At 66.9% G+C, this 56,267-nt stretch carries 58 protein-coding genes (1 of these 58 running past the window's edge); 15 read left to right on the top strand and 43 right to left on the bottom strand.

Annotation, left to right across the window (positions count from 1 at the left end; all coding sequences use genetic code 11):
* The 3 genes in view from mftC to mftA are tightly spaced (each overlapping or abutting the next) and all read right to left on the bottom strand, a layout consistent with a single transcriptional unit that may run on beyond the window.
* Positions 1-656, bottom strand: the 5' portion of a protein-coding gene (gene mftC / locus QSJ18_RS14175; RefSeq protein ID WP_286327177.1) for a mycofactocin radical SAM maturase. The gene continues 625 nt to the left of window position 1, outside the view; 656 of the gene's 1,281 nt are visible here — the first part of the coding sequence; it begins with the start codon at positions 654-656; the stop codon falls past the left edge of the window.
* Positions 653-1,021, bottom strand: a complete 369-nt coding sequence (gene mftB, locus QSJ18_RS14170) for a mycofactocin biosynthesis chaperone MftB (RefSeq protein ID WP_286327176.1) — start codon at positions 1,019-1,021, stop codon at positions 653-655. The genes mftC and mftB overlap by 4 nt, the downstream gene beginning before the upstream one ends.
* A complete protein-coding gene (mftA, locus tag QSJ18_RS20250) occupies positions 1,021-1,155 on the bottom strand; it encodes a mycofactocin precursor MftA (protein ID WP_462476082.1) in 135 nt (44 codons plus the stop codon). Before mftA ends, mftB begins: the two co-directional genes overlap by 1 nt.
* A gap of 111 nt (positions 1,156-1,266) precedes the next feature.
* Here mftA and mftR point away from each other — a divergent pair, with 111 nt between their 5' ends.
* From mftR to QSJ18_RS14150, 3 genes are all read left to right on the top strand, one after another.
* Positions 1,267-1,884: a mycofactocin system transcriptional regulator gene (gene mftR / locus QSJ18_RS14160; RefSeq protein WP_286327175.1), complete on the top strand. Its 618-nt coding sequence runs from the start codon at positions 1,267-1,269 to the stop codon at positions 1,882-1,884.
* A 79-nt stretch (positions 1,885-1,963) separates the two neighbouring features.
* Complete coding sequence (locus QSJ18_RS14155) at positions 1,964-3,022, top strand: ferredoxin--NADP reductase (RefSeq protein WP_286327174.1); 1,059 nt, start codon at positions 1,964-1,966, stop codon at positions 3,020-3,022.
* 20 nt (positions 3,023-3,042) lie between these two features.
* A complete protein-coding gene (locus tag QSJ18_RS14150) occupies positions 3,043-3,480 on the top strand; it encodes a DoxX family protein (RefSeq protein ID WP_286327173.1) in 438 nt (145 codons plus the stop codon).
* Here QSJ18_RS14150 and QSJ18_RS14145 read toward each other — a convergent pair.
* From QSJ18_RS14145 to QSJ18_RS14100, 10 genes are all read right to left on the bottom strand, one after another.
* Positions 3,462-4,199: a DNA alkylation repair protein gene (locus QSJ18_RS14145; protein ID WP_286327172.1), complete on the bottom strand. Its 738-nt coding sequence runs from the start codon at positions 4,197-4,199 to the stop codon at positions 3,462-3,464. The two genes, QSJ18_RS14150 and QSJ18_RS14145, sit on opposite strands and share 19 nt — an antisense overlap.
* A 25-nt stretch (positions 4,200-4,224) precedes the next feature.
* Positions 4,225-5,436, bottom strand: coding sequence for an NAD(P)/FAD-dependent oxidoreductase (locus tag QSJ18_RS14140; RefSeq protein ID WP_286327171.1), 1,212 nt, complete (start codon positions 5,434-5,436; stop codon positions 4,225-4,227).
* A gap of 68 nt (positions 5,437-5,504) precedes the next feature.
* Complete coding sequence (locus QSJ18_RS14135; RefSeq protein WP_286327170.1) at positions 5,505-6,077, bottom strand: hypothetical protein; 573 nt, start codon at positions 6,075-6,077, stop codon at positions 5,505-5,507.
* The gene (locus QSJ18_RS14130) at positions 6,074-6,772 is read right to left on the bottom strand and encodes a carbohydrate kinase family protein (RefSeq protein ID WP_286327169.1); all 699 of its coding nucleotides are present in this window, start codon (positions 6,770-6,772) and stop codon (positions 6,074-6,076) included. The genes QSJ18_RS14135 and QSJ18_RS14130 overlap by 4 nt, the downstream gene beginning before the upstream one ends.
* Positions 6,769-7,272: a hypothetical protein gene (locus tag QSJ18_RS14125; RefSeq protein WP_286327168.1), complete on the bottom strand. Its 504-nt coding sequence runs from the start codon at positions 7,270-7,272 to the stop codon at positions 6,769-6,771. The genes QSJ18_RS14130 and QSJ18_RS14125 overlap by 4 nt, the downstream gene beginning before the upstream one ends.
* Positions 7,269-7,880, bottom strand: a complete 612-nt coding sequence (locus QSJ18_RS14120; protein ID WP_286327167.1) for a hypothetical protein — start codon at positions 7,878-7,880, stop codon at positions 7,269-7,271. Before QSJ18_RS14120 ends, QSJ18_RS14125 begins: the two co-directional genes overlap by 4 nt.
* A 12-nt stretch (positions 7,881-7,892) precedes the next feature.
* The gene (locus QSJ18_RS14115; RefSeq protein WP_286327166.1) at positions 7,893-8,765 is read right to left on the bottom strand and encodes an SDR family oxidoreductase; all 873 of its coding nucleotides are present in this window, start codon (positions 8,763-8,765) and stop codon (positions 7,893-7,895) included.
* 63 nt (positions 8,766-8,828) lie between these two features.
* Entirely contained in the window at positions 8,829-9,452 is a 624-nt protein-coding gene (locus tag QSJ18_RS14110; RefSeq protein WP_286327164.1) for a TetR/AcrR family transcriptional regulator, read from the bottom strand.
* A 3-nt stretch (positions 9,453-9,455) separates the two neighbouring features.
* Positions 9,456-10,826 carry a cytochrome P450 gene (locus tag QSJ18_RS14105; protein WP_286327163.1) on the bottom strand — a complete coding sequence of 457 codons (1,371 nt, stop codon included), beginning with the start codon at positions 10,824-10,826 and terminating at the stop codon, positions 9,456-9,458.
* Between the two features lie 150 nt (positions 10,827-10,976).
* The gene (locus tag QSJ18_RS14100) at positions 10,977-11,900 is read right to left on the bottom strand and encodes an o-succinylbenzoate synthase (RefSeq protein ID WP_462476085.1); all 924 of its coding nucleotides are present in this window, start codon (positions 11,898-11,900) and stop codon (positions 10,977-10,979) included.
* A 196-nt stretch (positions 11,901-12,096) separates the two neighbouring features.
* Between QSJ18_RS14100 and QSJ18_RS14095 the strand changes: the two genes are divergently transcribed.
* Complete coding sequence (locus tag QSJ18_RS14095) at positions 12,097-13,032, top strand: oxygenase MpaB family protein (RefSeq protein WP_286327160.1); 936 nt, start codon at positions 12,097-12,099, stop codon at positions 13,030-13,032.
* A gap of 8 nt (positions 13,033-13,040) precedes the next feature.
* Here QSJ18_RS14095 and QSJ18_RS14090 read toward each other — a convergent pair whose 3' ends face one another.
* The 16 genes from QSJ18_RS14090 to QSJ18_RS14015 all read right to left on the bottom strand — a co-directional run bounded on the left by QSJ18_RS14090 (position 13,041) and on the right by QSJ18_RS14015 (position 28,787).
* Positions 13,041-13,790 (bottom strand): alpha/beta fold hydrolase, encoded by a 750-nt coding sequence (locus QSJ18_RS14090; protein WP_286327159.1) that lies wholly within the window; start codon positions 13,788-13,790, stop codon positions 13,041-13,043.
* A gap of 79 nt (positions 13,791-13,869) precedes the next feature.
* Positions 13,870-14,790: an alpha/beta hydrolase gene (locus QSJ18_RS14085; protein WP_462476084.1), complete on the bottom strand. Its 921-nt coding sequence runs from the start codon at positions 14,788-14,790 to the stop codon at positions 13,870-13,872.
* 174 nt (positions 14,791-14,964) lie between these two features.
* The gene (locus tag QSJ18_RS14080) at positions 14,965-15,864 is read right to left on the bottom strand and encodes an SHOCT domain-containing protein (RefSeq protein ID WP_286327157.1); all 900 of its coding nucleotides are present in this window, start codon (positions 15,862-15,864) and stop codon (positions 14,965-14,967) included.
* 162 nt (positions 15,865-16,026) lie between these two features.
* A complete protein-coding gene (tuf, locus tag QSJ18_RS14075) occupies positions 16,027-17,217 on the bottom strand; it encodes an elongation factor Tu (RefSeq protein WP_286327156.1) in 1,191 nt (396 codons plus the stop codon).
* Between the two features lie 113 nt (positions 17,218-17,330).
* On the bottom strand, positions 17,331-19,436 hold the full coding sequence (fusA, locus tag QSJ18_RS14070) for an elongation factor G (protein ID WP_286327154.1): 2,106 nt from the start codon (positions 19,434-19,436) through the stop codon (positions 17,331-17,333).
* 90 nt (positions 19,437-19,526) lie between these two features.
* Complete coding sequence (gene rpsG, locus QSJ18_RS14065) at positions 19,527-19,997, bottom strand: 30S ribosomal protein S7 (protein ID WP_006434721.1); 471 nt, start codon at positions 19,995-19,997, stop codon at positions 19,527-19,529.
* Positions 19,998-20,003: 6 nt separating this feature from the next.
* The gene (gene rpsL, locus QSJ18_RS14060) at positions 20,004-20,375 is read right to left on the bottom strand and encodes a 30S ribosomal protein S12 (RefSeq protein ID WP_286327153.1); all 372 of its coding nucleotides are present in this window, start codon (positions 20,373-20,375) and stop codon (positions 20,004-20,006) included.
* A 295-nt stretch (positions 20,376-20,670) separates the two neighbouring features.
* A complete protein-coding gene (locus tag QSJ18_RS14055; RefSeq protein WP_286327152.1) occupies positions 20,671-21,453 on the bottom strand; it encodes a hypothetical protein in 783 nt (260 codons plus the stop codon).
* Between the two features lie 86 nt (positions 21,454-21,539).
* On the bottom strand, positions 21,540-22,121 hold the full coding sequence (locus QSJ18_RS14050; protein ID WP_286327151.1) for a DUF456 domain-containing protein: 582 nt from the start codon (positions 22,119-22,121) through the stop codon (positions 21,540-21,542).
* Positions 22,122-22,304: 183 nt separating this feature from the next.
* A complete protein-coding gene (locus QSJ18_RS14045; protein ID WP_286327150.1) occupies positions 22,305-22,901 on the bottom strand; it encodes a hypothetical protein in 597 nt (198 codons plus the stop codon).
* 38 nt (positions 22,902-22,939) lie between these two features.
* Complete coding sequence (locus QSJ18_RS14040) at positions 22,940-23,815, bottom strand: exodeoxyribonuclease III (RefSeq protein ID WP_286327149.1); 876 nt, start codon at positions 23,813-23,815, stop codon at positions 22,940-22,942.
* A gap of 30 nt (positions 23,816-23,845) precedes the next feature.
* Positions 23,846-24,454, bottom strand: a complete 609-nt coding sequence (locus QSJ18_RS14035) for a TetR/AcrR family transcriptional regulator (protein WP_286327148.1) — start codon at positions 24,452-24,454, stop codon at positions 23,846-23,848.
* Between the two features lie 55 nt (positions 24,455-24,509).
* Positions 24,510-25,682 carry an acyl-CoA dehydrogenase family protein gene (locus QSJ18_RS14030; RefSeq protein ID WP_286327147.1) on the bottom strand — a complete coding sequence of 391 codons (1,173 nt, stop codon included), beginning with the start codon at positions 25,680-25,682 and terminating at the stop codon, positions 24,510-24,512.
* 56 nt (positions 25,683-25,738) lie between these two features.
* Positions 25,739-26,899, bottom strand: coding sequence for an acyl-CoA dehydrogenase family protein (locus QSJ18_RS14025; RefSeq protein ID WP_286327146.1), 1,161 nt, complete (start codon positions 26,897-26,899; stop codon positions 25,739-25,741).
* A 79-nt stretch (positions 26,900-26,978) separates the two neighbouring features.
* Positions 26,979-27,761: a TIGR03084 family metal-binding protein gene (locus QSJ18_RS14020; protein WP_286327145.1), complete on the bottom strand. Its 783-nt coding sequence runs from the start codon at positions 27,759-27,761 to the stop codon at positions 26,979-26,981.
* A gap of 117 nt (positions 27,762-27,878) precedes the next feature.
* Complete coding sequence (locus QSJ18_RS14015) at positions 27,879-28,787, bottom strand: PaaI family thioesterase (RefSeq protein ID WP_286327144.1); 909 nt, start codon at positions 28,785-28,787, stop codon at positions 27,879-27,881.
* 207 nt (positions 28,788-28,994) lie between these two features.
* On the opposite strand from QSJ18_RS14015, the gene QSJ18_RS14010 reads away from it, so the two are divergent.
* From QSJ18_RS14010 to QSJ18_RS13990, 5 genes are all read left to right on the top strand, one after another.
* Complete coding sequence (locus QSJ18_RS14010) at positions 28,995-29,420, top strand: hypothetical protein (RefSeq protein ID WP_286327143.1); 426 nt, start codon at positions 28,995-28,997, stop codon at positions 29,418-29,420.
* Between the two features lie 114 nt (positions 29,421-29,534).
* Entirely contained in the window at positions 29,535-31,130 is a 1,596-nt protein-coding gene (gene fadD1, locus QSJ18_RS14005) for a fatty-acid--CoA ligase FadD1 (protein ID WP_286327142.1), read from the top strand.
* Between the two features lie 18 nt (positions 31,131-31,148).
* Complete coding sequence (locus QSJ18_RS14000; protein WP_286327141.1) at positions 31,149-32,237, top strand: TIGR03857 family LLM class F420-dependent oxidoreductase; 1,089 nt, start codon at positions 31,149-31,151, stop codon at positions 32,235-32,237.
* Positions 32,234-33,292: a phosphotransferase family protein gene (locus tag QSJ18_RS13995; protein WP_286327140.1), complete on the top strand. Its 1,059-nt coding sequence runs from the start codon at positions 32,234-32,236 to the stop codon at positions 33,290-33,292. Before QSJ18_RS14000 ends, QSJ18_RS13995 begins: the two co-directional genes overlap by 4 nt.
* Positions 33,289-34,320, top strand: a complete 1,032-nt coding sequence (locus QSJ18_RS13990; RefSeq protein ID WP_286327137.1) for an NAD-dependent epimerase/dehydratase family protein — start codon at positions 33,289-33,291, stop codon at positions 34,318-34,320. The genes QSJ18_RS13995 and QSJ18_RS13990 overlap by 4 nt, the downstream gene beginning before the upstream one ends.
* Here QSJ18_RS13990 and QSJ18_RS13985 read toward each other — a convergent pair.
* The 8 genes from QSJ18_RS13985 to QSJ18_RS13950 are packed head-to-tail and all read right to left on the bottom strand — an operon-like array spanning position 34,284 to position 41,229.
* Positions 34,284-35,177, bottom strand: a complete 894-nt coding sequence (locus QSJ18_RS13985) for an SDR family NAD(P)-dependent oxidoreductase (RefSeq protein WP_286327134.1) — start codon at positions 35,175-35,177, stop codon at positions 34,284-34,286. The genes QSJ18_RS13990 and QSJ18_RS13985 overlap by 37 nt on opposite strands.
* Complete coding sequence (locus QSJ18_RS13980) at positions 35,177-36,442, bottom strand: hypothetical protein (protein ID WP_286327132.1); 1,266 nt, start codon at positions 36,440-36,442, stop codon at positions 35,177-35,179. The genes QSJ18_RS13985 and QSJ18_RS13980 overlap by 1 nt, the downstream gene beginning before the upstream one ends.
* A gap of 9 nt (positions 36,443-36,451) precedes the next feature.
* On the bottom strand, positions 36,452-36,997 hold the full coding sequence (locus QSJ18_RS13975; protein WP_286327131.1) for a nuclear transport factor 2 family protein: 546 nt from the start codon (positions 36,995-36,997) through the stop codon (positions 36,452-36,454).
* An 11-nt stretch (positions 36,998-37,008) separates the two neighbouring features.
* Entirely contained in the window at positions 37,009-37,206 is a 198-nt protein-coding gene (locus tag QSJ18_RS13970) for a ferredoxin (RefSeq protein ID WP_286327130.1), read from the bottom strand.
* Positions 37,207-37,211: 5 nt separating this feature from the next.
* Positions 37,212-38,576, bottom strand: a complete 1,365-nt coding sequence (locus QSJ18_RS13965) for a cytochrome P450 (RefSeq protein ID WP_286327129.1) — start codon at positions 38,574-38,576, stop codon at positions 37,212-37,214.
* A gap of 15 nt (positions 38,577-38,591) precedes the next feature.
* Positions 38,592-39,389: an SDR family oxidoreductase gene (locus QSJ18_RS13960; RefSeq protein WP_286327128.1), complete on the bottom strand. Its 798-nt coding sequence runs from the start codon at positions 39,387-39,389 to the stop codon at positions 38,592-38,594.
* Positions 39,389-40,648: a cytochrome P450 gene (locus QSJ18_RS13955; protein ID WP_286327127.1), complete on the bottom strand. Its 1,260-nt coding sequence runs from the start codon at positions 40,646-40,648 to the stop codon at positions 39,389-39,391. The genes QSJ18_RS13960 and QSJ18_RS13955 overlap by 1 nt, the downstream gene beginning before the upstream one ends.
* Entirely contained in the window at positions 40,648-41,229 is a 582-nt protein-coding gene (locus QSJ18_RS13950) for a TetR/AcrR family transcriptional regulator (RefSeq protein WP_286327125.1), read from the bottom strand. The genes QSJ18_RS13955 and QSJ18_RS13950 overlap by 1 nt, the downstream gene beginning before the upstream one ends.
* Before the next feature lie 65 nt (positions 41,230-41,294).
* On the opposite strand from QSJ18_RS13950, the gene QSJ18_RS13945 reads away from it, so the two are divergent.
* The 5 genes from QSJ18_RS13945 to QSJ18_RS13925 are packed head-to-tail and all read left to right on the top strand — an operon-like array spanning position 41,295 to position 46,198.
* Positions 41,295-42,761: an aldehyde dehydrogenase gene (locus tag QSJ18_RS13945; protein WP_286327124.1), complete on the top strand. Its 1,467-nt coding sequence runs from the start codon at positions 41,295-41,297 to the stop codon at positions 42,759-42,761.
* Positions 42,762-42,810: 49 nt separating this feature from the next.
* Positions 42,811-43,548, top strand: a complete 738-nt coding sequence (locus QSJ18_RS13940) for an SDR family oxidoreductase (RefSeq protein ID WP_286327123.1) — start codon at positions 42,811-42,813, stop codon at positions 43,546-43,548.
* Entirely contained in the window at positions 43,545-44,420 is an 876-nt protein-coding gene (locus QSJ18_RS13935) for an NAD(P)-dependent oxidoreductase (RefSeq protein ID WP_286327122.1), read from the top strand. The genes QSJ18_RS13940 and QSJ18_RS13935 overlap by 4 nt, the downstream gene beginning before the upstream one ends.
* A 6-nt stretch (positions 44,421-44,426) precedes the next feature.
* Entirely contained in the window at positions 44,427-44,831 is a 405-nt protein-coding gene (locus QSJ18_RS13930; RefSeq protein WP_286327121.1) for a carboxymuconolactone decarboxylase family protein, read from the top strand.
* Positions 44,832-44,866: 35 nt separating this feature from the next.
* On the top strand, positions 44,867-46,198 hold the full coding sequence (locus tag QSJ18_RS13925) for an alpha/beta hydrolase domain-containing protein (protein WP_286327120.1): 1,332 nt from the start codon (positions 44,867-44,869) through the stop codon (positions 46,196-46,198).
* 457 nt (positions 46,199-46,655) lie between these two features.
* Here QSJ18_RS13925 and QSJ18_RS13920 read toward each other — a convergent pair whose 3' ends face one another.
* Genes QSJ18_RS13920 through QSJ18_RS13905 form a run of 4 tightly spaced genes read right to left on the bottom strand, consistent with a single transcriptional unit; the run spans position 46,656 to position 51,812 of the window.
* A complete protein-coding gene (locus tag QSJ18_RS13920) occupies positions 46,656-47,825 on the bottom strand; it encodes an alpha/beta hydrolase (RefSeq protein ID WP_462476081.1) in 1,170 nt (389 codons plus the stop codon).
* Positions 47,825-49,219: a wax ester/triacylglycerol synthase domain-containing protein gene (locus tag QSJ18_RS13915; RefSeq protein ID WP_286327220.1), complete on the bottom strand. Its 1,395-nt coding sequence runs from the start codon at positions 49,217-49,219 to the stop codon at positions 47,825-47,827. Before QSJ18_RS13915 ends, QSJ18_RS13920 begins: the two co-directional genes overlap by 1 nt.
* A gap of 10 nt (positions 49,220-49,229) precedes the next feature.
* Entirely contained in the window at positions 49,230-50,957 is a 1,728-nt protein-coding gene (locus tag QSJ18_RS13910) for an AMP-binding protein (RefSeq protein ID WP_286327218.1), read from the bottom strand.
* A gap of 57 nt (positions 50,958-51,014) precedes the next feature.
* The gene (locus QSJ18_RS13905; protein WP_286327119.1) at positions 51,015-51,812 is read right to left on the bottom strand and encodes a lysophospholipid acyltransferase family protein; all 798 of its coding nucleotides are present in this window, start codon (positions 51,810-51,812) and stop codon (positions 51,015-51,017) included.
* Between the two features lie 179 nt (positions 51,813-51,991).
* On the opposite strand from QSJ18_RS13905, the gene QSJ18_RS13900 reads away from it, so the two are divergent.
* Positions 51,992-52,633 (top strand): PaaI family thioesterase, encoded by a 642-nt coding sequence (locus QSJ18_RS13900; RefSeq protein WP_286327118.1) that lies wholly within the window; start codon positions 51,992-51,994, stop codon positions 52,631-52,633.
* Between the two features lie 3 nt (positions 52,634-52,636).
* On the opposite strand, the gene QSJ18_RS13895 is transcribed toward QSJ18_RS13900, so the two are convergent.
* On the bottom strand, positions 52,637-53,365 hold the full coding sequence (locus QSJ18_RS13895) for an ABC transporter ATP-binding protein (RefSeq protein ID WP_286327117.1): 729 nt from the start codon (positions 53,363-53,365) through the stop codon (positions 52,637-52,639).
* Positions 53,362-56,163: a branched-chain amino acid ABC transporter permease/ATP-binding protein gene (locus tag QSJ18_RS13890; RefSeq protein ID WP_286327116.1), complete on the bottom strand. Its 2,802-nt coding sequence runs from the start codon at positions 56,161-56,163 to the stop codon at positions 53,362-53,364. The genes QSJ18_RS13895 and QSJ18_RS13890 overlap by 4 nt, the downstream gene beginning before the upstream one ends.
* Positions 56,164-56,267: the final 104 nt, after the last annotated feature.

The following is a 56,267-nucleotide window of genomic DNA, read 5'->3' as shown; positions in this document are numbered from 1 at the left end:
CGACCGGAGGGACGCAGTCGGGTGATCCGCAACGTCGCGTTGTAGCGGTCGGCGAGCGCCTTGAACTCGTCGAGCTGCTCGATGTTCTGACGCGTCATGACGACACTGATCTTGGCGTCGGCGAATCCCGCCTCGTGCAGGTTCTCCAGCGCGCGCACCGCCATGTCGAAGGATCCCGGGCCACGGACCGCGTCGTTGACCTCAGCGGTGGCACCGTCGAGTGAGATCTGCACATCGACGTAGTCCGAGGCGGCCAGCCGGGCCGCGACGGCCTTGTCGATCCGAAGTCCGTTGGTGGAGAACTTCACCCCGACCTGATGGCTGGTCGCATAGTCGACCAGTTCCCAGAAGTCCGGGCGCACCGTCGGTTCGCCGCCACCGATGTTGACGTAGAAGACCTGCATACGCTGCAGTTCGTCGATGATCGCCTTGCACTGTTCGGTCGAGAGTTCGCGCGGGTCACGCTTACCCGACGACGACAGACAGTGCACACACGCCAGGTTGCACGCGTAGGTGAGCTCCCAGGTGAGGCAGATCGGCGCGTCGAGCCCCTTCTCGAACTGGTCCACCAGACGCCCGACCTTCGGCGGTGCCGAGGGGTCGGCGTCGGCGACGGGCAACGCGGTTGCGACGGGCGGTCGTTCGAGTGTGGTCATCGTGACACTCCTTGGGGCTGTGGTTGTTCCGATGCGGCTACCCGGCGGACGATCATCCCGGACGCGGCCAGTGCTTCCAGCGCCTGCAGGTAGAGCGGCCGTTGCGCAGCGGTGATCCCGGCCGCGGAGAGGGCTGCCTCCGCGCTCGCATGATCGCGCAGGGACTGCACGATGCCGACGACGGTCAGGTTCTTGAGGAAGGAGAGTTTGCGGGTACCGAAGTGGTAGAGCAGCGCGCCGAACGGCTCAGGTCGTAGCGCCACTTTGGGATTGAGTTCCCACGGCTGGGTCAGGTCGAGCGCCCCGGCATCGGCGACCACCTCTCGATGGTCGCCGATGGCGGGTGCGGATGCCGGGGAGGACATCAGTAGACCCCGCACATCCCGTCGATCGACACCTCTTCGACGAGCGATTCGGTCACCAGCTCCGCCTCGACATCGGCCGGGGTACCGCTCGCGACGGCCGCGTCCTGCGCGGACTTGATTGACTGATCAGCCATGATCCAGACCTCCTGGGTAATCGATAGTGATGCGGATCACGAGTCACTATAATTGCACTCGGTGCAACAATCCAGAGATATCTCAAAACCAGCCAACTGGACAGGTACGTGATGACCCGATCGGACCCCATGGCCACCCCGGCGAGAGCAGCATCGGGCAGGCGCCCGGCGACGTCTCGCGCCCAGCTCAGCGCGATTGCGATCGACCTGTTCACCGTGCGCGGATTCGACGAGACCAGCGTCGACGACATCGCCGACGCTGCCGGGATCGCCCGCCGTACCCTGTTTCGCTACTACCCGTCGAAGAACGCGGTGCCGTGGGGCGACTTCGACGCCCACCTGGTCGAACTGCGCGACCTGCTCGCCGAGATTTCCGCCGACCTGCCCATCGCCGACGCCCTGCAGCAGGCGCTCGTCGTGTTCAACCGGGTGCCACCCGAACAACAGGACAGCCACCGCCGCCGAATGTCGCTACTACTCGGGGTACCCGCGCTCCAGGCACATTCCATGCTGATGTACGCCGACTGGCGGCACGTCATCGCGCAGTTCTGCGCCGAACGCCTGCACCTCGACGAACACGATCACCTCCCCCAGACGATCGGCTGGATGTGCCTGGGCACCGCCCTGGCGGCCTATGAGCAGTGGCTCGCCGACCCAGCCTCCGACCTGGAGGAATTGATCACCATCGGCGCCCGTACGCTGGCGCTCGGGGTCGGGGCACTGTCCTGACCGGCCGGTGTACGTTAGACTGAATTAGAACGTGTTCTAGTTTCACGTTCCGTTTCCTCCGAGTGCCGAAAGCGGTGAGATGTCCGACCTGACACCACACGGTTCCCGCAGCGTGATCCTGACCGTCGCCGAGGTGATCGACGAGACCGCCGACGCCAAGTCCATCGTGTTCGACGTGCCGGGCACCAACGCCGAGGCCTTCACCTCCTATCGCCCCGGACAGTTCCTCACCCTGCGCATCCCCAGTGAGCAAACCGGTTCGGTCGCACGCTGCTATTCGCTGGCATCCGCACCGTCCACCGACGACCGGCCAAAGGTCACGGTCAAGCGCACCGCAGCGGGCTACGGCTCCAACTGGGTGTGCGACAACCTGGTCGGCGGCACCCAGGTCGAGGTGCTTCCACCATCAGGGGTGTTCACCCCGAAGTCGCTCGATGTGCCGCTCCTCCTGATCGCCGCGGGCAGTGGTGTGACGCCGGTGATGTCAATCCTCAAGGCCACACTGGCGCAAAGCGATTCCCCCGTCGTCTTCTTCTATGCCAACCGGCGCGCCGACGATGTCATCTTCGCGGCCGAACTCCGCGATCTACAACAGGCGCATGCCGACCGGCTGACCCTCATCCACTGGCTGGAGAACCTGCAGGGGCTGCCGTCGGCGCCCACGCTGGCGACCTTGTTCGCCCCGTTCGCGGCCACCCACACCGCATACATGTGCGGCCCCGGACCGTTCATGGACGCCGTCCACAAGGGTCTGACCGACGCCGATTTCCCGCACCAGAATGTGCACACCGAGGTCTACAACTCACTGTCGGGCGATCCGTTCGTCGACGTCGTCCACGAGGAGGTCAGCGAGGCCGAGGCCGCCGACGCGGCCACCGTCGAAGTCGAACTCGACGGGGAGACACACACTCTCAGCTGGCCCCGCAAGCGCACCCTGGTCGACATCATGCTTGCCGCCGGCCTCGACGCGCCCTACTCCTGCCAGGAGGGCGAATGCGGGTCGTGCGCGTGCACCCTGACCGAGGGTACGGTCGAGATGGAGAACGACGGCGCGCTCGATCCCGAGGACATCGCCGATGGCTACATCCTCGGCTGTCAGGCCCGCCCGACGTCGGATGCCCTGAAAATCGAGTTCTGACCCACCGGAAGGTCGCAGACATGGCCAGCCCGTTCGCCCGGCCGAGCAGATCGAACCCCTCCCGACTCGCCCGCGGACTGGCCGGCTTGCTGCTGGGGTCGGGCACGATGCATTTCCTGGTGCCCAAACCTTTTGACGACATCATCCCAGCGGAGATACCCGCCGACCCGCGTCTGCTGACCCAGGTATCGGGAGCAGCCGAACTCGCGCTCGGCGCCGGGCTACTCCTCCCCCGCACCCGACGCATCTCCGCAGTCGGCGCGGCGGCACTCTTCGTCGCCGTGTTCCCCGCGAATGTGAACATGGTCCGGCTGTGGCGGGACCGGCCATGGCCATACCGGGTGATCGCCATCGCCCGTCTGCCCCTGCAATTTCCGCTGATCTCGGCCGCCATCTCCATCGCGCGTACGCCGGCGGTCACGGCTGATGAGCCCGAGAGTCAACGCAGCGAACGGTAATGCGCGCGCTGATCGGGATCGAGATGCTCGATCGCGTAACGCAGCGCCGTGCGGCCCATCTGCGCGGCGTGTTGATCGAGATAGTCGGTCAGCACCGCGCGGTCGACCCGCTTTCCCGCCTCCCGCAGCATCCAGCCGAACGCCTTCTGGATGAGGTCACGCCGGTCGGTGACGACGATGTCGGCGATCTCCAGCAGCGGGGTCGGGTCGCCGTGTCGGATGAATGGGAAGGTCCCGATGATCCCGACCCGGCGCAGCCACAGGTCCTCAGCCGTCGCGAAGTCCAGCAGCGGCGTGTGATCGCCACGGCCGTAGAGGAATACGCCGAATATGGGATCGGCCGAGGAATCGACCAGATCCCAGTTGTCGATTCGGCCGGAGCGCAGCGCCGTCAGGTAGAGATCAATCCACTCGGCCCGCTCCGCGTCGGTGCCCGCATGGTCGAACTCGTAGCGCAACAGGAAGATGGCGATCAGCCGATGCTCGTGCACAGACGAGGTGAACAAGTCGGCGACCGCCTCCGGCCCGATACCCCGAAACCGTTTGGCGATCGTACGTTGGACCGGAACGGTGAGCCCGATGAACTCTTCACCCTCGCCGTATCCACCGGGGTGGGCCTGAAAGAACCTCGCCGCGTTGGCCGCCCGCTGGGAATCGGCCTCCGCGTCCGCGGCGGCACGGACCGCCGCCGCGGTGAACTCGTCGTCCCGAAACCTCACCGGTGCCACGGCGTCGGCGGCGAAGTCAGAGCACCTCGTCGATCGGGGTGGGAGTCACCAGCTTGGCCCGCGTCTTCATCACCGCGCCGACCTTGCCTGCCCCGGCCACCGCGGTGAGGATGCCGTCCCGGCTGTAGTAGGCCAAGAACTTCTTCCCGTCGTCGGCCGCGATGTGCACGTCGTCGGTGGGCCGCGGGCTGCCGAGCACCTGGATCTTCAGATCGAACTGATCGCTCCAGAAATAGGGCACCGCCGGGGTCACCGCGTCGCCGCCGACGATCTGATGGGCGACGATCGCCGCCTGTTCGACGGTGTGGTTCCAGTGCTCGGCACGATGCCCGACACCGTCGGCGTCCCGCCAGTTGGCCACGTCGCCGAGTGCGTAGACGCTTTCCGCGCTGGTACGGCCGTAGGCGTCACAGGCGATTCCGCCGCCCTCCGCACGTGCCGCGCAGTCGATTCCGGATCCGTCGAGATAGTCGGTCACCGGAATCGAACCGATGCCGACCACGACGATATCGGCGGGCAACCGCGAATCGTCGTCGAGCCGAACCCCGGTGACCCGGCCATCGGTACCGATGATCTCGCTGACCCCGGTCGCGGCGCGGACGTCGATACCGTTGTCGATGTGCAGGCGGGTGACCAACTTGCCGATCTCGGTGCCCAGAGCGGCCGCCAACGGGGTCGGAGCCGGCTCGACCAGACTGACCTTCACCCCGCGCGCCAGCAGGCTGGCCGCCACTTCACAGCCGATGAAGCCGGCACCGATGACGACCGCGTCGGTGGCCGCGTCGATCTCCGAACGCAGTGCGACAGCGTCGTCATAGGTGCGCAGGGTGTGCAGGCCGACGAGCGCATCGTCGGCACCCGGGAACGGCCGCGGACTCAGGCCGGTGGCCAGGACCAGCGTGTCGTACGCGACAGTCTCGGTCTGTGCCGGATCGCCGGCATCGGCGACGGTGACCGTGCGCTCGCCCGGAGCGATGGCCACCACACGGCGACCCAACTGAAGGTCGATATTCGAATCCGCGTAGAACTCGGCAGGTTTGAGCTCCACCCGGTCGTCCTTGCCGAGCAGCACCGACTTCGACAGCGGCGGACGGTCATAGGGCGCGTACGGCTCGGCACCGATCAACGTGATCGGGTCGGTATACCCGTTGGTGCGCAGGGTCTCGGCCAAACGGATCGCACCAAGTCCGGCGCCCACCACGACCACACCCGCAGATGTATCGGTCACAACCATTCCCTCCTCGCAGTTACACCCGGCGTCCTCGGCGGCATGGTGTCCACACATGCCCGACGACCTCAGCGGGTGATGTCGCCGACCGGTTGGAGGTCGGCGAGCAGCCATTTGCCGTCGACATTACGCATAACCGCCCACCGAGCGATAGAGGTGGGACGGCTTTCCCCGGCTCCTGATCCGGATCCGTCCGCTCCCGGACTTTCCGGTACCGACACCTGCTGATCGATGAAGGCCAGCACCTTCGCGGTGCCGTCGGCCTGACCGTGTAGCGCCACGCCGACCACCCGGGCGGTCACCGTCGCGCCCGAGGCGATCGCGCCGGGCAGCACGACGTCGGCGCCCCGCGACCGGTAGTCGAGCGCCAGCGGATCGGTCAGCGCGGCCAGTGTCGCGCGGGTGTCTCGGCCTGCGGTCCGCGGGGAGAAGTTCATCAGCCGGGTGAGCGCGGCCGCACTCGCCGACAGGACCGACTGCCGGACCGATGCGTCGGTCGTCGACGCCGGACGGTGAGTGGCATATCCGGCCGTGGCGGCGACCACGAGCGCGGCCACCACGACGATGGCTGCCGCGACGAATCGGCGCCTTTCGAACGACAACAGCTTGTGTGAGCCCGCCAGGCTGCCGGCCCCTTTCACAGGGACCTCGCCTGCGCGACCAGCCATTCGGAGCCGACGAGCTGCATGGTGACGGCGACCGTCAGCCTGGAGCCGGTCAGATCGCCGGTCTGAGTGCTTCCCACCTGATCCCGATCGGTCGGGGCCTGCCCCCCGAGCAGCGCCGGGTTGGTGGCGTCGGCGACGACGAGTACGCCCACCCGCGTCCCCGACTCGGCGTCGGCGGGCGGGTCATCGACAAGTCCACTCGAGACCGTCTGTCCCACACTCGGTCCCGACTGCGCGGCAACCTCCGCAATCAACGCGTCTCGGACCCCGGTAATGCGCGCTTTAGCAGCACCGGTGGTCACGGCCAACACCCGATCGACATAGCCACTCGCGTCGGCTGGGTCGGCGGTGAGCATCGTGGCCACCGCGGCTCCCGCCGCTTCGAGCACCGCCCGCCGGTCGGCCCGCTCCTGCCCGCTGGATCGATTGCCCAGCGCGAGAATCAGACTGGCGACCGCGAGTACGAGCACCACGGCTATCGCCGCGACCAGCGCCCCCCACATCAGCCGACTGCGGTGTGCCACCCGCACCCGGAGCGCGGGTGCGGCCGCGATCCGCGCCAGCCGCGCACGTCGCGTCGCAGCCACCACATCCGCCTCTGCGGCAACCAGTCTGGTCCTCGCCAGGTCGTCGCGTCCACTCTGCCCCGACCCCTCGGTGCGGCTCATCCGATCACCTCGGCGCGGTCGAGCAGCCAGGTGTCGTCGGCCCGCACGAAGTGGGTGCGCACCGATCGACGGATCGTGGTCGGGTCGGATGATCGGTCGGTTCGCGTGGTCACCGCCACACGCATCAGCACATCCCCATCGTCGGTGCCCACCGCAATCAGGCCGACCGATTCGGGCCGCCACTCGACGGCGACAGTGCCGTCGGCCGGCGGCCGATCCAACTGTGCGCCATAGTTGTCCAGGAAGGCGGGGGCCACCAGGGACCGCGCGTGGGCACGGTCGGCCTGCCACCGATCGCGATGTACCGAGAACACCTCACTGACAATGCGTCCGGCATGTTGCCGGAGTTCGGCGCGGTTATCCGCCGCGGCGTCGTCGTCCCGGGCGGTGTGAGCAGCGGAGATCGTCACCGCGACAACACCGGCGAGCACGGCGATCGCGAGCAATCCGAGCAGCACGGCACCGCGGCGCGTCAGCAGGCGGCTGGGCAATAGCGTCATGGGAGGTATTGCACCGCCCCGAGTTTCAGTTCACCGGCATCTGGTGTCAACAACACCCGCAACCGGAACCGGCGCAACACCTCGCTGCTCTCCGCCGACTGCGGCCGACCGTCGAAGACGACACTTGCGGCCACCAGCACGGTCGCGGTGTCGCCGACGCGGCCCGACACCCCGGTGCCGTCCACCCAGGATCGGGCGACCGTCCCGTTGGACCGCACGAATTGTGTGTAGGCGTCGGCGGATTGCGCGAACTCATCCCGGAACGCCCCCGTCGCCCCGGAGAGGATCCGGCGGGTCTGCTGGGGGTCGCGGAAGTCGGGGGCGAGAAGCAGACTCACCCGCTCCGCGGCCACCCGCTCGTAGTCGGCATCGTCGAAGTCGTCGTCGCGCCACCACGACACCACCGCCCAGACCGCCAACACCAGGGCCGCGACCACGATGATCGTGGTCAGCGCCCACCAGCGGCGCGCAAGCGGCCGCCGGGTACCTGCCGCCAGCTGTGCGGAGTGCAGCTCATCGACGGCCGCGGCCAGATCTGCCCGCGCGGCCCGGTCGGCGGCCAGCAGCTGCGCGTCGCCCGCGCGCCGCGCTCGCGTACCCGGCCCCATTCCTGCCCCCGCTCAGACGGTGTCTTCGCCGCGGATACGGGAGGTGTATGCCGCCCGGCCCTGCGAATCCGGTTCCAGGAACACGCGATCGAGCTTGGAGATCCTGCGGCTCGCACGCTTGAGGAACTGCGGCATGATCGGGCTGGCGTCGGCCCAGGACAGCGACGCCGGTGCGTAGGCCCGCACCCGCCGCCGGGCCACTGTCGACACCACGATCGCGGCCACCTCGTCGGGACCACAGGTCGGGATCAGCTTTCCGGTGTTGAGACCCGAGATCAGCCCGGTCCGCGTGAATCCGGGGAGCACCGCACTGACGCTGACTCCACTGGGCCCGAGTTCGGCGTTCAACGCCTCGGAGAATTCGATGACCGCGGCCTTGGCACCGTTGTAGATGGTCAGCCCGGGTGCCGGGATGCGCCCCGCGGTCGACGCGATGTTGACGATCTGGCCGCGTCCGCGCGCCACCATTCGCTGCGCGGCAAGCTGGCTGCCGACGATGACACCGATCACGTCGATCTCGTAGGTACGCCGGATGATGGTGTCGTCGTAGGACAGAAACGGACCGACCGGCATGATGCCGGCGTTGTTGACCAGCACATCGATCGGACCCAACCGCGCCTCGACCTCGGTCAGGAAGGCGTCGAACGAGGCCCGGTCGGTCACGTCACAGGTGAGGCCCTCGATGCCGAGGTCGGCGGCAGCCTTCTCGACGGCCTCCCCGTCGACGTCCCCGATGGCCACCTTCGCGCCGGCCTGGAACAATTGTGTCGCGGTCTCGAAACCGATCCCCCGAGCACCTCCGGTCACCACGACGACCTTGTCGCGCAACGCGGTACGAATCTCGTCATGCGAGGGTTTACGGGACAGCTTGGTGCGCAAGCTCATGGGCACAGCCTTTCTCAAGAAGACATCGTCACGTGGTCACGGTCGAGCAGCGCCGCCGTCGGCTTACCAGATCATCGGGGCGAGGAATTTGGTGGCGAACTCACGCACCGCCTCCGGCTCACTTCTCGTCTCGTCGGACATCGGTGTCTCGAGAAATGAGATCACCAGTCGGACATGGATCTCCACCGCCTGCAGAAGGTCGTCGACCGGCATCTGGGCGCCCTCCTCACGGAGGGTCGCGGCCACCCGTGAGGTGACGATGTCGACGAACAGCGACGTCATCGACGCGGTGATGCCCTTCATCTCCGGGTCGGTCAGCACGATCCGGCGAAGCAGTGGGTCCTCGGTGATCATCGAGGCGCCGATCGCGAAGGCCTCCACCAGCGCTTGTTTCGCCCCGAGTCCGCGGACTGCCCCCTCCAGCCTGCGCATCCCCTTCTCGTACACGTCATTGGCGACGGCGAGGAGAAGCGCGTCCTTGTTGGGGAAACGCCGATAGAGCGTGCTGCGACTGACACCGGCGCGCGCGGCTACCTCGTCCACATTCGCGCGCCGGACACCGACCGCGGTGAACTCCTCGGCCGCCGCGGCCAGGATCGCGGCCTCCTGCGCGGCCGGGCTCTCGGTGTTTCTGACCTTACGGGCCGGCGCATCCTTCGACTTCGACCTCGTCGCGTTGTCGGCCACCGATCACCGCCGACGCAGCTGAACCGGCAGCTTGTCCTTCGGCACCGGCAACGAGCTGTAATCCATCGGGATCTGGTAATCGGCAGGCACCGACCATTCGTAGCCCCGCAGCAGCTGGTGCAGGATCGTCTTGATCTCCATCTGGCCAAAGTACAGCCCGATGCATTTGTGCACGCCGCCACCGAAGGGCATCCACGCCATCCGGTGTCCCTTGTCCTCGGCCCGGTCCGGACCGAACCGCTCGGGATCGAAGATGTCGGGATTCGTGTAGAACTCCGGGTCGCGATGGTTGGTCATCTGCGAGACCGAGACGATCGTGCCCTTCGGGATGAAGAACCCCTGCACCGAAGTGTCCTTGATCGCCATCCGCGGCTGGGCCGGAACCGGCGGACACAGACGCAGCGATTCCTTCATGATCAGGTCGAGCGCGTCGAGTTTTCCGAGGTCGTCGTAGGTCAGTTCGGAATCGAGAGCCAGCGACTGCGCCCGCGCCCGGTCCTGCCATGATGGATGCTTGGCCATCCAGTAGGCCATCTGCGTCATCGTGATGGTGGACGTGTCGTGCGCGGCCATCAGCACGAAGATCATGTGGTTGACGACGTCCTCGTCGGTGAACCGGTCACCCTCGTCGCTCTCGGCATGACACAGCACCGAGAACAGGTCGGGCGTCTGGGTGGCACGTTTGGCGGCGATGTTGGCGTAGAAGAACTCTTCCAGGACCTTGCGTCCGCGCAGCCCCTTCCACCAGCGCCCGCCGGGCATCGGCTTACGAACGTAGGCGACACCCGCGCGCACGGTGTCGATGAATGCCTGATTGAGTTTGTCCGCTTCATGTTTCGGCAGTTCCATGCCGAGGAAGACCTCGAGCGCGACGTCGAGGGTCAGCTCTTTGAACTCGGAGAAGAGCTTGACCTTGCCCGTCGGGAAGGCGGCCACCCGCTCGGCGATGATCGGCTGCATCTCGGCCATGTAGCCCTTGAGGACCTTCGGGGTGAAGGCCTGCTGCAGGATGTGGCGGTGATGGCGATGCTCGTCGAAGTCGAGCAGCATGATGCCGCGGTTGAAGAAGGGGCCGATGAAATAACTCCACGCGGGCCCATTGGCGAAGGCCCGATCCTTGTTCATCAGGATCTCGCTCGCGGCGCGCGGACCGCCGGTCACCACCAGCTTCAGTCCCAGCGCATTAAGGCCGGAGATGTTGCCGTACTGGGCCATCCGCCGGTCGGCGTAGGCAAACGGATCCCGGCGCATGGCCATCATCTCCAGGACACCGTTACGGTTGGAAGACGGCACCGGACGCAGATTCGCGGTGCTGTGCTCGTTTCCGCGCTCGTCACCACCGTGTTCGGTGTCCACGATTCCGACCGACGTCATGACCGACTCCCTCCATACGGCAGGCCGGGCACCATTCGCGTCGACGTGGTCGACGCGTACCAACCCGGGCACCGACTGTGACCCATGTCGCAATCATACCGCATCTTGGAACAAAATCGCCAAATCGTCTCTAACTGACCTGGGCCGGTCTCACGCGCCCTCACGTACGAGAACCGCGTGCGCGCGGCGCAGGCGCGCACGCCACCAGCGATCCCGCTCGACCGGCGCGAGCAAACGATCAGCGGGCCGAATGAGAGTCGAGTCCGCGTCGAACCAGCGCGGCGTCAGCCTGCCGTGCACCGGCGTGAATCCGGGGCCGACGTCGTCGGCGAACAACGACCCCGTACCAAGACCACAGGCGCGCTCGAGTCCTCCGACCGCGGCCGCCGCGGCCACCCCGGCCGCGATGCCGACCACACTGTCGAGAGCACTCGAGACCACCACCGGCAGGCCGACCGCATCGGCCAGCGCGACGGTCGAGCGCATCCCGCCCATCGGCGCCACCTTCACCACGGCGATGTCGGCGGCCTCGGCCGCAACGACCCGAAGCGGATCACTCGCCTTGCGGATCGACTCGTCGGCCGCGATCGGAACGTCGACCTCACGACGCACCTCGGCGAGCTCTTCGACCGTCGCGCAAGGCTGTTCGGCATACTCCAGGTCGCCGATCGCGGCGATCGCGGCGATCGCCTCGGCGACCGTCCACTTGCCGTTCGCATCCACCCGGACCCGGTCGACGACCTCGCGTGCCGCGGCGACCCGTTCGACGTCGTCGGCCAGCGTCTGCCCTGGTTCGGCAACCTTGACCTTGGCGGTCCGCGCTCCCGGGTACCGTGCCAGCACCGCAGCAACCTCGTCGGCGGGTACCGCGGGGACGGTGGCGTTGATCTCCACCTCGGCCCGCACCGGGGGCGGCGGTCCCAGGTAGGCGGCCTCGATCCCCGCGCGTAGCCAGGCCGCCGCCTCCTCATCGCCGTATTCGACGAAGGGACCGAACTCACCCCAGCCCGCCGGACCGGCGAAGATCATCGTCTCGCGCTCACGCAGGCCGCGGAACCGGGTATGCATCGGCAGCCGGACGACATATGCCGTGGCGAGTAGACCTTCGACGTCGGGTAGTCCCCCGCGCGTGAAGAGTTCCCCGCCAAACCAATCACCCCGGCCCCAATCACCCCGGCCCCAACCGCCCCGGTCACCGTCGTGCACTGCTACCTCCGGTCTCGATGAGACAAATATTCACATACGTTCCAATATGCTCTATTCTCGCCTCATGTCAGTGAACCAAGAATTCGAACTCGGCATCCGTGAGGCCGAACCGAAGATCGTCGACGACACCCCGGAGACGGCCGGCGATCTGCCCTCACCCAGGCTCGGAGCCGACTCCCTGATCTGGAAGTTCTACGGCGACAACCGCGGACTGCTTGGTTTCCAGCGCCTGGCGGGCACGGAGAACTGCATCGAACAGCTCGGTCAGGCCGTCCTCGACCATTCGGTCATCTTCAGCGACTTCCTCGGCCGCGCCAAGCGCACCGGCCCGCCGGTGATGCGGACGGTGTACAGCACCGAGCCACAGAAGTGGGGCCGTACCGTCCGCGACTTCCACAAGGACATCAAGGGCACCATCAGCGACGGTTCGCGGTATCACGCGCTCAATCCCGAGCTGTTCTACTGGGCGCACGCGACCTTCGTCGACCAGGTTCTCTACATCACCGACACCTTCATTCGCCGGCTCTCCTATGCGGAGAAGGTACAGATCTTCGAGGAATCCAAGGTCTGGTACCAGCTCTACGGTGTCAGCGACCGGGGACAACCGCAGACCTATGAAGAGTTCCTCGAGTACTGGGACGCGATGCTCGATCGGTTCGTCGCGCACAAGACCATCGTGTACGCGACCGGCTACATCCGTCAGGGCCTGCCCGGACCCAAGAACATCCCCGCGGCGGTCTGGCGCGTGCTGTCGGCCCCGCTCAACGCCTTTCTGCGCACCGTCGTCGTCGGCACCCTGCCGCAGCAGATGCGCGATGTGTGCGACTTGGAATGGAACGACCGGCGCGAGCGAAACTTCCAGCGATTCGCCAAGGTCATGCGGGCCGCCAACCCGCTGATCAACCGACTGCCACTGAAGTGGCTGTACGTGCCGTGGGCCTACGAGGCATGGCAGACCGTCGGCGTCGATCCGCGACCGCTACACAACGAGCCCGCCTGACCTGTTGTTCAGCGCGGGACGGCGAGGAATTCCGCGGCGGCACTGAGGAACTCACCCCGAGCGTCACGGTGGACGCTGTGCCCGGCATCGATGGCCACCAGCCGCCCATCCGGCAGGGCATCGGCCAACGACTGAAGGTGTCGGGTCGGCAGGAAGCTCCGGTCCCCACCGGAGATGACCAAGGTCGGTGCGCTGACCCGTGCCAGATCGGCCCACCAGTCGGGTGCGGAGTTGTCGAACTGCGCCACGACCTGATCGGCCATCGCCCGGTCGAAGCGCAGGATCGGACGCGGATCCCGTGCCAACGCGAGGAGTCCGCGTACGCGCTCTCCCAGCGTCGCGGCCATCACCACCGGCTCGGCCAGATCCGAGGCGTCGCGGGCCATCGGCGGCACCTCTTCGAGAATCAGGTGATCCACCAGTTCCGGCCGGGCCATCGCCAGCCGCAACGCGGTATGAGCCCCCAGCGAATGGCCGATGACGTCGGCCCGTTCGATGTTCAGCGCGTCGACCACCACTTGGGCATCGGCGGCGAAATCGGCGAGCAGGTAGTTCGGGGTCCGACCGCTGTGGCCGTGACCACGAAGATCGAAACTGACCACCGGACGGCCACCACGCCGCAGCATCGCCGCGGTCGCCCGCCAGGTGCGATGATCGCCGCCCATTCCGTGGACGAGGAGCACCGGCCGGCCGGCGCTCAGATCACCCGAGACCCGGATGTGCAGGTCTGGTCCTGCCTCTCGCTGCAATGTACGCATTCACGCCACGATACGACCGCGACCCGCGTGACGGCGCCCACGTCCATCGCTGCGGCCGTCGATCTCGGTCCCCGACGGCTCAGCGATCGTGGAACCACTTGGCATTCTTGGCGCGCCAGACCATGTCCTGCCAGTATCCCCACTGGTGCGTGCCGATATTCGGGAAGTCGGTGGAGACCCGGATGCCCTGCAGGGCTGCGGCCACCTCGAAGGCCCGCGTCTGCGCCAGCGAGATGGCCTCGAGCGGGGTGCCCTTGACCGAGGCGACGGCGTCGACGTTGTAGGAGCCCCAGGTCGCCGACCCGGCCGCGACGCGGATCTTCATCCCCCGCATCCGCGGAAGCTGAACGAGCGCGTCGTTCTTCGACCAGCGCTCCGCCCACGGCGGACCCCACATGGCGTCGGCGTCGAACGGACCGACACCGGCCGAGATGCCGGCGTCGGCGAGGGCCAGCCGGACCGCCTCCCGCATCGTCGGTGCGGACAGGTTCAGGTACCCCGACATCGAGTAGACATGTGAGATGCGGGCACGGTGGTAGGCACCGTAGATCATCGCGGCGTTGCCGCCCATCGAGATGCCCATGATCGCGTACTTGCCCCACGGGCCTACCGCGAGACCACGCGCATCGAGTTCACGAACGATGGTGTTGAGTCGGCAGGTCCAGCGATAGCGGTACTTGATCTTGTTGCCCGGGCTGGCCCGTTCCCAGTCGGTGTAGAAGCTGGCGAGTCCGCCGACCGGCTCGACGACGTTGACGCCGGAATTCGCCAGCCGCGCGATATTCGTCTCGTGCCGCCAGCCACTCACGTCGCTTGTCGCGCGAAGTCCGTCGAGGGCGATGACGGTCTTGTAGTTGCCCCAGCGCGTCCATGTGTCGACCGGGGTTGTCGGCATGCCGCAGCCGCTGACATAGAACCTGCCGAAGCTGGCGGCATCGGCCGACCCGGAGGTCAACGAGGCGACGCCGGTGATACCGGCGAGGGTCAACAGGAACGCGATGAATCGTTGGCGACGGCGAATCGTCCGCGGCCGACCAGTACACAGGAGCACCGATGAACCGTAATTCGACGGATGTTCGCGATGCTACGGCTGTAACCACACAGGGTGGACATTGAGACCCGTCAGTTACCAAAGTTTCTGATGTGACTGATGGGGTGTATGGGAAAATTGAGGTCAGATAGAGGCGATGATCCGCTGCCGCGCGGCCTCATACTCGTCCCCGGTGATCGCACCCCGATCACGGAGGTCGGCAAGGTCGGCCAACCGTTGCGCCGTCGTCCGCGGAGCGGCTTCGGCACCGGCCGTCGCGGGCGGGGTCGCGCTCGACGCCGATACGTCGTCGGCCGACGTTCCGGCGTACTCGCGCACCACCTCCATCACCGCGTCACGCGCGACCGGATTGGCGCGCAGATCGATCGTGCCCGAGATGTCGACGTCGTGGTCGTTGAGGATCGCCAGGATCTTCGTCAGCGGTTCGACCTGTCCCGTCAGGTCGTAATCGCGGCCGTCTTCCGACGAGGTGAACCGAGCCGGCACCGAGCCGGCCAGCAATGCCGTTGCCTGCCAGTCGATGTCGAACTTCTGCGAGGTCGGGTCGACCAACACCGCAAGCCTCCGGGAATGCAGCAAGGCCTGCTGGAAGACCGGTACGACCGTACGGGTCTCGGTGTCGAAGGTGTCGATGCCGTCGCCGTGGATGCGCAGGCCCAGTTTCATCAGCGGTTGATCGTTGATCTCGATCGACGTCTGCGAGATCGACAGGACATCGGCGACCGCGGCCCGCCAGACCCCCCGATGCCGCGCACCATCCCCACCGCCCGACAGCAGCCCGACGCCGCCACCCCCGCGTGCGGCTCCCCACCCCAGCAGAACGCCAAGCACCACATCGATTCCGGTGACCAACAGGCCCGTCCACAGCAACCACCCCGTGTCTGGTTCGTCGATCACGAAATACATCACCAGGAAGATCGGTCCGACGATGCCGCACACCATCACGAAGAGGAAAGTGCCCAGAAACCGCCACACCCCACGGGGGATCTGTGGACCCGCCCCGGTTTCACCGAACATCGTCATGCGACGACTCTAGCCACCCGCCCCAGAGCTGGGAAGACCTCGAACAGCTCTGCGCGACCACCCGCAAACACAAAGGCGCCCGACCGCTTTCGCGATCGGGCGCCCTTGTCAGAATCGCCTGAGGTTGTCAGACTCGCCTGAGTCAGATCAGTGAAGTGACAATCACTTGGTGATCTTGGTGACTCGACCCGCACCAACGGTGCGGCCACCCTCGCGGATGGCGAAGCGCAGGCCCTCGTCCATGGCGACCGGCTGGATGAGCACGACGCTCATCTCGGTGTTGTCGCCCGGCATGACCATCTCGGTGCCCTCGGGGAGGGTCACGACGCCGGTCACGTCCGTGGTACGGAAGTAGAACTGCGGACGGTAGTTGTTGAAGAACGGGGTGTGGCGGCCACCCTCGTCCTTGCTCAGGATGTAAGCCTGGCCCTCGAACTCCGTGTGCGGAGTGGTGGTGCCGGGCTTGACGATGACCTGACCGCGCTCGACGTCCTCACGCTTGAGGCCGCGCAGCAGCAGACCGGCGTTGTCGCCTGCCTGAGCCGAGTCGAGCAGCTTGTGGAACATCTCGATACCGGTGACGGTGGTCTTCTGCGACTTCTCGCGGATGCCGACGATCTCGACTTCCTCGTTCACGTTGACCTCGCCGCGCTCCACACGACCGGTGACCACGGTGCCGCGGCCGGTGATGGTGAAGACGTCCTCGACGGGCATCAGGAACGGCTTGTCGGTCTCGCGGACCGGATCCGGGATCGACTCGTCGACGGCAGCCATGAGCTCCTCGATCGACTTCGCCCACTCCGCGTCACCCTCGAGTGCCTTGAGCGCCGAAACCTTGACGACCGGAGCTTCCTCGTCGAACTCCTGGGCGGCCAGCAGTTCGCGGACCTCCATCTCGACGAGCTCGATGATCTCGTCGTCGTCGACCATGTCGGCCTTGTTCAGGGCGACCAGGATGTAAGGCACACCGACCTGGCGGGCCAGCAGCACGTGCTCGCGGGTCTGCGGCATCGGGCCGTCGGTGGCGGCGACCACGAGGATCGCGCCGTCCATCTGAGCCGCACCGGTGATCATGTTCTTGATGTAGTCCGCGTGACCCGGGGCGTCGACGTGCGCGTAGTGACGCTTCTCGGTCTCGTACTCAACATGCGAGATGTTGATCGTGATACCGCGAGCCTTCTCCTCAGGAGCCTTGTCGATCTGATCGAACGCGAAGCTCTTGTTGAGTTCCGGGTACTTGTCGTGCAGCACCTTGGTGATCGCCGCGGTCAGCGTGGTCTTGCCGTGGTCGACGTGACCGATGGTGCCGATGTTCACGTGCGGCTTGGTCCGCTCGAACTTCGCCTTCGCCACTTGATGTCCTCCTGGACTGTGTTGCTCTGTTGGGGGGATCCCAACAGGGGTTTGATTCTTTTACGTTGTGCGCCCGCTGTGGTGGCCGGCGCTGGTCGCTGACGCGAACCGACTTACTCGCCGGTCGCCTTCGCGATGATTTCCTTCGACACGTTCGCCGGAACCTCGGCGTAGGAGTCGAACACCATGGAGTAGTTAGCCCGGCCCTGGGTCTTCGACCGAAGGTCGCCGATGTAGCCGAACATCTCCGACAGCGGAACCTGTGCCTTGACGACACGTGCACCGCTGCGCTCCTCCATGGCCTGGATCTGGCCACGGCGGGAGTTCAGGTCGCCGATGACGTCGCCCATGTAATCCTCGGGAGTCGTGACCTCGACGGCCATGATCGGCTCCAGGATGACCGGACTTGCCATCTTCGCAGCCTCCTTGAGGGCCTGCGAACCGGCGATCTTGAAGGCCATTTCCGACGAGTCGACGTCGTGGTACTGACCGTCGAGCAGGGTGACCTTCAGGTTGACCAGCGGGTAGCCGGCCAGCACACCGTACTGCATCGCGTCCTGGGCGCCGGCATCCACCGAAGGGATGTACTCGCGCGGGACACGACCGCCGGTGACGGCGTTGTCGAACTCGTAGGTCGCGCCATCCTCGGCGTCGACCAGCGGCTCGAGCTTGATGATGACCTTCGCGAACTGGCCCGAGCCACCCGTCTGCTTCTTGTGGGTGTACTCGTGCTTCTCGACGGCCTTGCGGATCGTCTCGCGGTAGGCCACCTGCGGCTTGCCGACGTTGGCCTCGACCTTGAACTCGCGCTTCATGCGGTCGACCAGGATGTCGAGGTGAAGCTCACCCATGCCGCCGATGACGGTCTGGCCGGTCTCCTCGTCGAGCTTGACCGAGAAGGTCGGATCCTCTTCGGCGAGCTTCTGGATCGCGGTGCCCAGCTTCTCCTGGTCCGACTTGGTCTTCGGCTCGATGGAGACGTTGATGACCGGGTCCGGGAAGCTCATGGACTCCAGCACGATCGGGGCAGCCGAGTCGCACAGGGTGTCACCGGTGGTGGTGTCCTTGAGACCGATCATCGCGTAGATGTGGCCCGCGGTGGCGTCCTCGACCGGCATTTCCTTGTTGGCATGCATCTGGAAGAGCTTGCCGATGCGTTCCTTCTTGCCCTTGGTCGCGTTGAGCACCTGGGTGCCCGCGGTGATCTGGCCCGAGTAGACGCGGACGAAGGTCAGCTTGCCGAAGAACGGGTGCGCCGCGATCTTGAACGCGAGAGCCGAGAACGGCTCGTCGGCCGACGGCTTACGCGACAGGGTCTCTTCCTCGTTGCCCACGGCGTGGCCCTCGACCGAGGGGACGTCGAGCGGCGACGGGAGATAGTCGATGACCGCGTCCAGCATCGGCTGGACACCCTTGTTCTTGAAGGCCGAGCCACACAGAACCGGGTACAGCTCACGGCTGACGGTGAGCTTGCGGATCGCGCCCTTGATCTCCTCGATGGTCAGTTCTTCGCCACCGAAGTACTTCTCCATGAGGGCCTCGTCGCTCTCGGCGACGGTCTCGAGCAGCTGCTCGCGGTACTCGGCGACCTTGTCGACGAGGTCCGCGGGGATCTCCTCGATGGTCGGCTCGGCACCGGTCGGCACGACGCCGCGCCAGGTGATGGCCTTCTGCTCGATGATGTCGACGACGCCGTCGAAGGCATCCTCGGCACCGATCGGGAGCTGCAGGACCAACGGCTTGGCGCCGAGACGGTCCTTGATGGTCTGCACGGTGAAGTAGAAATCCGCGCCCAGCTTGTCCATCTTGTTGACGAAGCAGATACGAGGAACCTCGTACTTCTCCGCCTGACGCCAGACCTGCTCGGACTGCGGCTCGACACCTTCCTTGCCGTCGAAGACGGCAACGGCGCCGTCGAGCACGCGGAGGCTGCGCTCGACCTCGACGGTGAAGTCGACGTGGCCGGGGGTGTCGATGATGTTGATCTGGTTCTTGTTCCAGAAACAGGTGACGGCGGCGGAGGTGATGGTGATACCACGCTCCTTCTCCTGCTCCATCCAGTCGGTGGTCGAGGCACCGTCGTGGGTTTCACCGATCTTGTAGTTCACACCGGTGTAGAAGAGGATTCGCTCGGTCGTGGTGGTCTTGCCGGCATCGATGTGCGCCATGATGCCGATGTTGCGAACCTTGTTCAGGTCGCTGAGCACTTCCTGTGCCACTTATTCGCCTCGCAATTTCGCTAGAGCTGTTGGGTTGGTGGTGCGAACCGGACGCGGGGACATCGTGTGAGTCCCCGCGTCCGGTTGTGGTCACCAGCGGTAGTGCGCGAACGCCCGGTTGGCCTCGGCCATCTTGTGGGTGTCCTCGCGACGCTTCACCGAAGCGCCCAGACCGTTCGACGCGTCGAGCAGCTCGTTGGCCAGACGCTCGACCATCGTCTTCTCGCGACGCTGACGGCTGAAGGTCACCAGCCAGCGGAGCGCCAGGGTGTTGGCGCGGCCCGGCTTGACCTCGATCGGCACCTGGTAGGTGGCGCCACCGACGCGGCGGCTCTTCACCTCGAGGGTCGGCTTGACGTTGTCGAGGGCGCGCTTGAGGGTCACGACCGGATCGGTGCCGGTCTTCTCGCGGGCCTGCTCGAGAGCGCCGTAGACGATGCGCTCGGCGGTCGACTTCTTGCCGTCCAGCAGGATCTTGTTGACCAGCTGGGTGACCAGCGGCGAACCGTAGACGGGGTCGTTGATCAGGGGGCGCTTGGGTGCGGGTCCTTTACGTGGCATCGCTTATCAGCTCCCCTTCTTCGCGCCATAGCGGCTGCGGGCCTGCTTGCGGTCCTTGACACCCTGGGTGTCGAGCGAGCCGCGAATGATCTTGTAACGCACACCCGGGAGGTCCTTCACACGACCGCCGCGGACGAGCACCATCGAGTGCTCCTGCAGGTTGTGGCCTTCACCGGGGATGTAGGCGGTGACCTCGACCGAGCTGGTCAGGCGCACGCGGGCGACCTTACGAAGCGCCGAGTTCGGCTTCTTCGGGGTGGTGGTGTAGACGCGGGTGCACACGCCGCGACGCTGCGGGCTCCCCTTGAGCGCTGCGGTCTTGGTCTTCGCAGGCTTGTCGTGACGGCCCTTACGGACCAGCTGATTGATGGTTGGCACTAGGTGTCATTCCTTTGGTTGTTGTCTCGTTGTGGTTGGTGCTCCGGGCAAGCGGTCAGGACCGAATTCGATTCTGGTTGCTTCCACAACTCGCCCCACCAGCACTCACGTGCTGGTCAGTACACTTATCGCTACCCCGAGGTCGGGCGTGTCAAACGCTCGACGACGGTCTCGCATGTCAGCCTGCGGCAGGGCACGCGGACTGGCCCAGCATGTGCCGGGCACCGCCGAAACACTCTACCGATCGAGTTTGCACAGGTCAAAAAAGCAATCCACTACCCCGCAGTCGGCTCGCTCACACCCCGGACCGAGGGGGCCGCGATCCGCTCGCCGATCGGCCCGAATGCCACGCGGCGAGCACTGCGGCAGCCGGATCCGACGTCGGCGGACCGCCGGGTTTGCGCCGGTGGGCGAACCAGGTGTCGACGGCGGTGGCCTGTTGTTCGAGATTGAGCCGGGCGCCGCTCCCGGCCAGAGGAGTCACCGCATAGACGTTCTCCCCCAGGCTGTAGCGCACCTGGAGTGCCGCCGCCTCACCGAGGAAGGCCGACGCCGAGGGGGCATATGCGATCTGCGCGGCATGGGCCAGTTCGTGGACGAGCAACCTCGTGGCCGCCGAGTTCGCCTCAGCCCCTGGGCCGGTCGGGCCGGCGGCAAGCTGAGTGAACCGGTCGCCGAGGTTGCAGTACACCCGGCCGTCGATCCCGGGCACGGTGAACGCCCGACCGTTCATCCCGGACAGGTCGGTGACGACCACCCGACCGAGCCAGTCGGCATCGTCGCCGAAGACGGTCCGCGCCAGCGCGAGTTCGTCGGCGGTCAGCGTGCGCCAGGTGACGGTGCGTCCGACGACGATCGCGGTGACCGTCGCCGACACCAGACCTGCGATCAGCGCCGGCGGTCCCATCCAGATCGACAGGACGACGATGTGTACGCCGACCACCACGCCGAGCGTGCGCGCCGGGCCGAGCGGCTTCCGGCGATCACCGACGATCCGCGCCGCGCAGGCGATGACCCAGCCGAGCACGCGTCCGTAGAGCCTCCCGACGGGTACAGCGATCGCGGCGAGACCGGTCATGAACGCAATCGTCCCCCTGCCCCACCCCTGAGGACAACATGACCTCGGGGTGTCCGCAGGGGGACGTGTGTAGAGCCGGCTGTCGACTAGGGCGTGTTCCACCAGTTGACGGCGGCACGCCAGGCGGCGCCGTGATTGCAGGTGGTGTAGCCGATGTAGGCACCGATGAGGCCGCCGATGATCCAGCCGACGATGACGAAGAAGCCGATGATCAGGCCCCCGATGACATAGGGCGCCGCGCACGGCCAGTCCTTGTTGAGCTGGTACATCATCTTCATGTACGCCTGCTCTTTGGTCATGCGCTTGGACTTCTTCTTGGCGACGGGCTGACGATCGAGCGCGGTGAACTTCGCCGACTTGCCGTCCGCGGAGAGCGCCGACGCGACGTGCACGACCTGTCCGTTGGCCGACTTGAGCGTCAGCGGCACGGTCTCGGTGACCTGGCCGCGCGCATTGACGACCCGGACTTCGTTCGCGGCCTGGTTGGGCACGAACTTTCCGTCACGCAATGTGACGGTGATGGATTCGCCGTTGGGTGCGATCTCCACGTTGGACGCGCCGGTGTTGACACTGCGCACCGGGCTCGCGCCTGCGGTGCCGACCGGTACGAGCAGCAGCGCCACGACGAATGCGGCCAGCAGGCCGAGCAGGGTCGTCACTTTCCTCATGATGTATTCCCTCCCACGCACCGCAGCGACTCTGCGGCGTTCACAGGAGAATCTAAGCATCGCCGGTACCGATCCGACAGATCGGGCGCCGACTACCGGGAAGTATTGGTTCGAACGTACGACTCTTGCACCCCGCGGCGGGTGTCGCGGGCAAACCATCTCCCCCGCAACGGAACTGCGGCGCTAGTGGCCGACCGACACCTTCACCAGGACGATGATCGCCGCGGCGGCGGCGGTGGCGAGGCCGGCGACCACCACCCGCCAGCCGGGTGGATTGCCACGAATCCGTTCGATGACGATCTGGATGGTGGCCATCCGGAGCACGACCAGGGCACCGGCGATGAGTTCGGCGAGTCTCGGTGGCAGCACGTCGACCCAGCCGAGCGCCAGCACCACCGCGGGCCAGATCGTCGACGACACGATCGGCACCGCGTCCCGGAGTTCGTCGAAGGGGGTCTCGCGGAGCGCCTGCGAACCGGCGGGGTCGGCGTGCTGGTGACCTTCCGGCAGCGCCGTGTAGGCCACATAGGCCGAAAAGACATGCGCGAGATAGGTGACGGCACCGGTACCGAGCACGATCAGCGTCGCCACCCCGTCCTCCACCGTGTGTACCGTCGCGACGGCGATGGCGGCGAGCACCAGGATGTTGCCGTACACATAGGCCGACAGTCGGGCCGCGGCCCGGTGCGCCACCAGGGGTCCGCCCCGACGTTCGGTGAGGATCCCCCGCCACCCCGGCAGCCCGGCCCGGCGCCGGGTCGCCGTCGCTTCGTGGTTCATATGTCGAATGCTGACACAGAACGAGCCTCGTGACGGGCTCAGTCGACCGAATGCGGCAGCTTCACCGTGGCACCGCCGCGCTTGGCCGGATTCGACGGCGGCGGGACGACCGGCCCGACGTCGCCGTCGGGTGCGGTGTCGATGTCGACGACGACCGGGGCGTGGTCGCTGGGTTTGGTTCCCTTGCGCGCCTTGCGGTCCACCCATGCCGCGGCCACCCGCCCGGTGATGTCGGCACCCGCCAGGATCAGGTCGATCCGCATGCCGAGGTCCTTGTGGAACATCCCGGCGCGGTAGTCCCAGTAGGAGAAGACCCGCTCGTCGGGCCATCGGTCGCGGACGACGTCACGCAGGCCCAGGTCGCCGAAGGCCGCCAGCGCAGCACGCTCGGGGTCGGTGACATGGGTGTGGCCGACGAAGGAGGCCGGGTCGAAGACATCGGCGTCGGTGGGTGCGATGTTCATGTCACCGCACAGCATCGTCGTCGCCGGGTCGGCGATACCGGCGGCCAGCGCCGCGAGCCACCGCAGCTTGTAGTCGTAGTGGTCGGAGTCGGGTTCACGACCGTTGGGCACATAGAGCGAATAGATGCGCAGCCCCCCGCACACCGCGGATACCGCGCGGGCCTCCGCGGTGCCGGGATCGGGATAGCCGGGCATGTCCGGGAACCCGTTGACGACGTCGTCGAGACCGACCCGGGAGAGCAGTGCGACGCCGTTCCACTGGCCCTGCCCATGATGGGCGACGGCGTATCCGCGTTCGGCGAGCGCCTCGCCGAGCACCTCGTCGAAGGCCTCGTCGGACAGTTTCGTCTCCTGGAGGCAGACGACGTCCGGGCGGCGTTCATCGAGCCAGGGCAGGAATCGCGGGATCCGCTGCTTGACCGAGTTCACATTCCAGGTGGCGATGCGCATGGGTCCACCGTAGTGGTCGGAACTCTCACCTCAGGCAGGCGGATAGAGCGTCGCGCGCAGCATTTCCGCCCAGGTCGCGACGACCTGTGCGCGGCGTTTGGAGTCGTCGGAAAGGGTGTCGGCCAGGCCGAGACCACGAGCGAGATCCAGGGTCACCTGCACCCCTCGGTGGGCTCGCTCGTCGTCGGGTTCGGCACCCAGCGCCGCCATCGTCAGCTGATGGGCAGCGGCACCGAACCTGGCTTCGAGCGGCAGGATCAGTGTGCGCAGCGCGGGATCGGAGGCCGCCGCGGCCCAGACCTGTAGCGCCGCCTTGAATTCGGTGCCCGCATAGATTTCCACGGCACGTTCGACGGCCACCCCCACCCGCTCCGGCCCCTCCGGCATGGTGGCCAGCATGACCGCCGCCGACGCGGTCAGGTCCTCGAAGAGTTGTTCCAGTGCCGCGGTGATCAGCGCCTCGCGGGTCGCGAAGTGATGCTGCGCCGCACCCCGGGAGACGCCGGCCTTCTCGGCAACGGTGGCCACGGTGGCGGCTGCCCAGCCCTGCCCGGCCAGTACCGCGATCGTGGAGGACAGCAATCGCTTCCGGGTCAGCCGCGAACGCTCCTGCTGCGGATTGCGGGTCGAGCCGGTCATCGGCGCCCCCGACCGTCGCGAATCGACTGCACGAGTGGGGACATGACCGGCGACCTCAGTACGACTTGGGCAGACCCAGGCTGGTCTGCGCGACGAAGTTGAGCACCATCTCCCGGCTGACCGGTGCGATGCGGGCGATCCGGGCCAGCGCGAGCATCGGCGCCAGGCCGTACTCACTGGTGAGTCCGTTGCCGCCGAGACAGTGCACAGCGTGGTCGACCAGCTTGACACACGCCTCGGCGGCCGCGAATTTCGCCATATTCGCCGGCTCCGCGGCACCCCAGTCATCGCCGGCATCGTAGAGGGTGGCGGCCTTCTGCATCATCAGCTTCGCCATCTCCAGCGCCACCTTACCCTCGGCGAGCGGATGCGCGATCGCCTGATGGGCACCGATCGGTGTCTTCCATACGGTCCGGTCGTTGACGTAGGAGACAGCCTTGTCCAACGCGAAACGTCCCATGCCGACCGCTGAGGCGGCAGCCATGATCCGCTCCGGGTTCAGCCCGGCGAACAACTGGCTGAGCGCGGCGTCCTCAGAACCGACCAGCGCATCCGCGGGCAGCCGCACGTCATCGAGGAAGAGCTGGAACTGCTTCTCCGGGTTCTGCAGTTCCATGTCGATCATCGTGTAGGTGAAGTTCGGAGCATCGGTCGGCACGATGAACAGGGCGGGTTTGAGCTTGCCGGTACGCGCGTCCTCGGTGCGCGCGACGATCAGCACGGCTTGCGCCTGATCCACCCCGGAGATGAAGACCTTCTGCCCCGACAGCAGCCAATGGTCGCCGTCGCGACGGGCCGTGGTGGTGATCTGGTGGGAGTTCGACCCGGCGTCGGGTTCGGTGATGCCGAACGCCATCGTGATGGTGCCGTCGGCCAGTCCCGGAATCCAGCGCTGCTTCTGATCGTCGGTGCCGAAGCGCGCGATGATGTTGCCGCAGATCGCCGGTGACACGACGAGCATCAGCAACCCGGTCCCCGACGCCGCGATCTCCTCCATCACGATCGACAGTTCGTACATCCCGGCGCCGCCACCGCCGTACGCCTCGGGCAGGTTCACCCCGATGAAGCCGAGTTTGCCCGCTTCGTTCCACATCTCGTCGGTCTTGCGGCCGGTGCGCGCACATTCCCGGAAGTAGTCCTGCCCGTATTTGGCGGCGAAGGCGGACACCGACGCGCGCAATGCGGCACGTTCGGGTGTTTCGGTGAAAGGGCTCTCGATGGTCGTCATCAGTCGGTCTTCCTGTTCGTCGGCGGGCGGGTGTCAGATGTCCGTTGTGCGCGGTGTCACGGCTGATAGCCCAGTCGCTTGGCGGCCAGGCCACGCAGGATCTCGGTGGTGCCGCCGCCGATGCCCAGGATGCGCATGTCGCGGTACTGCCGTTCGACCTCGGTACCGGTCATGTAGCCGAGCCCACCGAAGAGCTGAACTGCCTGGTTGGCCACCCATTCCCCGGCCTCGACCGCGGTGTTCTTGGCGAAGCACACCTCGGCGATGAGGTCGTCGGACGAGGTGACCTTTCGTTCGACGACGGCCCGCGTATAGGTGCGCGCGACGTCGATCCGACGTGCCATCTCGATCAGCGTGTCCTGCACCGACTGCCGCGCGATCAGCGGTTTCCCGAAGGTCTCGCGATCACGGGCCCACTGCAACGTGAGGTCGAGGCAGCGTTGCGCACCGGCGTACGCCTGTACCGCCAGCCCTGACCGCTCGGTCACGAAGGCGGTCGCGATCTGGGCGAATCCGGAATTCTCGGCGCCCACCAGATTCGTCACCGGGACCCGCACGTCGGTAAATGCCAACTCGGCGGTATCCGAACTGCGCCAGCCCATCTTGTCGAGTTTGCGGGTCACGGTGAATCCGGGGCTGTCGGTCTCGATGACGAGCAGCGAGACACCACCGGCACCGGGTCCGCCGGTGCGCACGGCGGTGACCACGAAATCGGCGCGGACCCCGGAGGTGATGTAGGTCTTGGAGCCGTTGACGACATAGTGGTCGCCGTCGCGCACGGCCGTCGTCCGCAGATGACCGACGTCGCTGCCGCCGCCGGGTTCGGTGATGGCGAGGCTGCCGATCATCTCCCCGGCCAGGGTCGGGCGGACCCAGCGGCCGAGTTGATCGGTGTCCCCTGCGGCGATCAGATGCGGCAACGAGATGCCATGGGTGAACAGGGAGGCGAAGACCCCACCCGGCGCACCCGCGTAGTGGAACTCCTCGGCGAGCACGGTGGTGTCGATGAGGTCGCCGCCCGAGCCGCCGACCGATTCGTCGATCCCGATGCCGAACAGACCCAGTTTGGCCGCCTCGCGGTGTAGCTCACGCGGCAGCAGGCCGCCGTCCTCCCAGTCGTCCACGTTGGGCAGGATCTGGCGTTCCACGAAACCTCGGACGGTCGACCGCAATTCGTTGCGTTCGGGGGTATCCCAGATCGGCGAACTGATCGGCACGGTCACTCCTGTTCGTCCGACCTTCGCGGTCGGCATCGGATGTTCTTCGGGAAACAGCGTTGTTCGAGTCGCGTACCGATCAGGCGCCGGCACGTCCGGTGCCCGGCGGCCCGGCGAAGCACTGGGCGATCGATGACCAGGCGTGCGCGTCGTCCCCGACGAACTCCAGCGCCAGTTCGTCGGGTGCGCGGCGCTGGGTCACGAGTTCACAGAAGTCGACCGCGGGTCCACGTATGACGTCGCGTGCCTCGTCGGGTCCCCAGGTCCATACCTCCCCCGACGGCGCGACGATCTCGTATCGGAAGGCGGTTGCCGGTGGTGTGCGGCCGTTGACCAGGTAGGCGTAGTCACGGGTGCGGACGCCGATGTGGACGACACCCTTGATCCGATCGGTGGCGGTGCGCTGAACCCCGAGGGCGTCGGCGATGTCGAGGCCGTGGGCCCACGTCTCCATCAACCGGGCCGTGGCCATCGACGCCGCCGACATCGGCGGGCCGAACCACGGGATCCGCACGCCATCGGCGACGGCCAGTAGCGCTCCGGCGAGCCGCCCGCGGGCCGCACGCCAGTGTTGCAGCAGGTCCGCGGGCGGCAGTTGCGCGCCGGCCGCGGCGGCTTCGTCGACGAAGTGCTCGGCGTTTGCCCCGGCCGCGGCGACCTGGCCGGCGAAGGCCTGCGGGTCGGTGGCCGCGGTGAGTGATACCTCGTCGGTCCACCGCAGGTGGGCGACCTGGTGGGCAATGGTCCATCCGGGCGCGGGTGTCGCGGTGGCCCAGTCGGCGTCGGCAAGCGGGGCGACGAGGTCGTCGAGCTCATCACCTTCCGCGATGAGGTCGTCGACCAACTCGTGCACGATCGGCATGCGAGGAGCGTCACACGCGGGGAAAGAAAAAGCAAGCGCGAATGATTGTTTTAGATCCAGCCAGCGGCCCGCCCGGCCCCGATTCCGCCGGCCCCGATTCCGCCAGCCCCGATTCCGTCAGCCGTAGTGAATGTCGGCGGTACCGCGGGTCAGCAGGGTGTCCCCGTCGGTCAGCGTCACCTCGAAGGAGCCGATCCGCCGTCCCAGCTTGATGGGCACCGCCTCGGCGACGATCTCTCCACCGTGTACCGATGGCGACCGGTAGAAACCGATCGCGAGATCGGCGACGGAGTAGTCCTGTCCGGGCGCGGTATGCGCCTGCCCGGCCAGCGACGCCGCCTGCCCGACGATCGTCGCGATGACCCCGCCGTGCATAGTGCCGAACATGTTGCCCATCCACGATTCGGTCCGAACGGTCAGCCGCAGGACGGCATCGCGCCCCTCCCCGGCGATGTCCACCCGGCCGTTGAGCAGCTCCACCAGAGGCCCGGGCACAAGGGTGCCGCAGGACAGGTGTTCGACGATGTCACGGCCGGTCAGCGAGGAATCGAGGGCGGGCGGCAACACGACCCCCTGTGCAGCTGCCGAGTCCGGGATATCGCCACCGGCCTCATCCTCGACAGAGATGGGCAGTTCCGCGGCCCGGGCGACGACGGTGTTGCGGGCCGTCCCGACGCAGCAGACACGGCCGGTCCCGGTGCGCACCTCGACGGTTGTCACACCCCACTGATCGTCGTGGGCGGCGAGCGTAGAGGTACACGAGAGCCGGTCACCGACGTCGATATGCCCCAGCTTGGACAGCGCCAGTCGCGACTGCAGGGTGAGGCCACCGGTGGGCAGTTGCTGGAGCAGATACGGAATGCCACCGAGATGGTCGAACACCACACCCAACGCGGGTAGGTCGATGCGTCCGCGGTGGTCGGCGAACCGCGCGGTCAGCTGCTGCTCCCCGACGACGCCGAGCTCGCCGGAATGTTCGAGGTTCCCGACCTGAAAGGTGGCCAGCGGCTCGCGAGGGGGTGTCATGGGTCGGTTGTATCAGTCGATCGTCCATTGACCGAAATCCCGTCCGCGGCGTCGATCTGGCAGGGTGGGTGCCGGGTCGGGGATCGGCCGCGTCGTCGTCGAGACCTCGACGTCTTCGACGACACGGCGTTGAGCAGGTCCTTCCACTCCGGTACTGTTCCCACCATTTGTTACCAAAGTGACAGGGGTAAACCAATGTTGCGTCGTATGTCCCTCCTGGCCGGAACCGCACTCGCTGCGGGCACCATCGCCGGACTGACCGTCGGCAGCGCCGGCGCCGCTCCGCAGGGCCTGGCCATCCAGCAGGCGCCGAATATCGGCATCACCGTCTCCGGCAGCCAGGTGACCGGCGGCTTCAGCGCTCTGCTGCAGGCCCTTCCGGCGGCCGACCAGGCCACCACGGTCTCCCTCGACACCACCAAGAAGGCGTGCGCCACCAACCTGCGCGACGCACGTGTCGCCATCAGCTGGCGCAACCCGAGCGCAGGCAAGGCCGGCAGCAAGGTGTTCCCCGCCTGCGGTCAGGCCACGCTCGCCACCGGACCCGGACGCGTGTCCTTCACCACCACGGTGCTCGGCAAGGGCGATCGCACCTTCACCGTCACCCCCGGTTCGGGCTCGTTCCTGCGCTGATCCGCCGCCGGGGTCGCTCCCGCGCGACCCCGGAATGCGCGACCGAGGGGGACTGAGTAGACAGTTCTCGAAATCTGTTCACACACGGTGAGAACAGGTTCTAGATTTGGCCGCATGGCCGACACTGTTACTCAGCTCCTCCTCGCCCGCGCCGATGACGACAACCTCGCCATCACCTATGAGGGTCGCGAGTGGACGTGGCGCGACTACATCGCCGACGCCCGGCGCACGGCCGCAGCGGTCCTCTCGGTCGCCGACCCGACCCGGCCCATGCATGTCGGCACCCTGCTCGGCAACACCCCCGACATGCTCATCGCGCTGGCCGCCGGTGCGCTCGGCGGCTACGTCACCGTCGGCGTGAACAACACCCGTCGCGGCGACGGTCTGGCCGCCGACATCGATCGGGCCGACTGTCAGATCCTCCTCACCGACGCCGAACATCGTCCGCTCCTCGACGGCCTGGATCTGCCGGGCGTGACCGTCCTGGACACCTCGTCAGCGCAGTGGGCCGACCTGCTGGCGGGCGCGGGTGAGCTGAATCCACACTCGGTTCCCACCGCCACCGACGTCTTCATGCTCATCTTCACCTCCGGGACGAGTGGGAATCCGAAGCCGGTTCAGTTCGCGCACATGCTGATTCCGTTCGCCGGTCCCTATCTGGTGGAGAAGTACAGCATCGGTCCCGGTGACGTCTGCTACCTGTCGATGCCGTTGTTCCACTCGGCCGCACTGATGGGCGGATACTGCGTGGCGCTGTGCGGGGGCGCCGCGATGGCCCCGGCGAAGTTCTCCGCGTCGACCTTCCTATCCGACATCCGGCGGTATGGCGCAACGTACATGAACTACGTCGGTAAACCCCTGGCCTACATTCTGGCCACACCGGAACAGCCCGACGACGCCGACAATCCGCTGCGGGTGGCCTTCGGCAACGAGGCCACCGACCGCGACATCGACGACTTCTCCCGCCGTTTCGGCGCCACGGTGTGGGACGGTTTCGGATCCACCGAGTTGGCGATCATCATCACCCGCGAACCCGGCACCCCGGCCGGTTCCATCGGCAAGGGCGCGGCGAATGTCGGCGTGTACAACGCGGCGACGCTCACCGAATGCCCCCGTGCCGAATTCGACGAGAACGGCGCACTGATCAACGCCGACGAGGCCATCGGCGAACTGGTCAACGTCGAGGGCGGTGGCATGTTCATGGGCTACTACAACGACGCCGACGCCACCAACGACCGCCTCCACGACGGGATGTACTGGTCGGGTGACCTGGCGTACAAGGACGCCGACGACTGGGTCTACCTGGCCGGCCGAACCGGTGACTGGATGCGGGTCGACGGGGAGAATCTGGCGGCCGGCCCCATCGAGCGAATCCTGTTGCGCATCCCCGAGATCAACCGGGTCGCCGTCTACGCCGTCCCCGACGAGCATGTCGGGGACTCGGTGATGGCCGCCGTCGTACTCCAGGAGGGCGCCGAGCTGTCCCCCGAATCCTTCGCCGAACAGCTTGCCGCGCAACCAGATCTGTCCCCGAAAGCCTGGCCCCGGTTCGTGCGGATCGCCCCCGACCTGCCCACCACCGCAACCAACAAGATCCTCAAACGCAGCCTCAAATCCGAGGGCGCGACCGCGGGTAACGGCCACCTCTGGGAACGTGCCGCCCGATCGAGGACATATCAGGACGCCTTCGCCGCCGGCGGCGTGCGGTAGCGCGGCGGGATCGTCGTCGTGGACCGGCTCACCGAACTCGGCTACTACGCACTCTCCCGACATCCGGTCACCCCGGCCGAACTCGTCGGCGAGGCACACCTGGCGGACAAGGCAGGCTTCGGCACCGCGTTCGTCTCCGAACGATTCAACGTCAAGGACGCCGCCACCCTGTGCGGTGCGGTGGCCGCGGCCACCACCGGTCTCGGAATAGCCACGGCGGCAACCAATCACCACACCCGGCACCCCATCGTCACGGCGACGATGGGAGCGACGATGAGTGAGCTCAGTGCCGGACGGTTCGCCCTCGGACTCGGCCGCGGGATCTCCGCCCAATGGCAGATCCTCGGTCTACCCAATGTCACCGGAGCTCAGCTCGCCGATATCACCGGGCTGCTCCGCCGGTTGTGGTCCGGCGAGATGATCGTCGGCCACGACGGTCCAGCCGGCAGCTATCCACTGCTCAACCTCGGTGTGGCGGTCGACCCGCCGCCACCGATGCTGCTGGTGACGATGAGTCCGCGCACCCTCGAACTCGCCGGTGCGATCGCCGACGGCGTAGTGTTGCACACCTTCCTGACCGCCGACGCCACACGCCGTGCAGTGGCTGCGGTGCGAACCGGCGCCGAACGTGCCGGCCGCGACCCGTCGTCAATCCGCATCTGGTCGGTGGTCGCCACCGTCGGCGACGAACTCGACGAGACCGACCGCCTCAGAAGGCTCTACGGCAGGCTCGCCACCTACCTGCAGGGGTATCCCGACCAGTTGATGGCGGCCAACGGCTGGGATCCCGCCGACCTCGACCGGCTCCGGTCGACCGCCGGATTCATCGGTGCCCGCGGGCCGCTCGACGCCACCGCGACGGACACCGAACTGGCCGATCTCGCCGCCGTCACCCCCGACCACTGGATCGCCGACTGCGCGACCGGCAGCGCCGCCGAGCGCGCCGAATCGTTGAACGCGCAGTTCGAACTCGGTGTCGACTCGGTCATCCTGCACGGCGCCACTCCGAGCGAACTCCTCCCCGTCCTCGACGCCTACCGCACCATCCGTCCGGCCGACCGGTCCGGTCCGGCCGCATTGCCCACCAATCCGGGGAGGATCCGATGACCACCGAGCTGCCCGTCGACATCCCGGTGACCCCTGAGGGACTCACCCCCGAATGGCTCACCGTCTTGCTGCGGACCCACGGTCACGACGTCGAGGTCACCTCGGTCGGGCACACCCCGGTCGGCACCGGACAAATGGCGGGAAGCTTTCGCCTCACCCCCACCTACACCCAGCCGAACGCGTTGCCGCCCACGCTGATCGCCAAGCTGGCGACCGGCCCGTCCGAGCAGCGTGCGTTCGCCTCCGGGGCCTTCCGCAACGAGGTCCGCTTCTACCGGGAGCTCGCCGCCCGGTTCGACGTCCCGGTGCCGGCCTGCCATGCCGCGACGATCTCACCGTCGGGCCGCGAATTCGTGTTGCTGCTCGACGATCTCGCCGACGCCCGGCAGGGCGATCAGATCGTCGGATGCTCCCCGGCGCAAGCGCGGTCGGTTGCTCTCGCCGCCGCCGGGCTGCACGGCCCCGGCTGGAACGACGATTCGCTGGTGGCCGCCTTCCCGCTGCCCACGGACGACGACCGCGAGGTGATGGACTCCGTTCTCGAGCCCATGGCCGCGGTCTACACGGACCGATTCGGACCGCAGGCTCGCGCGCGCGCCGCCGTCGACTGGATGGTCCGGCACGCGGCCGACTGGCTGGTCGCGCCGACCGAGAATGCCGCGCTCATCCACGGCGATCTCCGGATCGACAACGTTCTGTTCGGTGCGGACGGCCACGTCACGGTGATCGACTGGCAGACCATCACCACCGGGAACCCGCTGAGAGACATCGCCTTTCTACTCAGCACCAGCCTGTCGACCGCCGATCGCCGCACCCACGAGCGGTCCATCGTCGCCGACTATCACCGGGCCCTGCTCGAATTCGGGGTGACCGGCTACACGTCCGAACACTGTTGGCGCGACTACGTCGACAACCTCATCCAGGCACCCATGATCGTCGTCTTCGGCGCGGCGGCCGCTCAGCCGACCGAACGCGGCAACGCCATGTTCACCACCATGCTCGACCGTGCCGCGATCGCCGTCGACGATCTCGTCCCCGGAGGTCTCTCCGGATGAAACTCGTCATCGGCGGGAACGGCTTCCTCGGCGCCCACGTGGTGCGTGCACTCGTCGCCGACGGTGAGCCGGTGCGCGTGTTCAGCCGCACCACCAGCGACATGCGGTCGTTGTCGGGCCTCGACGTCGACCATGTCTCCGGAAGCCTGTTCGACCATGACGCGGTGGCCGCCGCCATGCGTGGCGCGGATGTGGTGTACCACTGTGCGGTCGACACCCGAGCATGGTTGACCGATCCCACCCCGCTGTACCGCACCAACGTGGACGCCCTCGGTGCCGTCCTCGATGTCGCCGCCCGCGCCGACCTCGATGCGTTCGTCTTCACCAGCACGATGGCAACCATCGGCCGACACCCCGATCGCGTCGTCGACGAGCGGGATTCCTTCAATTGGCGGGACACCGCAACCGATTACGTGCTCTCCCGGGTGGCCGCCGAAGACCTCGCGCTTCGGTACGCGCGGGAGGAACGGGTACCGGTGCGCGCGATGTGCGTCTCCAACACCTACGGTGCGCGCGACTGGCAGCCGACGCCGCACGGGTCCTTCGTTGCGGCGGCCGCGTTGGGGCGCATGCCTTTCGGTATCCGCGGCATGCGCGCGGAGGCGGTGGCCGTCGACGACGCGGCCGCTGCGTTGCTCGCCGCCGCCCGGCGTGGCCGCACCGGCGAACGCTATATCGTCTCCGAGCGCTACCTGGATCTCGGCGAGGTGATCACCACCGCGGCGACCGCAGTAGGTGCTGCCCCACCACGCCTGGTGCTGGGAAAGCCCGCGCTCTACGCCGCCGGAGCAGTCGGCAGTCTGCGCACACGCCTGACCGGCCGACCGCAGCGTCTGCGAATCGAGACGGTCCGGCTGATGCATCACATGTCGCAGATGAGCCATGCCAAGGCCGAGAGTGAACTCGACTGGCACCCGCGCCCGGTCACCGACGCGATAGCCGAGGGGGCCCGGTTCTGGCGCGACCGGCGCCGTCCTCGGGCAACCACCACTCAAGCCAGCAGCGAGGCCAGTTCGTCCAACGAATAGGGAGCGCTGTCCGCATGGTCGCGGTAGGCGACGAACCCGGCCTGCTGCGGCGGAAATCGACCGATGAATCCACCTGCCGCGCTGAAGATCTCACCAGATATATGTTCGGCGGCATCGCTGGCGAGGAAGGTGTACAGCGGTGCGACGTAATCCGGCGGAGCCGGGTCGAGCGCGGCGTCGCGGGTCAGGTCGTCGAGCACCCCACGCTCGTGCAGACGCTCGATATGCCGCACATAGTCCTCTCCCGAGGACAGTCTCGACTTGGCGCCCGGCATCACCACGTTGACCCGCACACCGTGGTGGGACAGGTCGCCGTGGGCGGCCAGCGCGAGCGCGTTGACGCCGCCCTTGGCCGCCGGGTAGCCGCTGCCCCCGAACAGGCCGAGCGACGCCGCCGATCCGGTCAGCACAATCGACCCCGACCGTTGTTCGACAAACACGCGCCCGGCGGCCTGCGTCAGATGAAAAGCACTCATCAGATGTGCGTCCACCTGGGCCCGGAAGTCCTCGGTGCTGATCGTCAGCACCGTGGAGAAGGGCGGCTCGGCGATGCCCGCGCAGTTGATGGCGATGTCGAGCGCGCCGAACTCCCCCAGCGCCGTCGCCACCATCGTCTCGGCGATCCCCTCATCACCCGCCGAGCCGCACACACCAACCGCGTAGGCACCGCCGCCGCGAATCTCGGCCACCGTGTCGTCGACAGCAGCCTTGTCCCGGCCGTTGACCACAACCGAAACACCTTGACCGGCGAGCGCATACGCGACGGCCAGACCGATTCCCCGGGTCGCGCCCGCGATGATCGCGACCCGGCCGGACAACCGGGCACTCACCGGCGGCCGCCCTTCCGCCTCGGACATCAGGCGGAACTGCCGACCGGTGTGATCGGAATCGACGGTCCCCGATCGGCGAAGACGAACGTCGCCCCCGAACTGAATCGTGCGATGGCCACCTCACCGGACTCCTTGCGGGACTTCTCCCCCAGCCGGAACCGCGCCACCAGACCGTCGTCGGTCGCCGACGCCACCACCTCCCAGCGATCATCGACGGCGGTACCCACCGCCTGCAACGCCTCGGTGTGATCGGCGTCGACCACGGTGAGCCAGCCACCGTCGGTCACCGCATCCGAGACGACCGGAATCGTGACCACGACCTCGTCGCCGTCGACCACCGCGGTCACCCCGGTGTACTCCACCGGGCCGAAGCAGGGATGCAGGCCGATGACCCCGGCCAGGCCGGCGGCGTCGGTCGGCAGATCGAGCGCCTGCCGGAGCCGATCGGCGGCCAGTCCGGCGATACCGGTGAGCTGCTTGCGGAAGATGTCGGTCACCTGCTCCTCCGACTCGGCGAATCGTCGGACGCTCCACAGGAATCCGAGCGAGAGTAACTGGTGCTGCAGCGCAACCTCGGCCGCGATGCGCACCAGCGCGGTCTTCGACCACTCACGGAACTGTAGGTCGTCGAACAGCGGTCCGCGATAGTCGACGTGACCGTCGGTCGCATCGGGATCGATCGCCGACAATCCGACCTGCGCGGCGCGCGTGCCGAACATGGTCTCGGCATCGGCGGGCAGCGGCAGTTCTTCGCGGTCGGGCTCGATGGTGACGGTCCACGCACAGTGCGGATGCCGGTCGGTCGGTATGCGCGGGGGTCGATGAATCGGCCGGATCCGTGCCCGCCGATTGGTGGCGATCGCGGTCGCGTCGAAGGTCGGGTCCTCGATGTCGTGGCACATGGTGGTGACGTAGTCGTCGCCCATGGGTTCCACATCCATCAGTGCGCCACAGTGATTCAGGACGAACGCACCGTGGTTACGGTCGGTGATCTCATACCGGAAATCCATGAACTGCGGCGGTGCGCCGATGTCGAGCTGGAGACATTTGAACATGTCCTCGACACCGTCGCCGTCGATCCCGAGGGCGGTGCGCATCCGGTGCGTGTACACCGGACTCGCGGCCATCCATTCCTCGATCGCGATCTTGCCCATCACATCTCGCCCGAAGGCGCCGATGAGGTGGGCCATCCCGCTGCGGTCGATCATCTGACCCGACAGCAGGAGTTCGGGTACGAGCGCGGCGAGTTGGCTCTGACTCAGACCTGAATAGGTCGGGGCTGGTTGAGTCATCGTCTCAGCTCACCAGAACGCGACCGGCGACTTGCCGTACGGATACCAGCCCGGCAGGTCACCCGGGGCCGACTTCTCGATGCGCTTGAGCATCCCGTCGCTCATCGCGTTGTCCTTGAGTAGCTCGATGAACAGTGCCGAGACATTCCCGAAGTCGAAGAAGTCACGCTGCCACGAGAACTCGAAGTTGCCGGCATATTTGAACCAGCTGCCCTGGATGCCGTCCAGCGCGTAGTTCGAGCCGTCCTCGCGGGTACGGTCGTAGACCTGCTTCCACAGGCCGATCATGTCACCGGTCTGCTCGTCGATCACCCAGGCCTGATACGGATAGGTCCACCCCTCCAGACCCTCCATCTCCTGTCCCAGCGCGAGATCACGGATCTCGTCGCGGCCGACGGCCATGAAGTCCTTCTCCGGACCGTAGTTCCAGCCGTAGGTGGCGTCGACGGTGTAGAACTCCGCCAGCGGCTTCCAGTCGCCGGCCTTCTCACACTCGATGTTGGCGGCGAGCCACCGCTGCTTCATCTCTTCCAGTTCGGCGCGATCAAAAGGCATGTCGTTCCTTCTCACTCGTCGTCTTCGACGGTCCGTAGGGCTTGGGTCGGGCAGTACTGAACCGCGGCCTTCACGGCAGCACGGTGTGATTCATCGGGATTGGGGTCGAGGATCTTGACGCTGTCACGTTGCGCCTCGAAGATCTCCGGAGCCTCCATCTCGCACATTCCATGCCCTTGGCACAGGTCGAGATCGACTTCGATGCGCATGGTGCTCAGCTCCTCTTCCGATACCGGACCTTGCATGGCTGAGCCAGCTGAACGACCATCTTGGAGTGGTCGTTGTGGTACGAGTCGGCCGGCTGCGCCAGCTCGAATTCGTAGTTCTGCAAGAGCACCGAGAAGATCGCCTTGAGCTGCATGATCGCGAACTGCGCACCGACGCAACGGTGCCGACCCGCACCGAACGGGATCCAGGTCCACCGGTTGATGAGGTCGTCCTGACGCGGCTCGATATAGCGGTCCGGGTCGAAGGCGGTGGCGTTCGGGAAGTCCTCGGGTAGCTGGTTGGACACCGCGGGTGAGACCGCGATCGACTGTCCGGCCTTGATCTCGAAGTCCTCGATCTGGATGTCCTCCTGCACCACGCGCATCAGGATGATGAGCGGCGGATGCAGGCGCAGGGCTTCCTTCAACGACGCCTCCAGCTTCGGGATCTGGCGCATCGCCGCGAAGCTGTACTCCGCCTTGCCCTCACCCTTGTCGGCGTAGATGTCGTCGAGCTCGGCGACAACCTGCTCCATGTACTGCGGGTTGCGCAGCAACTCCAACAGCGTCCACGCGGCGGTGCCCTGGGTGGTGTGGTGGCCGGCGAACATCATCGAGATGAAGATGCCGGTGACGGTGTCGGCGCTGAACATGTCGCTGCCGTCTTCGTTCTTCAACGACACCAGCACGTCGAGGAGGTCGCGATCCTCTTTGTTCTCCGGCGGGTTCTCGGCACGGCGCGCCATCACCCCGGCCATGAACTCGACGAGTTCGGCACGTGCCGCGTCGCGACGACGGAAGCTCTCGATGTCGGCGTGGTAGTCGACATAGGCCAGCGGGTCGGTGCCCTTCTCCAGATCGTGGTAGAGCTCGGAGATGTGCTTGGACAGTTCCTCACGGAATTTGCGGCCGATCAGGCAGGCCGACGAGGTGTAGAGGGTCAGCTCGCCGAAGAATTCCAGCAGGTCGATCTCGCCCTCGTCGCCCCAGTCGGCGATCATCCGCTCGACCTCGTTGGGGATGGTGACGGCGTGCTGCTTCATGTGGGCACCCTTGAGCGCCTGGTTGTGCAGCATCTCGCTGCGCCGTTCGGGGCTGGTGTCGAAGACGACGCCCTCACCGAAAACCGGTGTCATGAACGGATATGCGGCGGCCTGGTCGAGCACCTCGTCGGGCGCCCGGAAGAACTCCTCGTTCGCGGCCGCGCCGGACACGAGGACGACTTCGCGGTCGGCCAGCTGGAACTGCCCGACGTCGCCGCATTCCTCGCGGACACGCCAGAACAGCGAGATCGGATCGGTGGCCAGCTCGTCGAGGTGGCCGTGTTCGCCGTCGCCGCCCGAGACGCGTTTGGGCTTGGTGATCGCAGTCATATGAGTGGCTCCCTTCTATCCGTTGGTCTGTTCACGTTTGGCGCGAGGGATGGCCCCCTCGGCCTCGACCTCGACGACGCGCATATGCGCCCCGCGAGGCATCGATACCATGGCCGACACCGCCTGCGCGATATGTTCGGGCGCGAGGAAATTCCCGTGTCGGGCGAGGCCATGCTTGATCCAGTCGTTGAGCATGTCCTCGGTGGTCTGCTGATCCAGGTTCATCCCCATCCCGGTCAGCGTCTGACCGGGCCGCACCACCCCGGCGCGCACGCCGGTGCCCTCCAGTTCGAGCTGGATGGTGGCGACCAGGCCGTCGATACCGGACTTCGCGGCGACGTAGGCCGACGACCAGGGACGCGGGCGGATCGCCACATCGGATCCGATGAAGACGAAATCGCCTCGGGCACGGTCCATCATGCCGCCGATCACGGCTCGGAAGATGCGGTAGGCACCGTTGAGGTGAATGTTGATCTGGTCGGCGAAGGCCTCCGGGCTCGTCTCATAGGACAGCCCGACCGCCAGATCGCCGGCACCGGCGACGACGATCTCCAGCGGCCCGATGGCCGCCTCGGCCTTGGCCACGCAGTCGATCACCGACGTCTCGTCGGTGACGTCCAGCGGCACCGCGACAGCCTCGCCGCCCGCCGCGGTGATCTTGTCCGCGAGTTCCTGCAACCTCTCGACCCGTCGGGCGGCGAGTGCTACCGGATGTCCAGCCGCCGCAAGCCATTCCGCGGTGGCGGCACCGATCCCCGACGATGCACCCGCGACCAGGACCGGTCGACGTTCGGGATGTGGAAGAAATGCCATCAGCGAGCCCTCACCTTCACCGGGAGTTCGGCGAAGCCACGCACATTCACCGAATGCACCCGGACCGCCTTGTCGATGTCGATCTCGACCGAGCTGATCGTCTTGACCACCTCTTCGAGACCGATGTTGGCCTCGAGCCGGGCCAGATGCGCACCGAGGCAGAAATGCGCCCCCATCCCGAAGCTCATCAGTGCCTGACTGCAGTCGCGCCCGATCTGATATTCGTGGGCGTCGGGCCCGAAGACCTCGTCGTCGCGGTTGGCCGAACCGACCAGGAGCAGCGCACGCTGGCCGGCGGGAATCACGAAGTCGCCGTACGGCGCATCCTCGACCACGCGGCGCAGCACCATCTGCGTCGAGTTGTCGTAGCGCAGGGTCTCCTCGGTCCAGGCGGGCACCAGTTCCGGATCGGCCAGCACGCGGGCGAGCTGGTCGGGATTGCGCCAGCCCCAATAGAGGGCGTTGGCAAGGAGTTTGGTGGTGGTCTCGTTGCCGGCGACGACCATCAGAACCATGAAGCCGACGATCTCGTCTTCGGTCAGCTTGGTGTTCTCGCCGGTCTCATCGTCGACGATCTCGGCCTCGATGAGCGCCGACACCAGATCTTCGCCGGGATTCTTGCGGCGGTCGGCGATGAGTTCGGAGTAGTACTTGTGCAGCTCGATGTAGGCGTAGATGGCCGCCTCGGGGATGTCGAGGACGCCTTCCTCGCGATGCAGCAGCAGATCGGACTGGTGACGAAGATGGGCCCGATCAGCCTCGGGGACCCCCAGGAGTTCAGAGACCACGTCCATCGGGAGCAGGCCGGCGAAGTCGGCGACGTAGTCGAATTCGCCCTTCTCCAAACAGATGTCCCAATGCTGCTCGGTCAGCTGGTTGATGCGTTCGGCCAACTCGTTGACGCGCCGCGGGGTGAATCCCTTGGACACCAGCTTGCGGATCCGCATGTGCTTGGGATCGTCCATGGCCAGGAAGGACATCGACTTGTGGGCGTCGGGCCCATAGGACGACGGATCCATCGACACACCCCAGCTGTTGGACAGCCGGACGGTGTCCCGGAAGCCGTTGCGGACGTCCTCGTGCCGGGCGAGCGCCCAGAAATCCATCTCGGCGTTGTAGTAGACGGGCGCCTCGTCACGCAGGCGGGTGTACGTCGGGTACGGGTCTTCATGGAAGTCGTAGGCATAGGGATCGAAGGGCAGGAATTTCTCCATACCCTCAATGCCCGCTCCCCCGGTTCCCACCGTGGTTTCGGTCATCATTTCTCCATCAGTAGATGTGCGGCTGCGACAAGACGTTCGGAAGTCTGTTCGTAGGTCATGTGGCCCATCCCGGCGTGCACCAGACCGCCGGCGTAGATCATCTCCAGGGCATCGCAGAGGGGGCCGGGGTTCTCCGGGTCCACCTCGAGGGCTTCGGCGAGACGGCGGCGGATGAAGCCACCGATCCGCAGACGCAGGTGTTCGACGTCGGGGTCGGTGCCGAGTAGGGCCATCGTCACCGCGCCACCGAGCTGTCCCTCACCGGCCACGACCATCGACACCTCGCGCAGCACCTGCGCCACGCGTTCGCCGCGCTCGAGGGAGCGGTCCGGCTCGGCGACTCCCTGCGACAGGCGACGCCAGAACACCTCGGCGACAAGGTGACTCTTCGACGAGAAGTAGGTGTAGGCGGTGGCCGGCGCCACCCCCGCGAGCTTCGCGACCGACCGGACCGTGAGTCCGTCGAAACCGTCGGTGTTGAGGATCTCGACGGCCGCGTCGGTGAGCCGGGCGACCGTTTCCGCCTGCTGCCGGGTGAGGCGGCGGCGAGTGGATTCCTGCGATACGGGGCTGGACATGTGACCGAGGCTACACTAGCTTTAAACGTGAGTCCAGACACCTGTCCAGATGGAGTTCCAGTCACATGTCTCTTCGTCCTGCAGCCGCCTCCGATCTGCTGATCGACGGCAAGCTCATCCCGGGTTCCGGTGGAACCTTCGACGTCATCAACCCGGCAACGGAGGAGGTCATCGGCCAAGCCGCCGACGCCACCGCCGCCGACATGGATGCCGCGATCACCGCGGCCCGCGTCGCCTTCGACACCACCGACTGGTCGCGCGATCACGCATTCCGCGCCAGCTGCCTCCGCCAACTGCGCGATGCCCTACTGGCCCACGCCGACGAGTTCAAGGCGTTGGCCACCGAGGAGATCGGCGCGCCTTCCTTCCTCACCGGCGGCCCCCAGTTCCAGGGCCCGGCCGAGGATCTCGGCTACTTCGCCGACCTCGCCGAAAGCTATGAGTGGACCCGCGATCTCGGCGTTGCCAAGCCGATGGGCCTGAAGAATCAGCGCGAACTGCGCTACGAGGCGGCCGGCGTCGTCGGCGCGATCACGCCCTGGAACTTCCCGCACCAGATCAACTTCGCCAAGATCGGGCCCGCATTGGCCGCCGGGTGCACCGTCGTCCTCAAACCCGCCCCCGACACCCCGTGGGCCGCGGCTCTGGTCGGCAAGGTCATCGCCGAGGAAACCGACTTCCCGGCAGGCGTGATCAACATCGTCACCTCCTCCGACCATGGCGTCGGCGCCCAATTGTCGAGTGACCCGCGCGTGGACATCGTGTCCTTCACCGGCTCCACCGCGACCGGCAAGAAGATCATGGCCGCCGCTGCGGACAGCCTGAAGAAGGTCTTCCTGGAACTCGGCGGAAAGTCGGCGTTCATCGTCCTCGACGACGCCGACCTGGCGGGCGCCTGCGCGATGGCCGCGTTCTCCGTGGTCACCCATGCCGGTCAGGGCTGTGCCATCACCACCCGACTCGTCGTTCCCCGCGAGAAGCTGGCCGAGGCGATCACCGCAACGCGCGACGCGATGGCCGGTCTCCCCGCCGACGACCCCGCAAAACCCGGAACCATCTGCGGCCCGCTCATCTCGGCGGCCCAGCGCGATCGGGTCGAGTCCTACATCGCCATCGCCAAGGAGGAGGGCGGCACCGTCGAGATCGGCGGCGGACGTCCGGCCGACAAGGACAAGGGCTTCTTCGTCGAACCGACCCTGATCTCCGGTCTGGACAACTCCGCACGAGCCGCCCAGGAAGAGATCTTCGGTCCGGTGCTCGTCATCATCGCCCACGACGGCGACGACGACGCCATCGCGATCGCCAACGATTCCCCCTACGGCCTGTCCGGCATGGTCTACGGCACCGACGAGGATCGGATCAACAAGGTGGTCAACGGTGTTCGCACCGGGACCATGGGCGTCAACGGTGGCATCTGGTACTCCGCCGACGTCCCGTTCGGTGGCTACAAGCAGTCCGGAATCGGACGCGAGATGGGCGTCGCCGGCTTCGAGGAGTACCTCGAATCCAAGGCCGTCGCCCGTCCCGCCTGACCATCCCACCCCGACATTCACCAGCAACACCCAAACAGAAAGCAGCGCAATGAGTACCCGACGTTTTGACGGTAAGACCATCATCGTGACCGGCGCGGCCGGTGGCATCGGCGAGGGTTATGCCCGCGGCCTCGCCGACGAGGGCGCCAATGTCGTCGTCGCCGACGTCAACGACGAGTCCGGCGAGAAGGTCGCCGCCGATATCGGCGGTCTGTACGTACACACCGACGTCTCCGATCCCGAGTCGGCGGAGAATCTGGCGGCCAAGACCGTCGAGACCTACGGCAACATCCACGGCCTGGTCAACAACGCCGCGATCTACGGCGGCATGAAGCTCGACTTCCTGATCACCGTGCCATGGGACTATTACAAGAAGTTCATGAGCGTCAACCTCGACGGCGCACTCAACGTGACCCGCGCGGTCTACCCGCACATGAAGGACGGCGGCGCCATCGTGAACCAGTCCTCCACCGCAGCCTGGATCTACAGCGGCTTCTACGGTCTGGCCAAGGCAGGTATCAACAACTTGACCTTCCAGCTGGCAACCGAACTGGGCGGCAACAACATCCGCGTCAACGCCATCGCCCCCGGACCCACCGACACCGAGGCGACCCGTTCCACCACGCCCAAGGAGATGGTGGCCGACATGGTCAAGCAGCTGCCGCTCAAACGATTCGGCACCGCCGATGATCACGTCGGCATGCTGAAGTTCCTGCTGTCGGACGAGGCAGGCTGGATCACCGGGCAGATCTTCAACGTCGACGGCGGACAGGTCTACCGCGCATGAGTGCCCCGGCACCGGTCCGCCTCGGGTACGTCGGCCTCGGCAACATCGGCGGCCCGATGGCGGGTCGCCTGGCCACGTGGCCGGGCGGACTCACCGTCTTCGACCTTTCGCCGGACGCCGTCGCCAAACTGGTCGAACAGGGTGCCACCGCGGTGGATTCGCTCGCCGACCTCGGCTCGGCCGCCGACATCATCGGCATCTGCGTCGTCACCGACGAGCAGGTGCGCACCGTCGTCGCCGGGGAAGGTGGCCTGCTGACGACCGCGGGGCCCGGCACGATCATCACCGTGCATTCGACCATCGGTCCGGACACCGCGGCCCAACTGGCCGCAGTATGCGCCGAGAAGGACGTGATCCTGCTCGACGCCCCCATCTCCGGCGGCGCCCCAGGCGCCGAACAGGGCAGGCTGGCGATCATGGTCGGTGGCCCACGGGACGCCTACACCGCACTGAAGGAACCGTTCGCGCTCGCCGCCGACATGCTCGTACACGCCGGTGACGAGGTCGGTGCAGGCACCAAGATGAAGTTGGCCCGGAATCTGCTGCACTTCATCTCCTTCACCGCCACCACCGAGGCGGCACGGCTGGCCGAGGCCGCGGGCATCGACATCGCCAAGCTGGGGCGGGTCGTCCGGCACACCGACGCCATCACCGGCGGCGCCGGGGCGATCATGTTGCGCGACAACACCGCCCCGATCGAGCCCGACGATTTCTGGCACCCGATCTTCACCCACGTCCGTGGTCTCGGCGAGAAAGATCTGTCCCTCGCCCTCGCGCTCGGCCGCGAACTCGGCGTCGACCTGCCGCTCGGCGACATCGCCCTGCGCGACCTCGCCGCCGGTCTCGGCGTCCCACACACCGAAGGAGAATGACCGTCCATGTCCGATGAATCAGAGGCCCCGGAGCAGACCGACCAGCGGCGCCGAGGGCTGGAGATGATGACCCAGGTGTACGGCTGGGAGATGTCCGACGGTCCCGGCCTGCACTTCGCGCACACCGCCGATCAGCTGTTCGCCGAGGTCTGGACCCGGGAGGGACTCAGCGTCCGGGATCGTCGACTCATCCTGCTCGGCGCCCTGGCCGCGGCCGGCCAGGTCGACGTCGCCGAGATCCAGGCCGGTGCGGCACTGGGCAACGACGAACTCACCCCCGAACAGCTCGAAGAGATCGCACTGTTCCTCTGCTATTACGTGGGGTGGCCGATCGGGACCAAAATGAACATGATGTTCGGTGAGGTGAGCAAGAAGCACCGCAAGGCGCGCAAGGCCGCCCAGCAGCAGTGAGTCAGGAGCAGTACCGGCATGAGGTGGGAACGCAGATGATCTTCCGAAGGCTGTCCGGCGGCAAGGGATGCTCGCTGATGAGCGCAACCCCGGGCCCGGATCTGCACGCATACGGCTACCGCGAGGACGAATACGCCGTACACGGGAACGTCCGCGGACACACCGCGGGTGGCGAGGTCGACGCCGTCGACTTCGTCACCCGCATCCTGGTGCGCCGCCCGACCGATGCCGACCGCTTCAACGGGACCCTCGTCGTCGAATGGCTGAATGTCTCCAGCGGTAACGACGCCGCCCCCGAATACACCTACCTCGCCGACGAACTCGTCCGGGCCGGCTACGCCTACGCCGGGGTCTCGGCACAGTTCACCGGCATCGAGGGCGGATCGGGGTCGGTCGGACTCGGCAACCCCGCCGCCGCAGGCCTGGCCGGCAAGGACCCCGAGCGTTACGGCATGCTACGACATCCCGGCGATGCCTACTGCCACAACATCTTCGCGTCGATCGGTGAGTCCTTGCGGTCGGCTGCCCAGGACGCCGACCATCCGCTGACCGGCCTCCGTGTGCAGCGCGCACTCGCGGTTGGCGAATCCCAGTCGGCGATGGCGCTGACCACGTATACCAACGAATTCGCCCGCGCCCATGGCATTTACGACGGCTATCTGATCCACAGCCGCTCGGCGTCGGCGTTACCGCTCGGCGAGGTGGGAGCGGGCGTCGACATCAACGGCGCGTTCACCGGGGACCCGGTCACCATCCGCGACGATCTCGACACCCCCGTCCTGATCGTGCAGACCGAGACCGACGTGCTCACCAATTTTCGCTATCACCTTGCGCGTCAACCCGATACCAATCGGCTGCGCGTGTGGGAGATCGCGGGCACCTCGCACGCCGACCTCCACCAGATCGGGCCGTACGAGGATATGCTCGGCTGCCCGACGCCGGTCAATCGCGGCCAGCAGCGCTTCGTCCTGCGCGCCGGGCTGCGCCACCTGAACTCGTGGGCCGCCGGTGCTACCGTCCCCCCGGCAGCGCCGCCGCTGCACCTCGACCACGGCGATCGGACCGCCGAACCCGTCTTCGTCCGCGACGCGTTCGGCAACGTCCTCGGCGGGGTCCGCACCCCCTGTGTCGACGCCGCCACCCAAAAGCTCAGCGGCGTCGTCGAGCAGCCGGTGTCGCGGATCTGCCTGCTGTTCGGGTCCACCGAAACCGTCGCCCCCGATCTCCTCGCGGCGCGTTACGGCACCCGGGAGGGTTACGACAAGCACTACCGGGACGCTGCCGACGCCGCGATCGCCGCCGGCTTCATGCTGGCCGACGACCGCGACGCCATTCTCGCCGACGCCAACCCCGATCTCATTCCCTGACAGCGCCCGGAGGCCGACGCCGGGCGCCGAAAGTGGGGGACGAACACTCCTCCCCCACTTTCACGTTCATCCCCGCAATGCAACCAGTGGAACTCCCGAAAAGTAGGGGACGAACACTCCTCCCCCACTTTCAGGCGGCGACCGACGCCGGGCCACCGAAAGTAGGGGACGAACACTCCTCCCCCACTTTCACGTTCATCCCCGCAATGCAACCAGGGGAACTCCCGAAAAGTAGGGGACGAACACTCCTCCCCCACTTTCAGCCGGTGCCAGGCGCCGGACGCCGAAAGTAGGGGAAGAACACTCCTCCCCCACTTTCACGAACATCCCCGCGTTACAACCAGGGGAACTACCGAAACCTCGCGGAAGAACACTCCTCCCCCACTTTCACGTTCATCCCCGCAATGCAACCAGGGGAACTCCCGAAAAGTAGGGGACGAACACTCGTCCCCCACTTTCAGCCGACGGCCTGTTGTCCGCGCAGGTCTTCGTCGGGGCCGGGTGCCGACCGGAGGAAGTCATCCACCGCACGTCGGATCTCACCGGAGATCGCATGTCCGACATGGCTGCCCCGGTACCAGTGCACGCCGCCACCCCAGTGGTCGTGCAACCGGCTGGCGGCCGTCACCGAGGTGACCCGATCGTTGAGCGCCGCGACCACCATCCGCCGCGCAGACCGCGCGTAGGGTTCGACCGACAGCGGATCGACCACCGAGGAGACCGCACGCACCGCATCCGAACGCATCAGGGCGGCGAGTTGTCGGCCTCGCGACCCCGCACGGTCCATGTGATGGGCGAGGGTGCCGTGCATATCCAGCATCGGAACCACGGCGAGTACCGACGAGACACGCTTGTCCAACGACGCCACCAGCGCCGCGATCGGGCCACCCAGCGAGGTGCCCGCGATGGTGATGTCGATGGGGTCGTGCGCGGCGATCCACCCGATGAGCGACCGGATCTCGGCCACCGCACGCAAGGTCATCGCGACATTGAGCAGCGGGTCAAGACCCGGGTAGGCCACTTTGTCCCGACGTCGAGAACCGTGGGCGGGCAGCACCGGGAATGCGACGTCGTAGCCGAGGTTCTTGTGCAGATGCGCGGCCCGGAAGGCATACAGATCATCCGACCGTCCTTGGGCGGCACCGTGAACCCAGATAAGCCAGCGACGGCCGGTTCCACCGCGCGAGAGCACCCGCATCGACGTCAGGCCGTCCCGGTACGGGTCGTCGGCGGGGTCCAGTATCGGGAAGTCCGGCTGCACGGAGAAGTCGATCTGGTGGAAACCTGTTGTTCCGAACAACTTCCGGTCTCTCCCGAGGATGAGCGGAATCGGCGGATCGACGTTCATGCCGAGAGCACCCAGTTCGGTGAACCCGGCGGCCACCTCCGCACAACGGCCGACGCTGCGTTCGATCTCGTCGTTCGGCGGGATGTCGCGGATCACCGAGTTGATTGCGATGAAGAACTCGTCGATGACGGTCTCCCCGACCGCGCGGACACCGACGGGCGACGCGGGGATCCCACTCGCCGGATCGCCGCGACCGGCGTTACGCGCACTCAGCACCGCACGCGGGAGCACGGAGGCGAACAGTTCGGCCCGGGCACGGCCGGTTTCCCAGTCGGGCATCAACACTCCGCGGTCGTCGTGGATGTCACTGTTGCTGCATGCAGGTCGAGGGCGTCGGTGGCCTGTGCCAGCGACGTCTTGATCCGCCGGATGAATCCGGCTGGATCGGGCATGGACTCCGGGGTGGCGATGAGTCCGAAGCTGATTCGGCCCGCATAGCTGTACGCGGTGAGATTGACGTCCGCCGGGGCGATCGCCAACGCGAACGAGATCCAGTCGACGATCTCGATGTCGCCGACCCACCGGGTGGTGCGCGGGCCGGGCATGTTGGCGGTGGTGATGTTGTTCATCACCAGGGGCGCCCGGTGCGCGGCGAGACTGCGGAAGACCGGACCGACCCGACCCGTATAGGTGGCGATCTTCTCGGTGAGTTCGAAACCGATGGCCCGACGCCGGCGTACCGTGGCGTCACAGCTGGCCGCGGTCTGCACGATCCGGGCTACCGGATCATCCAGGTCGGTGCGCAGATAGGCGGCGGCGGTGGCGATCTCGTTGCCGAACGTCCGCGTCGACGTGAGGTCCCGACAAACGCCGAACACCGTGACCGACATACCGGGATCCTCGCCGCGCCCGAGGAGTTCGGCCCGCTTGGCGCCGGCGATGACGCCGTGCAGCGCGCCGTTGACCGAGGTGCCGGTGGCCAGCGCGATCCGCTGGATGTCGGCGAGCGGTATGTCGCCGCTGGCGCAGACCCGCTGCGCCCCGCTCCGGGCGTTGAAACTGTTGCGCCGCACCGTCATCGGTTTGGGGATGTGCGCGCCGGCCCGACGAGCACTGCGTTTGGCCTCCAGGGCACGGCCGAAACCGGTGACGACGCGGGGGATGTCGCACAGGAGCTGCCACGATTCCGCACGGGCAGCCTTCCACAGCGTGCGCTGGTCGTGCACCACCCCGACCGGAGCCGGCGGTGCTGGGACGATCACCTCGCCGCGTTCACCCGTCGAGGCCATGAAGGTGTTGAGCGCGGCCAGCCCGTCGGCCAGTGCGTGATGCACCCGCACGACCACCGCCTGCTGCCCTTGCGCCAGCCCATGGACCAGCGTGAGTGCCCACAGTGGCCGGTCACGGTCCAGTCGCGCCACGGCGAGTTCGGCCAATAGGGCATCGAGTTCGGTTCGCCCGCCCGGCGACGACAGGGTGACCTCGTCGAGATGATCTGCGACATCGAAGTATTCGTCGCGCACCCAGAACGGTCGGGCGGCGTAGCCTGCCAGATACTCCAGCCGCTGAGTAGCCCGCGGGAAGCGACCGAGGTAGTTCGGCAGTACCGCACGCAATTCGGCCAGGGTCACCGGCTCCCCGCGCCGGGACGGATCGAGGACGGCCACCTTGAGGGTGTGCATCGGTGTGCTCGCCGATTCCATGTTGAGCATCAGGGCGTCGGGCCCGGTCATACGTTCCACGTCACCCGTCCTTCCGCGGTCGGGTTGCGGATTCGACGGCGCTGGACCCGAGGATGCCGGGATCGCGCGGATCTCCGGGCACCAGTTCACGTTTGACGACCTTTCCGGTCGCGTTGCGCGGCAGTTCGTCGAGGTAGACGATGTCGCGCGGCACCTTGAAACCGGCCAGCTCACCACGCACGTGATCGCGCAGTTGGTCTGCCCCGACCTCGGCTCCCGGTGCCGTGACGACGAAGGCGGCGAGCCGTTGCCCGAACTTCTCGTCATCGACGCCGATGACCGCGACCTCGGTGACGCCGGGATGACCGCCGAGGACCTGCTCCACCTCGAGGGGATAGACGTTCTCCCCACCGGACACGATCATCTCGTCGTCGCGCCCGACGACGAAGAGCAGTCCACTTTCGTCGATCCGGCCGACATCGCCGGACACCATGTGCCCATCGGCGAAATCCTTGGTATCCGAGGTGGTGGTGTACCCGTCGAATCCAGAGTTGCTGGCGACGACGATCCGGCCGATCTGACCGACTGGGAGTTCCCGGTTGTCGTCGTCCAGGATGCGCACGCTGGTGCCGACGAGCGGCCGTCCGGCGGTGTCGGGGGCAGCGCGCAGGTCGGCCGGGACGGCGGTGCTGATGAGTCCGGCTTCGGTGGCGTTGTAGCTGTTGTAGACGGTGTCCCCGTAGCGGTCCATGAAGGCCAATAGCGCGTCGGTGCGCATACGGGAGCCGCTGGCGGTCACGAAACGCAGCGTCGGGGTCGGATGCGCGTCGAGTACGGGACCGGGAAGATCGATGATCCGTTCCAGCATCACCGGGACGACGGCCAGCCCGGTCGCACCGTGCTCGGCGACCATCTCCAGGGTCGCCACCGGATCGAATCTGCGTCGCATGACCATCGTGCAGGTCATCGTCGCCGCGATCGCCACCTGCCCGAATCCCCACGCGTGGAAGATCGGTGCCGCGATCACCACTGTCTCCCCCGACCGCCACGGGATCCGGTCGAGGAGCGCGGCGAGTGACCCGACCGCGGTCGATCCGCCCCGCCGCGCGCCCTTCGGAGTGCCGGTCGTGCCGGAGGTCAGCAGCACGATCCGTCCCGGACGAGGCGGCCGCGGGGCGCGTCGGCCCAGGTGGGCGTCGATGAGCGCATCGAGACTGTCCGGCGCCGGCGATGTTCCGGCCGCGTCACGTTCGGAATCCAGCCAGGCGCGTACTCGCCGGAGTCCCGGATTCCGCTGTGCCGCATGATCGATCAATTCCCCGAACTCGTCGTCGGCGATGACGAGGTCGACCTGCTCACGCGTGAGTACATCGGCCAGCTGGGGTCCGGCGAATCCCGTGTTGAGCAGTACCGCGTCGACCCCGAGTCGCGACAGCGCGGCCAGCGACTCGATGAGGCCACGATGGTTGCGGCACATGATCGCGACCGTGCGGACCGGTGCGCCGGGCAGCGCGGCGATGGCGGCGGCCAGCGCGTCGGCTCGGGCGTCGAGGTCACCCCAGGTGAGGCTGCCCGCCTCGTCGATGATCGCGGTCGCTCGCGGGGCGCGGGCGGCGGCCAGTCCGATGCCGCTGACCGGCGACGCCCCGCCGTGCCTGCGCATCGCCAGGCCCATCCGCGCGTAGCGGTCGATACGCGTGCCACCGAGGAAACCGGAAGATATGAGTGTGCGGGCCAGCCAGGCGGTACGCCGACCACGGGCGCGGAGGCCGACGGCTGTCTCCCGCACCCGGCGCGTTGCTTCGGACCGGCGTGAATCAGACACCGTCACCTCACCCACCCCGGGTTATCCGAGCACCGGGAAACGACGCGCCCGTGCCAGGTCGTCGAGGGCGTGCTGCATCCGCTTGCGCACCATCTCGTCGACGACGTCGTGATCGGGGTCGGAGCCGAACTCCGCGACGATGTCGATGGGGTCGAGGACCTCGGTGACCAGCTTTGACGGCAGTGGCAGATTCGGCGGGAAGCCGGGGGTGAGTCCGAAGGGGAAACCCAGGCCGAAGGGGGCGCTCTTGATCCGCAGGAGTTTGTCGATGCCAAGGAAACGGGCGAGGCCGTCGCCCCGGTTGAGGAAGAGCTGGGTCTCCTGTCCGCCGAGGGTGACGATCGGGACGATCGGGACACCGGCCTCGATGGCGGTGCGTACGTAGCCTTTTCGACCGTTGAAGTCGATGGTCGCGCTGTGCGAGGTCGGCCGCATCGCATCCCAGTCACCGCCGGGGAAGACGATGGTCGCGGCTCCCGACCGCAACGCGTGTACGGCGTTACGCGGGTGCGCGGGCAGGAATCCCACCTTGCCGAAGATCTCCTTGCCCAGCCCGTTGAACAGGATGTCGTGGGCGAGGGTGTACAGCGGCCGGGCGTCGCCGAACTGGTCGGCGAAGGCGACCGCGATCACCGGCACGTCGAAGGCCAGCATGCCGCCGGAGTGATTCGAGACGAGCAGGACTCCCCCGTCGGGCACCTTGTCCATCCCACGGACTTCCGAGCGGAAGTAGGTTTTCGCGACCAGCCGCAGGAGCGGGAGGACGCGGCCGACCCAGTTCTCGTCGCGATCGACGAGTTCGCGCTGTTCGGCACCCATCGGGTTCTGCTCCTGACACCTTTGCCACTGCCGGAGGTCGGGATTCGCCGCGACAAGTCGTCGGCGTTCGGCTGGTCCGGCACGCGGAGATCATGATCTTCCGCTAAATTAGAACACGTTCTAGAAATGCGCGCCACTTGTGGTCGCTCGACGACCGCCGATCACGACCGGGAGCCCCCGTGGAATTCACCATCGAAGACATCTCCGAAACCGAACTCGAACGTCGGCGTGCGGTCTACGCCCCACTTGCCGACAGCGTCCGCGAGCTGATCGACGCGGTGATCCGCACCGAGGTCCCCGACGAGCTGATCGACGACGCCCGGCGACGGATCGCCGATGTCGTCACCGACCTGCGGGCCGCGCAGATCGACGGCCCGTACGGCAACCGTTTCACCCCGGACGGTGCCGGCATGCCCTGGGGGAACGCGGTCATCGGAGTCCGCAACGCGATCGCCCCGCCGCTGGTGACCGAGAAGGTGGGCGACGGGGTGCGAGCCGAGTTCACCCTCGGCGCCGCCTACGAAGGGCCTGGCGGACATGTGCACGGCGGGGTATGCGCGATGATCCTCGATCACATCCTCGGCGAAGGTGCCAGCGTCGACGGCGTTCCCGCCTACACCGGCACCATCACCGTCCGTTACCTGCGCCCGACCCCGTTGGGTGATCTGGTCTGCCAGTCGTGGGTGACCGAACGCGGCGGCCGCAAGAAGATCGTGCGCGGCACGTTGTCCGACGCCGACGGCATCACCGCCGAGGCCGAGGGCATCTTCATCGAGCCCCGGCAGTGGTCGGGTGCGGTACCGCCGGGCGTCGTGGACTGACGCTCAGGACGCGATGTCGTCGGCGCCGAGGTAGGCGTGCTCGATGCGGCCGACGTCGCGGGCCAGTGTCGATGCGTCCTCGTCCAGCCGCACCTGGCCGTGAACCAGAACCATCGCGCGATCGGCGACGTCCAGTGCCAGCCGCACATGCTGTTCCACGATCACGATCGCGGTGCCGTCGGTCGCGGCCACCTCACGCAGAACGGGCAGGATCGACTCGACGATCACGGGTGCCAGCCCCATGCTGAGCTCGTCGATCAGCAACGCCTTCGGTCGCTGCACCAGCGCCCGGCCGATGGCCAGCATCTGCTGTTCACCGCCGGACAGCTGACCCGCATCGACCTTCAGCCGTTTGCGCAGCGACGGAAAGTGATCGAGGACCCGCTCGACCTGTTCTTTCCGGTCGCCTCGGGCACGGACCGCGAGAGCGAGATTCTGGGTGACACTCAACCGGCCGAACAGGGCACGATCGTCGGGGACCAGAACCACCCCCGCCCGCACCGCGGCGCGCGGGTTGCCTGCCGGCAGCGGCGACCCGCCGACCGCGACGCCACCGCCCAACGCGGGCAGCAGCCCGGCGACGGTGTTGAGCAGGGTCGTCTTCCCCGCCCCGTTCGGGCCGACCAGCGCCAGGATCTCGCCGGTGCGCAGCGACAGGTCAACGCCGCGCACACAAGGACTGTTCTTCCGGTAGCCGGCGTCGAGAGCGCGGCAGTCGAGCACATTCGTCATGTCGTCACCTCCTCATGGTGGCCGAGTTCGGGTTTCCGCGGTGCGGGGTCCGTCGGCTCCTCGTCGTCCTCGGCCGCCTTCGGAGTCCCGAGGTAGGCGCGGATGACCTCGTCGTCGGCCCGGATCTGCGCCGGTGTACCGACCGCGATGACACGACCCAGGTCCAGCACGACCACCCGGTCGCAGATACTGAGCACCAGATCCATGTCGTGGTCGACGAGCAGCATGCTCACCCCGGTCGACCGCGCCGCGAGCAAACGTTCACCGAGCCAAACGCTTTCGGTGGTATCCAGCCCTGCCGCCGGTTCGTCGAGCAGCGCGACATCCGGCCGACGAGCCAGCACCCTGGCCACCGAGACGAGTTGCCGTTGCCCCTGGGACAGATCCGCGGCCGTCACGTCGGCCAGCTCGGTGATCTCCAGCAACCCGAGGACCGCGGCAACCGTCTCGGCCGGATCGTGATCGCCGCCGACCGCCCCGGCCAGCACATTCTCCGCGACCGTCAGCTCGTCGTAGAGCTCGATGTCCTGGAAGGTGCGTCCCAATCCGAGCCGACTCCGGCGGAAGGCAGGCAGATGATGGACGTCGTTGCCGTTCAATCGAATCCGGCCGGCCGCGGGGGCGAATCCGCCGATCGCGTCGATCAGCGTCGTCTTCCCCGCTCCGTTGGGGCCGATGAGGCCGACGATCTCACCGGGAGCCACGGTGAAACTGACGTCCGCGAGGGCCCGGACCTGCCCGTAGAGAACTCCGACGTCACTCACCTCGAGCACCGGCGTATCACCGTCGACCCGGCCCGAGACCGGCGCGGCCACACTGATGTCGGTGGTGACGACCGGCTCCGGTGTCGAGCGCAGCAGTCGACCGAAAGGCAGGCGCGCGAGCGGTAGTCGACCCAGATGACCGACCAGACCGTCCGGGCTGGTGATCACGACGACCACCAGCATGATGCCGCTGATCAGCAGGTAGTAGTCGCCGAACGTCTCGCTGAACTGATCGAAGGCGGTATAGAGGATGCCGCCGGGCGCCATAATCCCGGCGAGCAACGCGCCCGAGATCGAGGTCACCCCGGCCACATAGAACACCGCGAACAGACCCAGGCCCGCGAAGACCGAGTAGGTCCCGGCCGTGGCCAGCGACTGCTGGTAGGCCAGCAACGATCCGCCGAGTCCGGCCAGGAAGGAGGCGACCGCGAAGGCGGCCAGTTTGGTGACTCCGACATTGATACCTGCGGCCGCCGCGGAACGTTCGTTGGCGCGCACCGCCAGCATCGCGGCACCGTGATTGCTGCGGCGCAACCAGGCCACACCCAGTACTGCGAGAACCAGGACGACCAGGCACAGCACACCGAAGACAACTCGCGGATATCCCTCGCCCGCACCGATACCCAGGTCCAGTCCGAACAGCGACGGCGCCTGCACGGGAGCTCCCTGTATCCCGCCGTTGAGCGAAGGATTGCGGAACCAGAACGCCTCGAGGAACACCGCGAGCGCCAGCGTCGCGACCATCAACGGCAGACCCCGGACACGCAGCGCGGGCAGTCCGACGATCACCCCGACCACTGTCGCGGCGAGCGCGGCCAGCAGGGGCGCGATCGGGAACGGGACGCCGAAGTCCTCGGTCAGCCGGGACAGCCCATAGGCGCCGACACCGGCAAGCGTCAGCTGGGCGAGCGACACCTGGCCGGCATACCCGGTGACCACCGTCTGCGACAGGGCGATCACCGCGTAGATCATCGACAGGATGACGGCGAGGCGGAAGTCACCGCTGGTCGCGACCAGCGCGACGATGCCGATGACCACGCCGAACACGCTCGGCGCCAGCACATGTCGTGGTCGTGGTGATCGTCCGAGACTCTGGCCGGCCACCGCACCGCGTCCGGGCAGCGGATTGCCTCGCGCAAGCAGGAAGCCCAGGATGAGCACCAGCGGAACCGCTTCGGCCAGACCGGCGTCGGGCATCCAGTCGACCATCGACTGGATGTTGGTCGCCTCGGCCTGCAGCATGCCGATGGCCAGCCCAGCGCCGACGGTGAGGGCGATACTCGTGAAGTTGCCGACCAGCGCGGCGGCCAGCGCGGGCACGATGAACATCGAGTAGGCAACCGGGTTCAGCGGGACGATCGGGGCGATCACCACACCGCCGATGCCTGCGGTGGCCGAGGACAGCGCCCAGTTGCTCAGCGCGATCCGGTCCGGCGACAGGCCGGTGACGAGCGCACCCTTCTCCGACTCCGCGGCCGCCTCGGTGGCAACGCCGAACCTCGTGTACCGCAACACGAGTGCGGCACACACACCCAGTGCGACGATCACCACGGCGAGCCAGATCCGGTCGGTGGTCACCGAGGTGTCGCCGATGCGGATGACGTCACGGGCGAAGATGGCGCCGACATTGGGGGTGTTCTCGCCGACCCGCAATGCGATCAGCGCCTGGATGACCAGCATCAGACCGATCGACGCGACCGCCTTGGCGAGCACGGGCGCACTGCGCATCGGACGAAAGACGATGAGGTAAAGCAGAACTCCGAGCGCGGCGGCGATGATGACGGAGATCAGGAGTGCCGGGATCACCTCGACTTTGCCACCGAGGTCGACCCGCGCCTCAAGGCCGGGAACAGGGTTGAGGAGATACCCCTGACGCAGGAAGCCGTAGGTGTAGGCGGCGTAGAGGGCGATGGCACCGGTGGCGAAGTTGACCACACCGGAACTCTTGAAGGTCATCACGAGTGCGAGGCCCAGGGCCGCGTACACCGCACCGTTGCCCAATCCCAGCACAAAGAAGGCGAGATGCTCAGACATGGAAAGCCTTAACTGACGAAGCGCACCGGGGGTCCGGCGTTCTGTGGGCAGTGGGGCGGGGGGGGGGGGGGGGGGGGGGGGGGGGGGGGGGGGGGGGGGGGGGG

This window comes from Gordonia heveisoli, from assembly GCF_030315745.1.
GTDB lineage: Bacteria > Actinomycetota > Actinomycetes > Mycobacteriales > Mycobacteriaceae > Gordonia.
Note: the sequence above shows the minus strand (reverse complement) of the source record. Positions and strands in the feature narration are given on the sequence as shown.

What these genes read in the sequence shown, in the direction of transcription:
- QSJ18_RS14090 (WP_286327159.1), bottom strand. Translation starts at nt 13,790, where the DNA reads ATGCGTACATTGCAGCGAGAGGCAGGACCAGACCTGCACATCCGGGTC.
- QSJ18_RS14115 (WP_286327166.1), bottom strand. Translation starts at nt 8,765, where the DNA reads ATGAGCTTGCGCACCAAGCTGTCCCGTAAACCCTCGCATGACGAGATT.
- QSJ18_RS13995 (WP_286327140.1), top strand. Translation starts at nt 32,234, where the DNA reads ATGACCACCGAGCTGCCCGTCGACATCCCGGTGACCCCTGAGGGACTC.
- QSJ18_RS13965 (WP_286327129.1), bottom strand. Translation starts at nt 38,576, where the DNA reads ATGACTGCGATCACCAAGCCCAAACGCGTCTCGGGCGGCGACGGCGAA.
- QSJ18_RS13905 (WP_286327119.1), bottom strand. Translation starts at nt 51,812, where the DNA reads ATGGGTGCCGAACAGCGCGAACTCGTCGATCGCGACGAGAACTGGGTC.
- QSJ18_RS13920 (WP_462476081.1), bottom strand. Translation starts at nt 47,825, where the DNA reads ATGCCCGACTGGGAAACCGGCCGTGCCCGGGCCGAACTGTTCGCCTCC.
- QSJ18_RS13990 (WP_286327137.1), top strand. Translation starts at nt 33,289, where the DNA reads ATGAAACTCGTCATCGGCGGGAACGGCTTCCTCGGCGCCCACGTGGTG.
- QSJ18_RS14010 (WP_286327143.1), top strand. Translation starts at nt 28,995, where the DNA reads ATGTCCCTCCTGGCCGGAACCGCACTCGCTGCGGGCACCATCGCCGGA.
- QSJ18_RS14095 (WP_286327160.1), top strand. Translation starts at nt 12,097, where the DNA reads ATGTCAGTGAACCAAGAATTCGAACTCGGCATCCGTGAGGCCGAACCG.
- QSJ18_RS14150 (WP_286327173.1), top strand. Translation starts at nt 3,043, where the DNA reads ATGGCCAGCCCGTTCGCCCGGCCGAGCAGATCGAACCCCTCCCGACTC.
- rpsG (WP_006434721.1), bottom strand. Translation starts at nt 19,997, where the DNA reads ATGCCACGTAAAGGACCCGCACCCAAGCGCCCCCTGATCAACGACCCC.
- fadD1 (WP_286327142.1), top strand. Translation starts at nt 29,535, where the DNA reads ATGGCCGACACTGTTACTCAGCTCCTCCTCGCCCGCGCCGATGACGAC.
- QSJ18_RS14030 (WP_286327147.1), bottom strand. Translation starts at nt 25,682, where the DNA reads ATGACGACCATCGAGAGCCCTTTCACCGAAACACCCGAACGTGCCGCA.
- QSJ18_RS14120 (WP_286327167.1), bottom strand. Translation starts at nt 7,880, where the DNA reads ATGGGGCCGGGTACGCGAGCGCGGCGCGCGGGCGACGCGCAGCTGCTG.
- QSJ18_RS13955 (WP_286327127.1), bottom strand. Translation starts at nt 40,648, where the DNA reads ATGACCGAAACCACGGTGGGAACCGGGGGAGCGGGCATTGAGGGTATG.
- QSJ18_RS14020 (WP_286327145.1), bottom strand. Translation starts at nt 27,761, where the DNA reads ATGCCGATCGTGCACGAGTTGGTCGACGACCTCATCGCGGAAGGTGAT.
- QSJ18_RS14080 (WP_286327157.1), bottom strand. Translation starts at nt 15,864, where the DNA reads ATGACGATGTTCGGTGAAACCGGGGCGGGTCCACAGATCCCCCGTGGG.
- QSJ18_RS13935 (WP_286327122.1), top strand. Translation starts at nt 43,545, where the DNA reads ATGAGTGCCCCGGCACCGGTCCGCCTCGGGTACGTCGGCCTCGGCAAC.
- QSJ18_RS14155 (WP_286327174.1), top strand. Translation starts at nt 1,964, where the DNA reads ATGTCCGACCTGACACCACACGGTTCCCGCAGCGTGATCCTGACCGTC.
- mftA (WP_462476082.1), bottom strand. Translation starts at nt 1,155, where the DNA reads ATGGCTGATCAGTCAATCAAGTCCGCGCAGGACGCGGCCGTCGCGAGC.
- QSJ18_RS14105 (WP_286327163.1), bottom strand. Translation starts at nt 10,826, where the DNA reads ATGACGTCGGTCGGAATCGTGGACACCGAACACGGTGGTGACGAGCGC.
- QSJ18_RS14130 (WP_286327169.1), bottom strand. Translation starts at nt 6,772, where the DNA reads ATGAGCCGCACCGAGGGGTCGGGGCAGAGTGGACGCGACGACCTGGCG.
- QSJ18_RS13945 (WP_286327124.1), top strand. Translation starts at nt 41,295, where the DNA reads ATGTCTCTTCGTCCTGCAGCCGCCTCCGATCTGCTGATCGACGGCAAG.
- QSJ18_RS13895 (WP_286327117.1), bottom strand. Translation starts at nt 53,365, where the DNA reads ATGACGAATGTGCTCGACTGCCGCGCTCTCGACGCCGGCTACCGGAAG.
- QSJ18_RS14055 (WP_286327152.1), bottom strand. Translation starts at nt 21,453, where the DNA reads ATGACCGGTCTCGCCGCGATCGCTGTACCCGTCGGGAGGCTCTACGGA.
- QSJ18_RS14050 (WP_286327151.1), bottom strand. Translation starts at nt 22,121, where the DNA reads ATGAGGAAAGTGACGACCCTGCTCGGCCTGCTGGCCGCATTCGTCGTG.
- QSJ18_RS13940 (WP_286327123.1), top strand. Translation starts at nt 42,811, where the DNA reads ATGAGTACCCGACGTTTTGACGGTAAGACCATCATCGTGACCGGCGCG.
- QSJ18_RS13980 (WP_286327132.1), bottom strand. Translation starts at nt 36,442, where the DNA reads ATGACTCAACCAGCCCCGACCTATTCAGGTCTGAGTCAGAGCCAACTC.
- QSJ18_RS13925 (WP_286327120.1), top strand. Translation starts at nt 44,867, where the DNA reads ATGATCTTCCGAAGGCTGTCCGGCGGCAAGGGATGCTCGCTGATGAGC.
- QSJ18_RS13960 (WP_286327128.1), bottom strand. Translation starts at nt 39,389, where the DNA reads ATGGCATTTCTTCCACATCCCGAACGTCGACCGGTCCTGGTCGCGGGT.
- QSJ18_RS14045 (WP_286327150.1), bottom strand. Translation starts at nt 22,901, where the DNA reads ATGAACCACGAAGCGACGGCGACCCGGCGCCGGGCCGGGCTGCCGGGG.
- QSJ18_RS14015 (WP_286327144.1), bottom strand. Translation starts at nt 28,787, where the DNA reads ATGACACCCCCTCGCGAGCCGCTGGCCACCTTTCAGGTCGGGAACCTC.
- QSJ18_RS14125 (WP_286327168.1), bottom strand. Translation starts at nt 7,272, where the DNA reads ATGACGCTATTGCCCAGCCGCCTGCTGACGCGCCGCGGTGCCGTGCTG.
- QSJ18_RS14040 (WP_286327149.1), bottom strand. Translation starts at nt 23,815, where the DNA reads ATGCGCATCGCCACCTGGAATGTGAACTCGGTCAAGCAGCGGATCCCG.
- QSJ18_RS13915 (WP_286327220.1), bottom strand. Translation starts at nt 49,219, where the DNA reads ATGACCGGGCCCGACGCCCTGATGCTCAACATGGAATCGGCGAGCACA.
- QSJ18_RS13970 (WP_286327130.1), bottom strand. Translation starts at nt 37,206, where the DNA reads ATGCGCATCGAAGTCGATCTCGACCTGTGCCAAGGGCATGGAATGTGC.
- QSJ18_RS13950 (WP_286327125.1), bottom strand. Translation starts at nt 41,229, where the DNA reads ATGTCCAGCCCCGTATCGCAGGAATCCACTCGCCGCCGCCTCACCCGG.
- QSJ18_RS14035 (WP_286327148.1), bottom strand. Translation starts at nt 24,454, where the DNA reads ATGACCGGCTCGACCCGCAATCCGCAGCAGGAGCGTTCGCGGCTGACC.
- QSJ18_RS13985 (WP_286327134.1), bottom strand. Translation starts at nt 35,177, where the DNA reads ATGTCCGAGGCGGAAGGGCGGCCGCCGGTGAGTGCCCGGTTGTCCGGC.
- QSJ18_RS13975 (WP_286327131.1), bottom strand. Translation starts at nt 36,997, where the DNA reads ATGCCTTTTGATCGCGCCGAACTGGAAGAGATGAAGCAGCGGTGGCTC.
- mftR (WP_286327175.1), top strand. Translation starts at nt 1,267, where the DNA reads ATGACCCGATCGGACCCCATGGCCACCCCGGCGAGAGCAGCATCGGGC.
- QSJ18_RS13890 (WP_286327116.1), bottom strand. Translation starts at nt 56,163, where the DNA reads ATGTCTGAGCATCTCGCCTTCTTTGTGCTGGGATTGGGCAACGGTGCG.
- mftB (WP_286327176.1), bottom strand. Translation starts at nt 1,021, where the DNA reads ATGTCCTCCCCGGCATCCGCACCCGCCATCGGCGACCATCGAGAGGTG.
- QSJ18_RS13930 (WP_286327121.1), top strand. Translation starts at nt 44,427, where the DNA reads ATGTCCGATGAATCAGAGGCCCCGGAGCAGACCGACCAGCGGCGCCGA.